General features: G+C 62.2%; 56 protein-coding genes (1 of these 56 cut by a window edge). 11 read left to right on the forward strand and 45 right to left on the reverse strand.

Going from position 1 to position 55,645, the window contains the following annotated elements; genetic code table 11:
• The 11 genes from ACQ5BM_RS15005 to ACQ5BM_RS15055 form a co-directional block, all read right to left on the reverse strand.
• Window positions 1–1,146, reverse strand: the 5' portion of a protein-coding gene (locus tag ACQ5BM_RS15005) for a flagellar hook protein FlgE (protein ID WP_429812504.1). It extends 87 nt beyond the left edge of the window; the window shows 1,146 of its 1,233 coding nt (coding positions 1–1,146); it begins with the start codon at window positions 1,144–1,146; its stop codon lies off the left edge, out of view.
• 91 nt (window positions 1,147–1,237) lie between these two features.
• Window positions 1,238–1,909 (reverse strand): transcriptional activator Rem, encoded by a 672-nt coding sequence (gene rem, locus ACQ5BM_RS15010; protein ID WP_173515614.1) that lies wholly within the window; start codon window positions 1,907–1,909, stop codon window positions 1,238–1,240.
• Window positions 1,910–2,179: 270 nt separating this feature from the next.
• The gene (locus tag ACQ5BM_RS15015; RefSeq protein WP_429812891.1) at window positions 2,180–2,731 is read right to left on the reverse strand and encodes a transglycosylase SLT domain-containing protein; all 552 of its coding nucleotides are present in this window, start codon (window positions 2,729–2,731) and stop codon (window positions 2,180–2,182) included.
• A complete protein-coding gene (locus tag ACQ5BM_RS15020; RefSeq protein WP_429812506.1) occupies window positions 2,682–4,130 on the reverse strand; it encodes a flagellar hook-length control protein FliK in 1,449 nt (482 codons plus the stop codon). The genes ACQ5BM_RS15015 and ACQ5BM_RS15020 overlap by 50 nt, the downstream gene beginning before the upstream one ends.
• Window positions 4,127–5,428 (reverse strand): chemotaxis protein MotC, encoded by a 1,302-nt coding sequence (gene motC, locus ACQ5BM_RS15025; protein WP_429812509.1) that lies wholly within the window; start codon window positions 5,426–5,428, stop codon window positions 4,127–4,129. Before motC ends, ACQ5BM_RS15020 begins: the two co-directional genes overlap by 4 nt.
• Before the next feature lie 5 nt (window positions 5,429–5,433).
• Entirely contained in the window at window positions 5,434–6,666 is a 1,233-nt protein-coding gene (locus tag ACQ5BM_RS15030; RefSeq protein ID WP_429812512.1) for a MotB family protein, read from the reverse strand.
• Window positions 6,663–7,316 carry a hypothetical protein gene (locus tag ACQ5BM_RS15035; RefSeq protein WP_429812515.1) on the reverse strand — a complete coding sequence of 218 codons (654 nt, stop codon included), beginning with the start codon at window positions 7,314–7,316 and terminating at the stop codon, window positions 6,663–6,665. Before ACQ5BM_RS15035 ends, ACQ5BM_RS15030 begins: the two co-directional genes overlap by 4 nt.
• A 449-nt stretch (window positions 7,317–7,765) precedes the next feature.
• Window positions 7,766–8,728 carry a flagellin gene (locus ACQ5BM_RS15040; RefSeq protein ID WP_429812519.1) on the reverse strand — a complete coding sequence of 321 codons (963 nt, stop codon included), beginning with the start codon at window positions 8,726–8,728 and terminating at the stop codon, window positions 7,766–7,768.
• Window positions 8,729–9,085: 357 nt separating this feature from the next.
• Window positions 9,086–10,030 (reverse strand): flagellin, encoded by a 945-nt coding sequence (locus tag ACQ5BM_RS15045; protein ID WP_429812522.1) that lies wholly within the window; start codon window positions 10,028–10,030, stop codon window positions 9,086–9,088.
• Between the two features lie 273 nt (window positions 10,031–10,303).
• Window positions 10,304–11,248, reverse strand: a complete 945-nt coding sequence (locus tag ACQ5BM_RS15050; RefSeq protein ID WP_429812525.1) for a flagellin — start codon at window positions 11,246–11,248, stop codon at window positions 10,304–10,306.
• 290 nt (window positions 11,249–11,538) lie between these two features.
• Window positions 11,539–12,483 (reverse strand): flagellin, encoded by a 945-nt coding sequence (locus tag ACQ5BM_RS15055; protein WP_429812528.1) that lies wholly within the window; start codon window positions 12,481–12,483, stop codon window positions 11,539–11,541.
• Window positions 12,484–12,890: 407 nt separating this feature from the next.
• Between ACQ5BM_RS15055 and ACQ5BM_RS15060 the strand changes: the two genes are divergently transcribed.
• Complete coding sequence (locus ACQ5BM_RS15060; RefSeq protein WP_429812531.1) at window positions 12,891–14,804, forward strand: glycosyl transferase; 1,914 nt, start codon at window positions 12,891–12,893, stop codon at window positions 14,802–14,804.
• A gap of 104 nt (window positions 14,805–14,908) precedes the next feature.
• Here the strand turns inward: ACQ5BM_RS15060 and fliP are convergent, their stop codons facing one another.
• The 14 genes from fliP to ACQ5BM_RS15130 all read right to left on the reverse strand — a co-directional run bounded on the left by fliP (window position 14,909) and on the right by ACQ5BM_RS15130 (window position 24,635).
• Window positions 14,909–15,646, reverse strand: a complete 738-nt coding sequence (gene fliP / locus ACQ5BM_RS15065; RefSeq protein WP_429812534.1) for a flagellar type III secretion system pore protein FliP — start codon at window positions 15,644–15,646, stop codon at window positions 14,909–14,911.
• A gap of 8 nt (window positions 15,647–15,654) precedes the next feature.
• The gene (locus ACQ5BM_RS15070; protein ID WP_429812894.1) at window positions 15,655–16,152 is read right to left on the reverse strand and encodes a flagellar basal body-associated FliL family protein; all 498 of its coding nucleotides are present in this window, start codon (window positions 16,150–16,152) and stop codon (window positions 15,655–15,657) included.
• An 18-nt stretch (window positions 16,153–16,170) separates the two neighbouring features.
• Entirely contained in the window at window positions 16,171–16,881 is a 711-nt protein-coding gene (flgH, locus tag ACQ5BM_RS15075) for a flagellar basal body L-ring protein FlgH (protein ID WP_429812537.1), read from the reverse strand.
• Entirely contained in the window at window positions 16,878–17,405 is a 528-nt protein-coding gene (locus ACQ5BM_RS15080) for a MotE family protein (protein ID WP_429812540.1), read from the reverse strand. Before ACQ5BM_RS15080 ends, flgH begins: the two co-directional genes overlap by 4 nt.
• A gap of 8 nt (window positions 17,406–17,413) precedes the next feature.
• Window positions 17,414–18,529, reverse strand: a complete 1,116-nt coding sequence (locus ACQ5BM_RS15085) for a flagellar basal body P-ring protein FlgI (RefSeq protein ID WP_429812543.1) — start codon at window positions 18,527–18,529, stop codon at window positions 17,414–17,416.
• The gene (gene flgA, locus ACQ5BM_RS15090; RefSeq protein WP_429812896.1) at window positions 18,526–18,984 is read right to left on the reverse strand and encodes a flagellar basal body P-ring formation chaperone FlgA; all 459 of its coding nucleotides are present in this window, start codon (window positions 18,982–18,984) and stop codon (window positions 18,526–18,528) included. Before flgA ends, ACQ5BM_RS15085 begins: the two co-directional genes overlap by 4 nt.
• A 71-nt stretch (window positions 18,985–19,055) precedes the next feature.
• Window positions 19,056–19,844, reverse strand: a complete 789-nt coding sequence (gene flgG / locus ACQ5BM_RS15095; RefSeq protein WP_429812546.1) for a flagellar basal-body rod protein FlgG — start codon at window positions 19,842–19,844, stop codon at window positions 19,056–19,058.
• 11 nt (window positions 19,845–19,855) lie between these two features.
• Entirely contained in the window at window positions 19,856–20,197 is a 342-nt protein-coding gene (locus tag ACQ5BM_RS15100) for a flagellar hook-basal body complex protein FliE (protein WP_429812549.1), read from the reverse strand.
• Window positions 20,197–20,616 (reverse strand): flagellar basal body rod protein FlgC, encoded by a 420-nt coding sequence (gene flgC / locus ACQ5BM_RS15105; RefSeq protein ID WP_429812552.1) that lies wholly within the window; start codon window positions 20,614–20,616, stop codon window positions 20,197–20,199. The genes ACQ5BM_RS15100 and flgC overlap by 1 nt, the downstream gene beginning before the upstream one ends.
• Before the next feature lie 5 nt (window positions 20,617–20,621).
• On the reverse strand, window positions 20,622–21,002 hold the full coding sequence (gene flgB / locus ACQ5BM_RS15110) for a flagellar basal body rod protein FlgB (protein WP_429812898.1): 381 nt from the start codon (window positions 21,000–21,002) through the stop codon (window positions 20,622–20,624).
• Between the two features lie 159 nt (window positions 21,003–21,161).
• Window positions 21,162–21,719 (reverse strand): flagellar protein, encoded by a 558-nt coding sequence (locus tag ACQ5BM_RS15115; protein ID WP_429812555.1) that lies wholly within the window; start codon window positions 21,717–21,719, stop codon window positions 21,162–21,164.
• On the reverse strand, window positions 21,719–23,110 hold the full coding sequence (gene fliI, locus ACQ5BM_RS15120) for a flagellar protein export ATPase FliI (RefSeq protein WP_429812557.1): 1,392 nt from the start codon (window positions 23,108–23,110) through the stop codon (window positions 21,719–21,721). The genes ACQ5BM_RS15115 and fliI overlap by 1 nt, the downstream gene beginning before the upstream one ends.
• A 17-nt stretch (window positions 23,111–23,127) precedes the next feature.
• Window positions 23,128–23,853, reverse strand: coding sequence for a flagellar basal-body rod protein FlgF (flgF, locus tag ACQ5BM_RS15125; protein ID WP_429812560.1), 726 nt, complete (start codon window positions 23,851–23,853; stop codon window positions 23,128–23,130).
• A gap of 2 nt (window positions 23,854–23,855) precedes the next feature.
• Window positions 23,856–24,635 carry a DUF1217 domain-containing protein gene (locus tag ACQ5BM_RS15130; protein ID WP_429812901.1) on the reverse strand — a complete coding sequence of 260 codons (780 nt, stop codon included), beginning with the start codon at window positions 24,633–24,635 and terminating at the stop codon, window positions 23,856–23,858.
• Between the two features lie 183 nt (window positions 24,636–24,818).
• On the opposite strand from ACQ5BM_RS15130, the gene motA reads away from it, so the two are divergent.
• From motA to ACQ5BM_RS15160, 6 genes are all read left to right on the forward strand, one after another.
• Complete coding sequence (gene motA, locus ACQ5BM_RS15135) at window positions 24,819–25,697, forward strand: flagellar motor stator protein MotA (RefSeq protein WP_429812562.1); 879 nt, start codon at window positions 24,819–24,821, stop codon at window positions 25,695–25,697.
• 4 nt (window positions 25,698–25,701) lie between these two features.
• On the forward strand, window positions 25,702–26,637 hold the full coding sequence (locus ACQ5BM_RS15140; protein ID WP_429812565.1) for a FliM/FliN family flagellar motor switch protein: 936 nt from the start codon (window positions 25,702–25,704) through the stop codon (window positions 26,635–26,637).
• A gap of 60 nt (window positions 26,638–26,697) precedes the next feature.
• On the forward strand, window positions 26,698–27,291 hold the full coding sequence (gene fliN / locus ACQ5BM_RS15145) for a flagellar motor switch protein FliN (RefSeq protein ID WP_429812568.1): 594 nt from the start codon (window positions 26,698–26,700) through the stop codon (window positions 27,289–27,291).
• A gap of 29 nt (window positions 27,292–27,320) precedes the next feature.
• Window positions 27,321–28,352 (forward strand): flagellar motor switch protein FliG, encoded by a 1,032-nt coding sequence (fliG, locus tag ACQ5BM_RS15150; RefSeq protein ID WP_429812571.1) that lies wholly within the window; start codon window positions 27,321–27,323, stop codon window positions 28,350–28,352.
• A 259-nt stretch (window positions 28,353–28,611) separates the two neighbouring features.
• Entirely contained in the window at window positions 28,612–29,688 is a 1,077-nt protein-coding gene (gene flhB / locus ACQ5BM_RS15155) for a flagellar biosynthesis protein FlhB (protein WP_429812574.1), read from the forward strand.
• 5 nt (window positions 29,689–29,693) lie between these two features.
• On the forward strand, window positions 29,694–30,134 hold the full coding sequence (locus tag ACQ5BM_RS15160; protein WP_173515587.1) for a hypothetical protein: 441 nt from the start codon (window positions 29,694–29,696) through the stop codon (window positions 30,132–30,134).
• Window positions 30,135–30,224: 90 nt separating this feature from the next.
• Here the strand turns inward: ACQ5BM_RS15160 and visR are convergent, their stop codons facing one another.
• The 20 genes from visR to ACQ5BM_RS15260 all read right to left on the reverse strand — a co-directional run bounded on the left by visR (window position 30,225) and on the right by ACQ5BM_RS15260 (window position 51,235).
• On the reverse strand, window positions 30,225–30,965 hold the full coding sequence (gene visR, locus ACQ5BM_RS15165) for a transcriptional regulator VisR (protein WP_429812576.1): 741 nt from the start codon (window positions 30,963–30,965) through the stop codon (window positions 30,225–30,227).
• Window positions 30,966–30,978: 13 nt separating this feature from the next.
• Window positions 30,979–31,719: a transcriptional regulator VisN gene (visN, locus tag ACQ5BM_RS15170; protein ID WP_429812578.1), complete on the reverse strand. Its 741-nt coding sequence runs from the start codon at window positions 31,717–31,719 to the stop codon at window positions 30,979–30,981.
• 824 nt (window positions 31,720–32,543) lie between these two features.
• Entirely contained in the window at window positions 32,544–34,214 is a 1,671-nt protein-coding gene (gene fliF / locus ACQ5BM_RS15175; protein WP_429812580.1) for a flagellar basal-body MS-ring/collar protein FliF, read from the reverse strand.
• Between the two features lie 361 nt (window positions 34,215–34,575).
• Window positions 34,576–34,968 carry a chemotaxis protein CheT gene (gene cheT / locus ACQ5BM_RS15180; RefSeq protein WP_429812582.1) on the reverse strand — a complete coding sequence of 131 codons (393 nt, stop codon included), beginning with the start codon at window positions 34,966–34,968 and terminating at the stop codon, window positions 34,576–34,578.
• Between the two features lie 74 nt (window positions 34,969–35,042).
• Window positions 35,043–35,597 carry a chemoreceptor glutamine deamidase CheD gene (cheD, locus tag ACQ5BM_RS15185; protein ID WP_429812585.1) on the reverse strand — a complete coding sequence of 185 codons (555 nt, stop codon included), beginning with the start codon at window positions 35,595–35,597 and terminating at the stop codon, window positions 35,043–35,045.
• Window positions 35,594–35,983 (reverse strand): response regulator, encoded by a 390-nt coding sequence (locus ACQ5BM_RS15190; RefSeq protein ID WP_034851752.1) that lies wholly within the window; start codon window positions 35,981–35,983, stop codon window positions 35,594–35,596. The genes cheD and ACQ5BM_RS15190 overlap by 4 nt, the downstream gene beginning before the upstream one ends.
• Window positions 35,983–37,044: a protein-glutamate methylesterase/protein-glutamine glutaminase gene (locus tag ACQ5BM_RS15195; protein ID WP_429812588.1), complete on the reverse strand. Its 1,062-nt coding sequence runs from the start codon at window positions 37,042–37,044 to the stop codon at window positions 35,983–35,985. Before ACQ5BM_RS15195 ends, ACQ5BM_RS15190 begins: the two co-directional genes overlap by 1 nt.
• Entirely contained in the window at window positions 37,041–37,949 is a 909-nt protein-coding gene (cheR, locus tag ACQ5BM_RS15200; protein ID WP_429812591.1) for a protein-glutamate O-methyltransferase CheR, read from the reverse strand. The genes ACQ5BM_RS15195 and cheR overlap by 4 nt, the downstream gene beginning before the upstream one ends.
• Window positions 37,946–38,416 (reverse strand): chemotaxis protein CheW, encoded by a 471-nt coding sequence (locus ACQ5BM_RS15205; protein ID WP_429812593.1) that lies wholly within the window; start codon window positions 38,414–38,416, stop codon window positions 37,946–37,948. Before ACQ5BM_RS15205 ends, cheR begins: the two co-directional genes overlap by 4 nt.
• Window positions 38,417–38,421: 5 nt before the next feature.
• Window positions 38,422–40,710 carry a chemotaxis protein CheA gene (locus tag ACQ5BM_RS15210; RefSeq protein WP_429812596.1) on the reverse strand — a complete coding sequence of 763 codons (2,289 nt, stop codon included), beginning with the start codon at window positions 40,708–40,710 and terminating at the stop codon, window positions 38,422–38,424.
• Window positions 40,711–40,729: 19 nt separating this feature from the next.
• Window positions 40,730–41,095, reverse strand: coding sequence for a response regulator (locus tag ACQ5BM_RS15215; protein ID WP_025425897.1), 366 nt, complete (start codon window positions 41,093–41,095; stop codon window positions 40,730–40,732).
• Window positions 41,096–41,098: 3 nt separating this feature from the next.
• On the reverse strand, window positions 41,099–41,392 hold the full coding sequence (locus ACQ5BM_RS15220; protein WP_429812598.1) for an STAS domain-containing protein: 294 nt from the start codon (window positions 41,390–41,392) through the stop codon (window positions 41,099–41,101).
• A 41-nt stretch (window positions 41,393–41,433) separates the two neighbouring features.
• Window positions 41,434–43,047: a methyl-accepting chemotaxis protein gene (locus ACQ5BM_RS15225; protein WP_429812600.1), complete on the reverse strand. Its 1,614-nt coding sequence runs from the start codon at window positions 43,045–43,047 to the stop codon at window positions 41,434–41,436.
• A gap of 795 nt (window positions 43,048–43,842) precedes the next feature.
• The gene (locus tag ACQ5BM_RS15230) at window positions 43,843–45,231 is read right to left on the reverse strand and encodes an FGGY-family carbohydrate kinase (protein WP_429812602.1); all 1,389 of its coding nucleotides are present in this window, start codon (window positions 45,229–45,231) and stop codon (window positions 43,843–43,845) included.
• A 4-nt stretch (window positions 45,232–45,235) separates the two neighbouring features.
• On the reverse strand, window positions 45,236–45,550 hold the full coding sequence (gene rhaM / locus ACQ5BM_RS15235; protein WP_429812605.1) for an L-rhamnose mutarotase: 315 nt from the start codon (window positions 45,548–45,550) through the stop codon (window positions 45,236–45,238).
• Between the two features lie 7 nt (window positions 45,551–45,557).
• On the reverse strand, window positions 45,558–46,562 hold the full coding sequence (locus ACQ5BM_RS15240) for an ABC transporter permease (RefSeq protein ID WP_429812608.1): 1,005 nt from the start codon (window positions 46,560–46,562) through the stop codon (window positions 45,558–45,560).
• Window positions 46,562–47,542 carry an ABC transporter permease gene (locus ACQ5BM_RS15245; protein ID WP_429812610.1) on the reverse strand — a complete coding sequence of 327 codons (981 nt, stop codon included), beginning with the start codon at window positions 47,540–47,542 and terminating at the stop codon, window positions 46,562–46,564. The genes ACQ5BM_RS15240 and ACQ5BM_RS15245 overlap by 1 nt, the downstream gene beginning before the upstream one ends.
• Entirely contained in the window at window positions 47,539–49,035 is a 1,497-nt protein-coding gene (locus ACQ5BM_RS15250; RefSeq protein ID WP_429812904.1) for a sugar ABC transporter ATP-binding protein, read from the reverse strand. The genes ACQ5BM_RS15245 and ACQ5BM_RS15250 overlap by 4 nt, the downstream gene beginning before the upstream one ends.
• A gap of 279 nt (window positions 49,036–49,314) precedes the next feature.
• Window positions 49,315–50,304 carry a rhamnose ABC transporter substrate-binding protein gene (rhaS, locus tag ACQ5BM_RS15255; protein WP_173515571.1) on the reverse strand — a complete coding sequence of 330 codons (990 nt, stop codon included), beginning with the start codon at window positions 50,302–50,304 and terminating at the stop codon, window positions 49,315–49,317.
• A 118-nt stretch (window positions 50,305–50,422) separates the two neighbouring features.
• Entirely contained in the window at window positions 50,423–51,235 is an 813-nt protein-coding gene (locus ACQ5BM_RS15260; RefSeq protein ID WP_429812613.1) for a DeoR/GlpR family DNA-binding transcription regulator, read from the reverse strand.
• A gap of 202 nt (window positions 51,236–51,437) precedes the next feature.
• Between ACQ5BM_RS15260 and ACQ5BM_RS15265 the strand changes: the two genes are divergently transcribed.
• From ACQ5BM_RS15265 to ACQ5BM_RS15280, 4 genes are all read left to right on the forward strand, one after another.
• On the forward strand, window positions 51,438–53,537 hold the full coding sequence (locus tag ACQ5BM_RS15265) for a bifunctional rhamnulose-1-phosphate aldolase/short-chain dehydrogenase (RefSeq protein WP_429812615.1): 2,100 nt from the start codon (window positions 51,438–51,440) through the stop codon (window positions 53,535–53,537).
• A 14-nt stretch (window positions 53,538–53,551) separates the two neighbouring features.
• Window positions 53,552–54,847: an L-rhamnose catabolism isomerase gene (rhaI, locus tag ACQ5BM_RS15270; RefSeq protein ID WP_429812617.1), complete on the forward strand. Its 1,296-nt coding sequence runs from the start codon at window positions 53,552–53,554 to the stop codon at window positions 54,845–54,847.
• Window positions 54,848–54,997: 150 nt separating this feature from the next.
• A complete protein-coding gene (locus ACQ5BM_RS15275) occupies window positions 54,998–55,252 on the forward strand; it encodes a GlsB/YeaQ/YmgE family stress response membrane protein (protein WP_429812620.1) in 255 nt (84 codons plus the stop codon).
• 124 nt (window positions 55,253–55,376) lie between these two features.
• Window positions 55,377–55,565: a hypothetical protein gene (locus tag ACQ5BM_RS15280; protein WP_429812622.1), complete on the forward strand. Its 189-nt coding sequence runs from the start codon at window positions 55,377–55,379 to the stop codon at window positions 55,563–55,565.
• Window positions 55,566–55,645: the final 80 nt, after the last annotated feature.

Raw genomic sequence — 55,645 nt, forward strand, 5'->3', positions numbered from 1 at the left:
GATCATCGAGGTCAGTTCGTTGGCGATGTCGACGTTGGAGTTTTCGAGCGCCTTGGACTGGATGCTGCCGAAGGCGCCAGAGCCGGCAAAACCGGTGACGATGACGCCGGAATCGGTGCCCTGCGAGTAGACGTTGCCCGACTCCGGCAAGAGTTTGTCCGGGCTCTGAACGGTCGCCAGCGCGATGCGGAACTTCGGAATGAGGTTGCCGTCGCCGTACTTGACGTAGACGATGCCGTCCTTGTCGATCTCGAAGCCCGACATCTTGCTCGGCTTGCTGCCGTCGATGCCGCCGCCGCTGCTGGTGAAGTCGCCGCCGAGCTGGGTTGTCTTCGTCGTGTCGATCGTCAGGGCATTCAGGTCGGCGCCCGTGCCAGGAAGACCCGTGATAGCGGTCGTCGTCAGCGTCGCAGGCGTTGCCGAAATGCGCTTGCCGGCCGCATCGAAGGTCATGGTCTGCGTGCCGAGCACACCGGCCGCCGGAGGGCCTGCCGAATATGTGTCGCGGTCACGGACTTCGAGCGACCAGGCGTTCACACCGGTCTTCTTGTAGACGAAGTCGAGGATGCGGGTGTTACCCTGACTGTCATAGACGACGAGCGACGTTTTCGATTCATCGCCGACTGCAGCCCCCGACGGAAGGTTTGCTTCCATCGCGCCTTTGGTCGACCCGGAGGCGACGAGGCCTTCGTCCTTGAGCTTGACTTCGGTCAAGCCGTCGAAGCCGTTGACGACGACCGTCGGGTCGGCGCCGGCCTTGTATTCGTAACCCATCAGCTTGTAGCCGGCGGTGTTGACGAGGTTGCCGTCCTTGTCCGGCACGAAGGAGCCGGCACGCGTCAGGAAATTCTGGCCGCCATTGCCCTGGACGATGAAGAAGCCGCCGCCATTGATGGCGAGGTCACTTGCCGAAGTCGTGTAGCTCGTGCCGCCCTGCTGCGAGATGCTGTAGCGCACCTGCGTCTCGACGCCGCCGGAATTGTAGTTGCCGCCGCCCGAAGGCAGGATCATCGACGAAAACTCGGTGGAGGCGCGCTTGTAGCCCGTCGTGTTCGCATTCGCGATGTTTTCGGCAACGGTGCCCAGGCGGTTGGACTGGGCGTTCATACCGGACACGCCCGTTCTCATGCTGCCATAGAGACTCATATCGGATCCTCATTTCCTCGTTGCGGCGACACTAGGAAGCGGGCCTTGCGTGAACCTGTCTTGGCTCGGCGCCCGCTCTCCCGCGCGGCGCTCAATTCCAGTCGATGCAGTAGCCAAGGAAACGCTTGGAATCGATCGGGTCGAAACCGAGCTTCTTGCGCAGTTTCTTGCGCAGCTTGCTGATGTGGCTCTCGACGACATTCTCTTCCACGTCCTCGTCGAAGATCCCGTAGATCGCGTTGAAGATCTGCGACTTGGATACGCGGCGGCCGCGGTTTGCGACCAAATATTCGAGAATGCGCCGTTCGCGGCGGGGCAAAGCGAAGACTTCGCCGTTGATCTCCGGATCACGGCCGTCGGCAAAGACACGGATCGGACCGATGTCGGTGTAGTTGGTGATTGCTTTCAGGCGTCGGCGGATCGCAGCGACGCGAGCAAGAATTTCGCGGGGATGAACCGGCTTGCGCACGACGTCATCGACGCCGCAATCGAAGAGCGCAAGCGTGTTTTCGAGCGAGGGTGTGTCGCTGACGGCGATGACCGGAGCCATGGAGCGATCGCGGATGGCGCGAGGCAAGGTGAAGGTGGCGTCGCCCTGACCGATCAGGAAGGCCTCGACAGCATCGATATCCGAATCAGCCGCCGCATTTACCCACTCGCCAAACTCCCTCGGGTCGAAGCCCGTCGAGGGAATTCCTTCACGCCCGAAGAGCGACGTATAGCCGTCCTTAACGAGCTCTCTTTCATCAACCACTACGATCATTCGTCCGCCTCCGAATCAGTATGGCACCGCACTGAACGAGAGGTACGAATCGAGGGATTCATGAACAACTAGAGGAAGTTACTGGGTGGAATTAATAATTGATTAACCATGTTTCGCCGATTTGATCTATATCTAGTGGCACCCCGTTAACGTCGGCACTAGAATAATGTGGAAAAGTTAACGGGCCACGACAAATCCTCTTGCCGTCACATTGTCCGCGCATTGTCGCCACAATGCGGCATCGGCATCAAAAATACAAGCAAAGGTTGCTTACTGGCAGAACTGCGTGGCGTTCGGCGTCCACTTTCCGTAGCCCGTCGCGACGAGATTCGCGATCACCCGACAGACGTATTTCTTCTGCGCCGGATCATTGTTCGGACCCGCATGATAGCGGGCAACAGCCATGGTCCAAGTCTCATGCTTGGCGTGCAGGTTGGCCAGGAAGCGCGCGGCATATTCGACATTCTTGTGCGGGTCAAGCATCTCCTGCGGCGAGCTGAAATGCTCGCCATGGAAGTAGTAGTTGATCTGCATGCAGCCAAGATCGATGAGCTTGGCGCCCTGCGCACGGGCATTGCCGAACTGCATGAGAACGTCCTGTTCGCTGGTGCCGAAATAGGCCTTGCCTTCGATGTTCATCGCATAGGGCTGCAGGGAGCCTTTGCGGCCGGTTTCGGTCAACCCGACGGAGTAGAGTATTCCGGCAGGGATGCCGTACTTCGCCGCCGCGCTGACGATCTCGCGTTCACAGATGCCGGCGTCGGCGAAGGCACTACATGTAGACGTGACCAGTACGAGAGCGCTCAGTGCCGGCAGCCGCATCGTCCGTCTCGCCATTGCCAACCCACCTTTCCGCCATCGAAGCCTGGCCGTCTTCCTGTCGCTGCTGGCGCCCCTGGCCGTTCCCGTCGGCCCGCTCGCGTCCCTGCTGCCCGGGTTGGGCCTGAGCCTGGGCCTGCGAGCCGCCGCCCGAGGATGTGTCGCCGCCCGAATTGAACACGATATTGACCTGGTCGACCGAAAAGCCCTGCGCGCGCAGGGCCTTCACCATCTCGCTCTGATCATCGCGCAACTGCCTGAACGCTTCGCCGGTCTCGACCTTCAGCTCGACCTGCAATTCGTCGTCCTTGAGCCTCAGCGTGGCGGTGACGAGACCGAGTTCGATCGGATGGAGCTGGATCTTCAGCGTGTTCAGGGTCTTGCCTGCCTGGGTCCATGCGCCCGGCTGGCTGAGTGCCGCGCTCGGCTGCAAGGCGCTGGCGCCGGCTTCGCCTGCGATCGCATCCGCCACGGCGCTCGTGTTCGGGTTCATCGAGATGCCCAGATAGCGCCGAGCCTCGAGCACGGTGACGTTCTCAACCTTGGCAGCCTGCGAACGGGTGCCGTCGAACGCCGCCTCTCCATCCTTCGAAAGGCTCATGGTCACGGCCTGTCCCTTGCCGTCGGCCCTGGCGAAACGGAAGAGCCGATCCGGCTCACCCTCGCCTGCCGCAGCTTCGGGTGTCGCGCCGTGCTCGCCGGTTCCGACGACATGCATGCCGGCGCCTTCGCCGGGTCCGCCCGCTGCCTGATGGCCGGTCCTGGTCGTTTCGCCAAGCGCCTGCCCGGGTGCCTGGCCGCCGCCGAGCAGCGTCAACAGGTCATCCATATCCGTCTTCGATGCCGACGTGGTTTCCCCGGCCTCGCCATTGGCGGCATCCGCGTCGACCCCAGCCGTCGCCTCGCCGTTTGCCTGGGCCTTTGCCAGCCGTTCCGCAAGGGACGCGATACGCTCTGCGAGCTCGTCCGGGACGGTCGCGTTGTTCATGCCAGTCGGGTCAGCATTCGCCTTGGCCGGATTGGCCCTGCCCGCCGCGCGCCTTGCGCTGACGTCAGGTTCAGTCGTTGGAAAACGACCATGGGGCGTATGTTCGCCAAGTGCCTGCTCGTCGCGGCCGATTGCAATGCTGCGCGTGGCTGCGCCGTGCCGGCCGGCGGTCTTGGCAATGTTGTCCTTGTCGATCAAGCCCCCGGCCTCCGTGTCATCGCCGGCAGCGGTGTCGCCGAAGCCGTTGCCCGCCCCGGCCTGATCATTCGCCTTCTGCCGTCCAGCGTTCGCCACGGCATCCTCGAAGGCTCCGCCCAAGGCGCCACCCGCCTGCTCCTTGCCGCCGGCACGCCCATTGCCTTTGCCGGCAGGGGCCGGGGGCAGACCGCGCAGGCTATCGTCCAGAGCCCTCATTTCCCTTCTCCCTTCAGAAGGGCATCGATCTCTTCGATCTTTGACCTCCCCTTCGCCACGAACCCGTCGTGTTCGGGATCGCCGGCCGCACCGGCACCGATTTCCGCTGCGCCTTCGGCTGCCGCCACCGGGATCGGCGCATTGCCGAAGGGGCTTAGGCCGCTGCCGGTCTCCTCACCCGTTTCCGCGCGATCGGCTTCGATCGGTCTATCGGGTTTAGACGCAAACGCTTGCGTGAGGCTTTCAGCATCCGGTGGCCGGACCACCGCATCTGCAATCGCCCTTGCAGCATCACGCAGGGCGCGGTCGCGTGGCGAAAGCTCCGCGTCCGGTATTGCCGCTATGCTCGCCGTTGCGGCAAACACATCATTCGAAGGAACGGACGCCAGTCCGGCATAAAGACCGGCAAGCACTTTCGGTTGCGCTGCCCCGTCCGCCCCGAGCGCTTCGGCCCGTTCGGAAGCCAGCTTCGCCAGCGCCTGCTTGCCGGCGATCGCCGCGCGCCGGGCGACACGCAGATAGACCTCGCGCTGGCGCGGCGCGTCCATGAAGTCGAGGATCTCGGAAATCCGTCCCTGAGCCTCGCCGTCGAAATGCGCGACGGCAAGCTCGACGAAGACGTCGGCGAACTGGCTGGCGTAGGGAGACGTCAGGTAGCGGCGCGCATAGGTCAGCGCGTAGTGGAAGCCCTTGTCCGGCGCGTTGGCCTGCACAGCAAGGAACACGGAGCGCCGCAAGGCCGCCTCCTCGATGATCGTACCCGGAGCCGTCAGGCGCGCCCAATCGTAATATTTCATCGCCGCAATTGGATCCTGCTGCGACGTCGCATTGCCGAGGATGAGATAGAGATACGGACCGATGCGGGCGGTTCGGTATTCGGGAGCGGCCTTCGACAGGTTCTCGACGATCAGCCCGCCTTTACCGTTCAGATATTGCCGCAGCGCATCGGTGACGCGGGAATCGAAATTGCCGGCCACGTCATGATCCGAAAGGTATTTCAGCGTCTCGGGATTGCCGCCGCTCATCGCATAGACAAGAGCCGCATCGACGTTGCGCGGATCACGAAATACCGACGGGTCGGCGGCGCGTAGCCGCTTGTCGATCGCACCGAGCATGAAACGCTGCATCTCGATCGCGGAGTGATCGCCGAGCACCACGGAATCCTGCACATATTGCAGCGACCGGATCATCTTGAAGGGCGCGAGTTCCTCGATATCGTTCGCGCTTGCGGTCCCGGTTGCAAACGCGGTCGCCAGCACGCAGCAGGTCATCAGGATCGATCGCAGGCGTCTCAGCATGGTGTTTAACCCGGAGCCGATTGCAGCAGGATCTCAATGCGCCGGTTGCCCGGGGCATAGGGGTCGCCAGGGATCTGCAGCCGCCTGTCGGCAAAGCCGCTGATCTGGCTGACGCGGTCTTCCTTCAGGCCGCCGCGAACGAGCATGTAATAGGCACTTTGGGCGCGCGCGGCGGAGAGCCGCCAGTTGTCGTAGGTGCCGTCCTTGAACGGGCGACCGTCGGTGTGGCCGCGGATCGCGATGGCACCCGGGCGCTCGGCGAGCAGATGGCCGATCTTTTCCATCGCCAACACCAGTTCCTTCTGCGGCACGGCCGAACCGATGGCGAACATCTGCGCATCCGTGCGCTCGCTGATCGTAACCATGAGGCCGCCCTCGGCCGGGGTCACGATCAGGCCTTCCGCCAGTTGCCCGGCCTCGCCGGCAAGCTCCTTCTTGAGCTCGGCCTGGAGTTCTTCGGCCTGCTTCTCAGCGTTCGCCTCGGCCGTCTCGGTCTTCGGCTTGTCGCCGGCATCGCTCTCGGCCGTTGTGCCGGTGCCGTCGGCCTTCGCCTGCTCAGCCTGTTTTTCACTCTCGGTCTTGTCGACCGCCGGCGCGCCACCCGCCTGCATCGCCTTCGCAGCGGCGAGCTCGACGTCGCTCTTGGTCGTATTGCCCGCGTCCGACACCTCGACCTGCTTGGTCCAGAAGTCCGGATCGAACGGATCGCGATAGGCTTCGCCGCCATCGGCCCCGGTTGCCGGCCCGGATTGCGCCGCGCCACCCTCGCCCTTGACGCTGATATTGGCCTGCTGGCCGACCTCGCGGGCGATTTCAGAGAGCACCGAATAGGGGTTCTCGAAGAAGTCGGCGTCGGAATACTTGGTCTCTTCGCCCGAGGTCGCCGTCAACTGGTCACCGGTCTTGGCCGATCCGCCGGACTTTTCCTGCTCGCCATCGACCTTGGAGCGCTGCTGTGTCTCCTCGCCCTGCGCGTCCTTCGCCGGATCCTTCAGGCCGCGCTCGGCGGGCTTCTGGTCGGTCAACTGCACCGGATTGAAATAGGAGGCGATCGCCGCCTTCGTTTCCTCATTGGCCGCGTTGATCAGCCACATGACGAGGAAGAAGGCCATCATTGCCGTCATGAAGTCTGCATAGGCAATCTTCCACGAGCCGCCGTGATGCCCGTCATGGCCGCCGTTGTGGCGCTTGACGATGATGATCTCATGCTTGCCGTTGTGATGGTTTTCGTCGCTCATGCGAGAACTTTCCGGACAGTATCGGCCCAGGCGGCCATGCGCGTCACCAGGATCGTACCGTCCATTTCGACAGCGAGATCGATGTCGTCGGTTTCGACGTGGCGGAACAACGGCATGTCCTCCCCGAGCTGGCGCTTCAGCGCCTCGAAGAGTGGGGTCGGGCCCTTGACGACGATGGTGCAACCTTCGCCGGCCACCAGGCCCTGCTTCATCATCTGCGCCATGTCGGCGACGGCGCGCTCAAGGAGGGCATCCTCCATGACCGGCGCCAAAACCCGAGCGGTCTGATCTCCGAGCGCCGTGACCAGACCGTCGGCCATGTCGGCAAAACGTTCGGCGAGGCGACTGGCCGTTTCCGCTTCGAGGCGCTGGGTCAACGCCGCGAGTTCCGCCGCATGGGCCGCCTGCAGGTCGGCGATCTGGCGCTCGTGTTCGAAGACAAGTTCGGCCGTCGCCTCGGCGCGGCCTTCTGCGAAGGCCCGTCGGCGCTCCGCGTCAATGTCGATCTCTGGCATGGCTGACCTCGCGCCGGGCCGATCGCCTTCGGCATAGTCGCTATCCAGGTCGGTGAAATACTTCGGAGGCATCAGCGACAACTCGACCTTCGGCGCGCTGAAATCCTTGAGATAGCGGGAGAGCATCGCACTCATGACCGATCACTCGCGGCAGCACAGCGATGCGGCAATACCCGTCTGATCGCGAGGCGGCACCTACTGGCGCGGACTTCCATTGCTGCTGGCACTGCTGACATGTCTCCCTCGGGTCCGGCCGCGGATACGGAGAACCCAACATTCTTGACGTACATCGGCGCGTTCCGGACACGTGTGGTCCCCGGAGCGATCCCATGCAGGCGGCGGCGCAAGATTCATTTTGGCCGGCAGTCATCCGACAGGACTGCGAGGGAAGGCTATTCGGTCAAACTTGTGCGAAAATGAATGTGTTGGACCGCGCCAGGGCAATCAGCGCGGTCCAACCGTTTCCACCGGGTGCCGTGACCGACGACGTGGCAGAACTCAATTTATGCCGCCTCCCGTCCTGGAAAGCGGAAGCGTCTTGGCGGATCGCGTGGCCGCAGCCGGCCACTCTCCGCCGATACGCCTTACTGCTGGAACAGGCGCAGGATGTTCTCGGAATTCGTGTTGGCGATCGACAGCGCCTGGATGCCGAGCTGCTGCTGCGTCTGCAGGGCCTTTAACCGCGTCGATTCCTCGTTCATGTCCGCGTCGACCAGTCGACCGACGCCCTTGTCGATCGTATCCATGAGGTTGGCGATGAAGCTTTCCTGCATGTCGATGCGCTTGGTGATGGCGCCGAGCGTGGAGCCTGCATCCGTCAACTGGCCGAGGACGTGGTCGACGACGCGGATCATGTCGTCCATCTCGGCATCGGTTGTCGACGACGTCAGCTTGATTTCATCCGACGTTGCCGTGGTCGAACCAATCAGATGGAAGATTCTTGCGCCCGTTGCTCCGGCCGGGGAGGTCAGCAGGGCAGCATCATAGCTTCTGGTCAGGAGGCCACGGCTGGCATTGGCCGTGTCGATCAGCATGGATTGTGCGGTGTCGAAGTCGAGGGTCGTGACGGACACATTGCCGTTCGCATCGCGGTTGAACGACGCAACAATCGACTTGGTACCGACGGAGGCGGCATTGGCGTTGTAGAGCCAGTTCTCGCTTGAGAAGGATGCGGACTGAGCGGCAGCCATGAGCTGGTTCTTGAGCTCGGTGATTTCCTTGTCGATCTTGAGCTTGTCAACGCCGGGCTCGCGCGCGGCAACCAGCTTGCGCTTGATCTCGCTGACGACGTCGATCGACGAATTCATCGCCGCATAGGCCGTGTCGATCTTGGCTGCACCGAGGCCGAGGGCGTCTTCGACGGTCGACAGCGCGGCATTGTCGGACCGCATGGTGGTGGCGATCGACCAGTAGGCGGCATTGTCCGCGGCGGTCTGCACGCGGTAGCCGGAGGAAATCCGGTCCTGGACCTCGGCCATGTCAGTGTTGATGGAACGCAAGGTCTGAAGCGCCGCCATGGCGGCGGTATTGGTCATGATGCTGGTCATTGGTCACCTGCCCGGAATGAATTTCTGAAGACATTCCGGAGTGCAGAACCGGCAGCGATGGGACTGGCATCATGCGAATCGCCCCTGTTTTGCCCTGGAGGCGACCCTTCGCTCTTAACCAATGTGTAACGATCGCATGGTTAACAAATAGTTAACGCCGTTAGTGACTCAGTAACGAAGGTGAACAAAAATAAGGAAATATGGATGAAGCGTTAAGGCGGATCGCACCATCCGCAAGCGCCTATGGAAGGCGGGAACGCGAACGAAAAAAGCCGCACAGCCCCGATGGGTGTGCGGCCTTTTTGCGCTGTGTGCGAGGAGACGGGCGAAAGTCGCCCGACTTTCCCGGGTGTTCGCTTAGCGGAACAGCGACAGGATGTTCTGCGAGTTGGTGTTGGCGATCGTGAGCGCCTGGATGCCGAGCTGCTGCTGCGTCTGCAGGGCCTTCAGGCGGGTCGATTCTTCGTTCATGTCGGCGTCGACGAGGCGGCCAACGCCCTTCTCGATCGAGTCCGAGAGGTCGCGAACGAAGTTCTGCTGCAGTTCGACGCGGCTGTTGAGCGCACCGAGGTCGGCGGCGGCGTCGGTCATCTGCAAGAGCGTTGCATCAACGCCCGAGATGGCCTCGGCCAGAGCGCCGGTCGTCATGTTGGTGATGTCCATGGTCAGGACGCTGTAGGCGGCCGTGACGGTCGCGCCGTTCGATGCCAGCTTGTATTCCATGTTGCTGGACAGCAAGCCCGTGCCGGTCGTGACGTAGGCGTTGGAGGCGTTGACTTCGATCAGCGAGCTCTTGTTCGTATCGAACTGGAGCGTCGTCAGGCTGACATTGCCCTGGGCGTCGCGGTTGAACGAGCCGACGATCGACTTGGTGGCTGCCGTGTTGTTGGCGTCGTTGTAGACCCAGTTTTCGCCGGAGAACGAAGCCGACTTGGCAATGCTCACGAGCTGGTTCTGCAGCTCCTTGATTTCCTTCTGGATCTTGCCCTTGTCGACGCCCGGCTCGCTGGCGGCAACCAGCTTCTTCTTGATCTCGTCGACGACGTCCTTGGAGTTTTCCATGGCCGTATAGGCAACGTCGGTCTTGGCAGCGCCGAGGCCGAGGGCGTCCTGGACCGTGCCGAGAGCCTTGTTGTCCGAACGCATGGTGGTTGCGATCGACCAGTAAGCGGCGTTGTCGGCAGCGCTACCGACGCGCAGGCCCGACGAAATGCGGTCCTGGGTGGTTTCCATCTGCGAGTTGATCGAACGCAGAGTCTGAAGCGCGCCCATTGCGGCGGTGTTCGTCATGATGCTGGTCATTGGCTGAGTGCCCCTTGTTGGCTGATTTGAAATGGAAAGGGACATTCCGGGATTACCGGGAAGCGGTGGTCAGCCTCATGCCTGTTAACGTTCATTAACCCGCCGCTTCGTTGGCCACAGAAAACACCATCGTGGTTAACAAAAACTGAAGCGGAGCCGATATTTCGATAGGAGCTGCTGAATTCGAGCAAAAAGAAACCGCGCCTCTTGCGAAGCGCGGTTTCGATTTTCTGCGGTCGGGCGCGGGCCGGAACCCGCGTCGCCTGGGCCGGATTAACGGAACAACGACAGGATGTTCTGCGAGTTCGAGTTGGCGATCGTGAGCGCCTGGATGCCGAGCTGCTGCTGCGTCTGCAGAGCCTTCAGGCGGGTCGACTCTTCGTTCATGTCGGCGTCGACGAGCTTGCCGATGCCCTTCTCGATCGAGTCCGAAAGGTCCTGAACGAAGTTCTTCTGCAGTTCGACGCGGCTGTTGAGCGCACCGAGGTCGGCGGCAGCGTCGGTCATCTGCAAGAGCGTTGCGTCAACGCCCGAGATAGCTTCGGCCAGAGCGCCGGTCGTCATGTTGGTGATGTCCATGGTCAGAACGCTGTAGGCGGCCGTGACGGTCGCGCCGTTCGATGCCAGCTTGTATTCCATGTTGCTGGACAGCAGACCCGTGCCGGTCGTGACGTAGGCGTTGGAGGCGTTGACTTCGATCAGCGAGCTCTTGTTCGTATCGAACTGGAGCGTCGTCAGGCTGACATTGCCCTGGGCGTCGCGGTTGAACGAGCCGACGATCGACTTGACAGCAGCCGTGTTGTTGGCGTCGTTATAGACCCAGTTTTCGCCGGAGAATGAAGCCGACTTGGCAATGCTCACGAGCTGGTTCTGCAGCTCCTTGATTTCCTTCTGGATCTTGCTCTTGTCGACGCCCGGCTCGCTCGCGGCAACCAGCTTCTTCTTGATTTCGTCGACAACGTCCTTGGAGTTTTCCATGGCCGTGTAGGCAACGTCGGTCTTGGCGGCACCGAGGCCGAGGGCGTCCTGGACCGTGCCGAGAGCCTTGTTGTCCGAACGCATGGTGGTTGCGATCGACCAGTAAGCGGCGTTGTCGGCAGCGCTACCGACGCGCAGGCCCGACGAAATGCGGTCCTGGGTGGTTTCCATCTGCGAGTTGATCGAACGCAGAGTGGAGAGAGCCGCCATTGCGGCGGTGTTCGTCATGATGCTGGTCATTGGCTGAGTGCCCCTTGTTGGCAATACTCGTGAAAAAGGGACATTCCGGGAGCTACCGGGAAGCAGCGGTCAGCTTCATGCCTGTTAACCGGTTAATGTTGTTGGTTAACCCGCTCCTTCGATGAACACAGCAAACACCATCGTGGTTAACGCCGACCTAAGAGCCAGCGATTATTTTCACAACGCCCCAGCATCCGGTAGAGGACGACAAAAAACCGCGCCTCTTGCGAAGCGCGGTTTCGATTTTCTGCGGTCGGGCGCGGGCCGGAACCCGCGTCGCCTGGGCCGGATTAACGGAACAACGACAGGATGTTCTGCGAGTTCGAGTTGGCGATCGAAAGCGCCTGGATGCCGAGCTGCTGCTGCGTCTGCAGAGCCTTCAGACGGGTCGACTCTTCGTTCATATCGGCGTCGACGAGCTTGCCGATGCCCTTCTCGATCGAGTCCGAGAGGTCCTGAACGAAGTTCTTCTGCAGTTCGACACGGCTGTTGAGCGCACCGAGGTCGGAAGCGGCATCGGTCATCTGCAAGAGCGTTGCGTCAACGCCCGAGATGGCCTCGGCCAGAGCGCCGGTCGTCATGTTGGTGATGTCCATGGTCAGGACGCTGTAAGACGCGGTGGCGGTCGCGCCGTTGGTTGCCAGCTTGTATTCCATGTTGCTGGACAGCAGACCCGTGCCGGTCGTGACGTAGGAGCCGGAAGCGTTGACTTCGATCAGCGAGCTCTTGTTCGTGTCGAACTGGAGCTGCGTCAGGCTGACGTTGCCCTGGTTGTCGCGGTTGAACGAGCCGACGATCGACTTGACAGCAGCCGTGTTGTTGGCGTCGTTGTAGACCCAGTTTTCGCCGGAGAACGAAGCCGACTTGGCAATGCTCACGAGCTGGTTCTGCAGCTCCTTGATTTCCTTCTGGATCTTGCTCTTGTCGACGCCCGGCTCGCTCGCGGCAACCAGCTTCTTCTTGATCTCGTCGACAACGTCCTTGGAGTTTTCCATGGCCGTGTAAGCAACGTCGGTCTTGGCAGCGCCGAGGCCGAGGGCGTCCTGAACGGTCGAGAGAGCCTTGTTGTCCGAACGCATGGTGGTTGCGATCGACCAGTAAGCGGCGTTGTCCGCAGCGCTACCGACGCGCAGGCCCGACGAAATACGGTCCTGGGTGGTTTCCATCTGCGAGTTGATCGAACGCAGGGTAGCAAGAGCGCCCATTGCGGCGGAATTGGTCATGATGCTCGTCATTAGAGTGTCCCTTTATTACTTAAGACGATTGGGGGACATACCGGACTGTTTACACTACCGGTGATGGCGGATCGGCTTCATGCCTCTCGGTTCCAACGACTGTCTCGGAAGAAACCAAACCCGTCATGTGAGGCCGAATATCGAGCCCAATGCTTGCGAATTCCTTAAATGCCCGAGCCGTGTCGACGAGAGATAGTTTATACTTAACAACGCTTTAAGTCGGGCTTCCCGAGCTGAGGCCAGGACCTGTTCGATGGCTCTCCTCGAGACAGAAACGACGGCTTCACATGGGCCGGCGGCCTCATGCCTGAGGCAAGGTTTCGCCTCTACGATGCCCGCAAGACCTGTTTTGCGACATCCGGGGTGTCTCGCCCCGAGCCGGCCATGCACATTCGACGGAGCTCTTAGTGAACGCCCAAGCCATCTTCTCGACCGCTTCCCGGCAATACCAGAAAGGCCAGTACACGGACGCCCTCGACCAGCTCAACATCCTGATGAACATCAATCGGGATACGAAGACCTATGTGCTGCTCGCCAAGGTGCTCCTGAAACTCGGCTTCAAGCCCGAAGCGGCGCGGGCCTACCAGCTCGCCGGAGAGGCCGGCGGTTCGCGGTCGCAGGACTATCTGACCGAGGCGATGAAGCTCTATTTCGTCAACGGCCACGAGGACGAAGCGCTGGCCATCGGCCTTCCGCTGCTGGAGAAAGCCAAGACGGATCCGGAGATCGCATTCATCATCGCTTCGATCTTCCTCAAGCGTGACCAGAAGGAGATACTCGGCCTGTTCAAGGCGCCGCTGTCGACCAGCAGCAACCGTCATCATCAGGCGCTGGCCTTCAAGCTCCTGACCGCCGACGTCGGCGACCTGCAGGACCGCGAGGCAGTCGCTAATCTCTTCAAGGCGCATCCCAAGAACACGACGCTGCGTTCCGCCTATCTCGTCTATGCCCGCGAGGCCAATGACTACGCGGAAATCGAGAAGCATGATCGCGATATCCAGCGGGCGCTCAAGCTTGGCCAGTTCGATATCCTCGCTGCGGAAGCGCCCTACTATCACGTCACCTGGTGCGGCGACGAAAAGCTCAATTACATCGCCGGAGCCATGCAGCGCGCCCTTCCGGAGGAACTGGCGAAGGCGCGCCGGAGCCAGCCGCACAGCTGGGGCGAGCGCATCCGCATCGGTTATGTCTCATCCGACTTCTGGCACGACCACGCGACCATGAAGCTCCTCGCGGCCGTGCTGATGGCCCATGATCGCTCGCGTTTCGATATCACTCTCTTCTGCCACACGTCGCCCGACAACGTCGCGCGCGACAACGGGTCCCGCGAAAAGTGGGGCAAGATCGTTTCCATCAACGAGCTTGGCGACGACCAGGCGGCGGAGGTCATCCGCGCCGAGAACATCGACATTCTCGTCGACCTGAAGGGGCACACGCTCGAAAGCCGGGTGAACATCTTCAACCGGCAAACGGCTCCCGTCCAGGTGAGTTGGCTCGGCTTTCCCGGGACAACGGTCAACGTCGACCTCGACTATATCATCGGCGATCCGCACGTGCTGCCGGACGGCAGCGAACCGCACTACTACGAGAAATACTGCAGGCTTCCTGACACCTACCAGCCGAACGATCCGATCAATCGCCCGCTTCCGCAGCCGATGTCGCGTCGCCAGCTCGGCCTTCCCGAAGACGCCTTCGTCTTCGCCTCGTTCAACGCCAACCGTAAGATCTCATTGCAGACGATCAACCTTTGGATTGAGATCCTTCGACAGACCCCGGACAGCGTGCTGTGGCTGATGTGCAGCCGCCCGGACGCGCGCGCGAACATCATCGCAAAGTTCAAGAGCGCCGGCATCGACCCCAAGCGCATCATCGTCTGCCCCAAAGTCGTCTACCAGGACCACATCAGCCGCATCCCTGTCGCTGACATCGGCCTCGATACCTATCCCTACAATGGCCACACGACGACCTCAGAGCAGCTCTGGGCCGGCCTTCCGGTCTTGACCTTCAAGGGTACAAACTTCGCCTCGCGCGTGAGCGAGAGCCTGCTCAACGCCATCGGCGCGCCGGAACTCGTCGCCGCGGGACCGGAAGACTATGTTCGCGAGGCCGTCGCGCTCTACAACGACCGCGGCAAGATCGCCGACTACCGCAAGACACTCGAGGAAAACCGGTTCCGCATGCCGCTGTTCGATGCCGAACGCTTCTGCCGCCACCTGGAACAGGGCTACGAAATGATGGCTGACCGGGCAAGGAAAGGTCTGGCGCCCGATCATATCGACGTTCCGGCCCTGCCGGCGCGGACTGGCCCCTTCGAGCGCTAAGCAGTCCGCCACGCAATCTGGACGAGGAAAGGCAGTGCCAAGGCGCTGCCTTTTTGTTTGCGCCTTTTCGCAGCGCGCCAAACGTTCGATGAGGGGTGCCTTACCTAGCTGAAGGAGCGCACCAGGCTGCCGACGAGCAGGTTCCATCCATCGATCAGCACGAAGAACAGGATTTTGAAAGGCAACGAAATCGCCGTTGGCGGCAGCATCATCATGCCCATGGCCATGGTGATGGTGGCAACGATCAGGTCGATCACCAGGAACGGCAGCATGATCAGGAAGCCGATCTCGAAGCCGCGACGGATTTCCGAGATCATGAAGGCCGGCACGACCGCCCTGAGGTCGACCTTGTCGTCGACGACGACCGTCTGGCCCTTTTCCTTGGCGATATCGATGAAGAGCTGCAGGTCCTTGTCGCGGGTGTTGGCCAGCATGAACTCGCGGAAGGGCTCGGTGATCCGAGGGATCGCCTCGGTCTCGGTGATCTGGTTCTTCATCAGCGGGTCGATGCCGTCGCGCCATGCGCGATCGAAGGTCGGCCCCATGACATAGAAGGTCATGAACAGTGCCAGCGAAACCATGATCATGTTGGACGGCGTGCTCGCGAGACCCATGCCGGTGCGCAGGATAGCGAAGGCGATCACGAAGCGCGGGAAGCTGGTGACCATGATCAGGATCCCCGGTGCCACCGACAGAACGGTCAGGAGACCGAAGGTGCGGATGATCCACGAGGCGGCCGACCCGTCGATCGGCGTATTCAGGATGCCAGAGGGAAAACTCTGGGCGCCGGCAATACCGGACATCGCCGTCATGGCGACTATAAAGGCGACAAGCCGGACCATTTATCGAATCATTGGATGACGAAGGTTCTGAACATCACATTGGTTACGCGCCCATCGGAGCGCAGGTCAACCCGCTCCTGGATGTCATCCCTGAGATATTGAAAGCCGCGCGGTCCCTGGATCTGCTGCAGGGAAACCGTCTTCAGATAGGCGGCGATATCCTGGTGGATCTGCTCCGCCATCTTGGGATCAGGCGCGCCATCGAACTGCAGCGCCACTTCGAGCCGTACCCAGTTTTCCGAGGGATAGGCAAGGTTGGTGGTGATCGGCTCGAGCTGGACGACGCCATTCGCTTCGGTCGCAACCTTCGGCAGCCCCTCTTCGCCGGTGGCGTTGGCGGCCGGTTCCCTGGTCGCCTCGACCTCTGCCTTCGGCGGAGGCGGAGCGAGCAGGCCGCCCACCAGCCAACCGCCGCCGCCGGCGACGAGCGTCAGCACGGCAACGATTGCGATCGTGATGATCTTCGACGGCGACTTCGAAGCATTGGCGGGATCGAGTTCTTCCATCATGCCGTTCCCTGCCGATCAGATCGGCGAAAATAGATCCATGAACTGCTGACCGTAGGGCGGCTGCTGCACCTCAGTCAGGCGGCCGCGGCCGCCATAGGAGATGCGCGCCTCGGCGATGCGGTCATAGGAGATCACGTTGTCGGCGTCGACATCGCGCGGCCGGACGATGCCGGCAACGTTGAGGATGCGCAGTTCATGGTTGACGCGCACTTCCTGCGAACCGCTGATCAGCAGGTTGCCGTTTTCGAGCACTCCGGTCACGACAGCCGCAACGAGCAGCCTCAACTTTTCCGAGCGCTCTGTCTTGCCGTCGCCCTCGGTCTTTGTGTTCGAACCATATTTCAGCTCGCCGGACCAGTCGAAGTCGCTCGACTGCGACTTGCCGTTGGCGCCGATATTGAAGCCGCTGGCGTTCTTGCGGCTGCGATCCGTCTTGTTATCGAAGGTCGCGCCTTCGTTGATCTTGATGTCGACCGTCAGGATGTCGCCGACATTGATCGCGCGCGCGTCCTTGAACAGGGCCGCCTGCTGATCGTTCCACAGCGAGTAGCCGTTCACCACCTGGCGCGGCTGCTTCGGATACATCGCGAGCTGCGGTGTCTGGGAATATTGCAGACCGCTACCGATCGGGCTCATCGAAGGCGCCCGTCCGATCTCGTTGAGCGCCTGGTTCTGACACCCGGCAAGGAGACCCGCCGTCAGCACGGCCGTTAGACGCATTTTCATGATGGTTCCTTCGAGGTGTTCGGATCGCTGGCGCTCGAGATGATGTTGGTAAGGGTCGCCGCCTTTTCGTCCGTCATTTCGCTGAGGATCAGCGACGACTGTCGTGCCGGCAGTTGCATAACGATCGCCGCGGCAATCTCCGGATTGACCATTTCCAGCTTGCCGGCAGCCGCATCCGGCTTCATCGTCTTGTAGATGTCGACAAGGCCGAGCTGGGCCTGTTTCAGGAAATCATTGCGGCGTTTCAGCCAGTCCTCGTATTCGTCGCGCCGCTTCTCTAGCGTCGCGATGCGTTCGTCGATGCTTGCCTGCAAGGTCTCGAGGTCCTTGCGCTGCAGCACGTAGCGCTGGTCGCGGGCAGCATCGGCAATATTGGTGCAGAACTGCTGAATCTCGTTCTGCGTCGCGTCGGCTGGCGGAGGCGCGGTGACGTCCTGGGCGAAGGCGCCGGGCATTGTCAGCATCGAGGCTGCGGCCGCGCCGGCAAGCAACAGGTTGCGGACCTTGCCGAGAGTTGGGTTCATGTTTGCCGTCATTGCAGCACTAGCTCCGCCTGAAGGGCCCCGGCCGTTTTGATGCTTTGCAGGATGGCGATGATGCCGTCCGGCTTGACACCGATGTTGTTGAGACCGGCGACGAGGGAGCGAAGGCTCGATCCGTTGAGGATCGCCACCGTGCCGCCGTCGGACTGCGCGTTGATGGTGGTGTTCGGCTCCACCTCCGTCCGTCCGCGCGCGAATGGCAGCGGCTGAACCACAGTCGGCGTCTCGCTGACCTCGACGGTCAGGGTGCCGTAGCTCACCGCCACCTCGTTGATGCGAACGTCCTGGCCGATCACGATCGTGCCGGTGCGTTCGTTGATGACGACCCGGGCCGGGACGTCCGTCTCGATCACGATGTTTTCGATATCGGCCATCAGCCGGGCGAGGTCGGCCATCTTCGGCTTTTCGACGAGCACGGCCTGGGAATCGCGCGCCTCGGCAATGCGGCCGCCATATTGCTGGGCGGCATATTTGTTGATCGCCGCCGCCATGCCGACAGCCGTCGAGAAGTCCGGGTTGCGCAGTTGCAGAACGAGGTTGAAGCCATCCTTGAATTTGGACGGCAGCTCGCGCTCGATGATCGCGCCGTTGGGCACGCGGCCGGCCGTCGTCACCCCCTGGTTGAGGGTTGCAGCATCACCCTGCGCGGCGAAGCCCGTTACGACGACGGAGCCCTGTGCGACCGCGTAGATCTGGCCGTCCGCGCCGGATAGCGAGGTCATCACCAGGGTGCCGCCGCGAAGCGAGGTGGAATCGCCGAGCGAGCCGACGGTCACGTCGACGCGGCTGCCGGGACTGGCGAATGGCGGCAGCGTCGCCGTCACCAGCACCGCAGCAACGTTGCGCGTGCGGGAATCGCCGCCCTGGGTGGAGATGCCGAGATTCTGCAGCATAGCGCGGATCGACTGGTCGGTGAACGGCGAGGAACGCAGGCTGTCGCCGGTTCCCTGGAGGCCGACGACGAGGCCGTAGCCGATGAGCTGGTTGTCTCGCCCCGCCTGGAGCGAGGCGACGTCCTTGATCCTGGACGCGCCGAAAGCCGGCGTCAGCGCCGCGGAGATCGCGACGGCCAGCGTCAGGAACCATTTGCAGGCAAGCATTTTCATTTCGCCACCACATGGACAGTGCCGTCGGCCATCACCGTTCCGGAAACGATGACGCCGGTATCGATGTTGCGCGCCCGGATCAGTTCGCCGACGGCGGCATCCTGGAGCGGCGATCCGGCAGCGCTGATGGTCAGGCCGCCATTGCTGAAGACGAGGCGCACGGTGGAACCGCGCGCGACGGCATATTGCTCACGCAGCGCGTTTGCGAGGATCACCCGGCCCGGCAGTAGCGTGCGCTTGGTAACCTTGCCCTCGATTTCGCTGAGGGTCCTGACGTAGCCGTCCGCGAGATCGGGGTTGGTCACGTCGACAACTTCGACGCGGCTGCGGTCGAGCGTTTCGCCCGGATAGATGGTCCGCGTAGGGATCACTGCAGTCAGCCGTTCTGCAAGGCTCGCCGAAGGCAACAGGAAAGCGGCCGCAAGCAAGGCGCCAGCCGCCAGACGAAGCGCCATCGATGCGCTGTCGCCTTTCGATACCTTGATGTCTGCGGATCGGCGAAACATCATGTTTGCCCCTCTTTTCGTTACCGGAGGTTCTTGCTCACCGTGGCCGCCATTTCATCGGCCGCCTGAATGATCTTGGAGTTCATCTCGTAGGCGCGCTGCGCCGAGATCAGGTCGGTAATTTCCTTGACCGGATCGACGTTGGACGCTTCGAGGTATTTCTGCTTGATCTGGGCGAAGCCCGGATCCGCCGGGGTGCCGACGATCGCGTCGCCGGAAGCCGGGGTCTGCTTGAAGAGGTTGTCGCCCTGCGGCTCGAGGCCGGCCTCGTTGACGAAGTTGGCGATCGTCAGCTGACCGATTTCCTGCATTGCGGGATCGTTGCCGATACGCACCATCACCTGACCGGAGCTGGTGAAGGCGATTTCCGTCGCGTCCTGCGGAACCGTGATGCCGGGAACGACCGTGTAGCCGTCGATGGTCACGAGCTGGCCCTGGGCATTCTTGTTGAACGCGCCCGAGCGCGTATAGACCGTTTCGCCATCCGGCGTCTCGACCTGGAACCAGCCGCGGCCCATCAGGGCCAGGTCATAGTCGTTGCCCGTGTTGACCAGGCTGCCCTGGATATGCAGGTTGCGCACGGCCGCCGTCTGGACGCCGAGACCGATGATCGCGCCTTCCGGAACGATTGCCTGGTTGGAGCGGTTCGGCACGCCCTGGGCGCGCTCGGTCTGATAAAGCAGATCGGAGAATTCGGCGCGCGCACGCTTGTAACCGGTCGTGTTGATGTTCGCGATGTTGTTCGCGATCACTTCGAGGTTCAGCTGCTGGGCGTTCATGCCGGTGGCGGCGATGGAAAGGGCCTTCATGTCTCGTTCCTTCAGATCTGCATGCGCGCGATTTCGAGGTAGGCGGTGACCACCTTGTCGCGGATGGCGATTGCGGTCTGGAGCGACTGCTCGGCATTCATGACAGCATCGACAACTTCACGGGTGTTTGCCTGACCGCGAATGCCGTCGAGCGATGCGCCCTCGGCCTTTTTCATCGCGTTGATGGTATCGGTCGCCATATCCCCGAGGACCGAGGCGAAGCTTTGCCCCTGCGGCACGCCCGGCGTGGCCGCCGGCATGCTGAAGATCGACGAAGAGGAAGAAGTGGCACGGGTGCCGTCGGTCTCTTTGGTGACCGAGAACGCGCCGAGGGATTTGATTGCGTCGATCATTATTGCGAGGCTCTCAACAGGTCGATTGTCTGTGAAATCAGATCACGGGACTGCTTGATGGTCTGGAGGTTGGCCTCATAGGCGCGGTTGGCTTCGCGCATGTCGGCCATCTCGACCAGGATGTTCACGTTCGGCATCTTGACCATGCCCTTGTCGTTGGCGGCCGGATTGCCCGGATCGAACTCGATGTTGAAATCCGAATCGTCCGTGCCCTGCCGTTCGATCTCGACCAGCGAGGCGCCGCTTGCGCGATCCACTTCGGCTGCGAAGCTGATGGTCTTGCGACGGTAGGGGTCCGAACCCGGCGTGTCGCCGGTCGAGCGGGCGTTGGCGATGTTCTCGGAGACGATACGCAGACGGGTCGATTCCGCCTGGAGACCGGAGGCCGATACCTTGAGGGCTGAGGTCAATGGATCCATGGTTCTTATTTCCGTACCGTCATCAGCATCATGCGGTGAAACGCCTTCACAAGCCCGGCGCTGAGCTCGTAGTCGCGCTTGATCTCGCCGGTCTTCATCATTTCCTGCTCGATCGCGACGCTGTTGCCGGATTGCTGGATCTGCACGCCGTCGACCATTCCGACTTCCGCCACCTGCGAGGCTTCGAGGCCTTCGGTGAAATGCGCCTTGTGGGTCGCGGCCATCTGCATGCCGGTATCCTGCAGCACGCTTTCGAACGGCTTGACGTCCTTCGCCTTGTAGTGCGGCGTGTTCGCATTGGCGATGTTGCCCGCCACCACGTTCTGGCGAACGGTCAGCCACTGGGCCTGCCGGGACGCGAGTTCGAAAAGCTGAATTTGCATCAGAAGCTCCATGCTTGGTGATGCGAACCTAGGCCGGTAATCTTGCGTGGGACTTTCGTCGGAAGCGGCGGCGACCGGGATGCTTGCATCCCCCGGGCGAACGGCAGCAAGCCGCGCATCCGAGGAGATACGCGACCATCATTCTGACGATGTGCTGCTAAATCAGTCGGCCTGGTAGACTTCGCCTGACGAGGTGATCATCACCCAATGGCCGTCGCGCTGCTCGAGCGTGGCAAGCCGGGTGTTGTCAGGCAGGGCCGAGCCGATGCGCACGATGTACATGCCGCTCGCGTCCTCGATCAGTGCCCGGCCATTGGCGACATGCATCAGCTTGAAACCGGACTTGCCGGGAAAGGGCTGGGACAGCCCCTCTTCCGCTGCGGTCCCCTCGGGACCCGGACCCGCACCGATGCCCGGCACGGTCGCCGTCGTCAGCTGGTCGATCGCGGCAAGCGTCTCGCCGTCGGCATCGGGCATCGCCAGCGGCGAGACCGAGACGACGTTGCGGGCGGCGCGCTCCGGCAGATCGCGGGTGGAACCCTGCCAGAGCGGCGGCATGGTGAACTTGTCCTGGTGGAAGAAGGCGTACCAGGGAAAGAAGGTCGCAAAAGCGGCAAGCACGACGCCGGTCGCGGCCAGGAACTTGTCGGTCATCGGCATGCGGCTGCTTCGCTTGCGCTGATGCACCTTTTCGTCCGCATCGTAATCAGTCACCGCCATCACCTCGCTCTCGCGCCCGGTTGATTGCCCATCGCCGCCGCCTTCAATGCATTGGCGAGATCGGCAAAAGCGTCCTGCGCCGGGCGCTCACCGGCGGCCTGCGTCAGCACGTCATAGATGACCGGCACCTGCTTGATCGCCATGTCTAGGTCGGGATCGCCACCGGGGCGGTAACCGCCTATCAGGCGAAGGTCGCGGGTTTCCTCGAAGCGATGGATCAGCGCCTTCAGACGCGCCACCAGCTTTTCCTGATCCGGCGTCCAGGCCTTGCGCGCCAGACGCGAGATGGAAGCAAGCGGATTGATCGGCGGATAACGCCCCTCTTCCGCAAGGCTGCGCTCGAGCACAATGTGGCCGTCGAGAATGCCGCGCGTCGAGTCGGCGACCGGGTCGTTGTGGTTGTCGCCGTCGACGAGGATGGAGACGATCGCCGTGATCGTGCCCGTGCCTTCGGTGCCGGGTCCGGCACGCTCCAGCAGGCGCGGCAGTTCCGTGAAGACGGAGGCCGGATAACCGCGGGCGATCGGAGGTTCGCCGGAAGCCGTCGCCACTTCGCGGATCGCATGGGCGAAACGCGTGACGCTGTCGACGATCAGCAGCACGTTATCGCCATTGTCGCGGTAATGCTCGGCGATGGTGACGGCGGTCAGCGGCGCCATCTTACGCAGCATCGGGCTTTCATCGCTGGTTGCCACCACCGCGACCGACTTTGCGAGATTGTCGCCGAGCGTGTCCTCGATGAATTCGCGCACTTCGCGGCCGCGCTCGCCGACCAATGCGATCACCACCTTGTCGAAGGCGTCTGCGCGCGCCAGCATGGAGAGCAGCGTCGACTTGCCGACGCCGGAACCGGCGAAGATGCCGAGACGCTGGCCGAGGCAGAGGGGGGAGAAGATGTCGATCGCCCGAACGCCGGTGAGAAAGCCCTTCTCGACCCGCTTGCGGCTCATCGACGGCGGCGCCGTGTTCGCGATCGAGCGGCGCACATCGCCTTGCAACAACGGCCCGAGACCGTCGATCGGCTCGCCGAGCGCATTGATGGTGCGGCCGCACCATTGATCGGTCGGCGCGACGCGGAAAGCCCCCTTGCGGATCACGGTGTCGTGGATACCGATGGGATCGCCCGGCTCGATCGGGCAGACGACCACTCGCTCCGGCTCGACCCGCACCACTTCGCCGAGATGGGTTCCGGTGACGCTCTTGTGGGCGACGAAATCACCGAGCCGCACATGCCGCGACAGGCCGGTCACCGTGTAGTGACCGGGCGAGATCGTCTGCACGTGACCGCCGGGTGCGATCGAGAACTCGGGCTTTGCATAGCGCTCGACGAGGCCGGCAAGTGCTGCCAGAGAGGTCGATCCCGCGTTTGTCTTCAGGCCTTCGCGTTGCATGCCGATACCCGTCAGAATTAGCGACTGCCGCCGAGCGTCTTGACCGCTTCCTCAAGCGATCCTTCGCTGTCACGCAACAGGGCGGTGATGTTGTCGAAGGCGCGCGTGACCATGATCAGCTGCGACATTTCCTGGACGGCATTGACGTTGGACTCCTCGACGAAGCCTTGCATCACGCCGACATCGAAGCGGTCGACCACCGGCTCCGGCTGCATCGCCGGTTGAACGGCGCTGTTGTCGAGACGCACGAAGCCGTTGCTGAAATCGGCCTGGTAGAGGCCGAGCGAGGCAACAGCGACGCCGTTCTGGTGGAGTGCGCCATCGGCACCGACCGTGATTTGCCCGCTATTGCCGTCGAGCTGGATCGGCGCGCCGCCGGCATCGAGCACCGGATAGCCGCGGATCGTCACGAGTTCTCCGGCGTCGGTCAGCGTGAAGCGCCCGTCGCGCGTGAGCGCCGGGCCGGCAGGCGTCTCGATCTGAAACCAGGCGTCGCCCTTGACGGCGAAGTCGAGCGCCGAGCCGGTCCGCGTCAGCGAGCCATTGCTGGTGTTCAGGAACTCCTCGCCCTTGCTGACATAGGCAACCTTGGTCGGCTTCGTGTCGCCGAGCATCTGGTTGAACTTAACTTCGGTGCCGCGGAAGCCGACGGTGCTGGCATTCGCGATGTTGTCGGCGAGCGTGTTGAGGCGCTTTTCGAGCGCCATCTGCGACGAAATCGCGACGTAAAGACCAGTCTGCACGTTCAGCGTCCCCCGAGTTTCAGGCTGTTGATGGACAGGAGAAGATCGGAAGAGATGCCGTAGCCGCTCGAAGAACCGAAGACTGCGAGCGGATCATAACCGTCCGTTGAATTTTTGGTTTCCCAGAGCGCCGTGAACCGGTCGAGAAACTCGGCCACCTTGCTCGGGTTCTGGAGATCCTTGAAATCGATCGCCTCTTCATAGGCCTCCGCCTGCCGATCCACATCGGTCGCGGCGAATTCGTCAGGCAATTGCAGGGCGGTGCGCACCACCTGGGCCAGCGCCTCGTCGGCGATGATGGCATAGCCACTGCTGATCGTCGGTGCCATGCGCGCAAAATAGAGGGCGAGCCGTACGCCGGCATTCTCCTCGCCGGCATTCTGCTCCAGCGTCTGGCGGGCATATTTGTCGGCAACGCCCTTCTGCGCGCGATCGAAGGATGTGGCGGCCGCACCCTGGGCGGCAAAGTTCAGCGACTCGACGAGCTGCTTGTAGCGGTTGTCGGTCAGCTTGTTGGCGAAGGCGTCGTCATTGTCGATGCCTTCGGTCAGCACCTTGCGCATGAAAGCCTTGGCATAGGCCATGTCTTCGAGACCGTGGGCCTTCATGGCGTAGTTGTAGAGCCTGGTATCGGCAAAGAAATCGTCGATCGTTTTCACGTCACCGATCTTCGACAGGTAGTATTCCGTCTCGCGCGCCACATCCGGCTGCTCGGCAACGCGGGCCAGCGACCTCGTCAAGTCGGCCGTTATCAGCTTGTAGCTCGTATAGGTCGTGGTCACGATCGGTTCGCCCCTGCCGGAATGACTGAGACAGAGCATGCACCCTGCCTTGGCAATTCCTGACCGGATAGCCTTGCGCGAACCTGTTCCAGCGACGGGCTCCGCCGCCCGTACCGGCCAGCCTCACGCAAGGATGAAACCGTATCCCGTTAGCGGAAAATAAGATCGCGACAGGTATCGAAAATGAACATCATCATCGGGCTTCTTGTGACGTTCGGCTGTATTCTCGGCGGCTATCTGGCCATGGGCGGCCACATGGAGGTCCTCAACCAGCCCTTCGAACTGCTGATCATCGGCGGAGCCGGCGTCGGCGGCTTCATCATGGCCAATTCGATGAAGGTGGTGAAGGATACCGGCAAGGCGCTCGGCGAAGCCTTTCGCCACAGGGTGCCGAAGGAGCGCGAATATCTCGACACGCTCGGCGTTCTCTATTCGCTGATGCGGGACCTGCGTACCAAGTCGCGCAACGAGATCGAAAGCCACATCGACAACCCGGAAGAATCCTCGATCTTCCAGTCGGCGCCGACGGTTCTGAAGAACAAGGAACTGACGGCCTTCATCTGCGACTATGTGCGCCTGATCATCATCGGCAACGCCCGTTCGCACGAGATCGAAGCGCTGATGGACGAGGAAATCCAGACCATCACCCACGACAAGATGAAGTGCTACCACGCGCTGACGACGATGGGCGATGCATTCCCGGCCATCGGTATCGTCGCGGCGGTTCTCGGCGTCATCAAGGCGATGGGCGCGATCAGCGAGGCGCCGGAAGTTCTCGGCGCCAAAATCGCCGCCGCACTCGTCGGTACGCTGCTCGGCGTGTTCCTGTCCTATTCGATCGTCGCGCCGCTGGTCGCCAACATCAAATCGGTGCGTGAGAAGCAGAACCGGCTCTATGTCATCGTCAAGCAGACGCTGCTTGCCTACATGAACGGCTCGGTTCCGCAGGTCGCTCTCGAATACGGCCGCAAGACCATCTCGGCCTATGAGCGTCCGTCGATCGACGCGGTCGAGCAGGAAATGATGAACCCCGGCGGTGGCAGCGAAAGCAAGGCGGCCTGATCCCATGAGTTCCAACGTTCACGCATTCGACCGGAAGCTCCTGGCGCGCATGACTGGCGCGCTCGGCGACGACCGGGTGATCGGCCGGCTGGCGCTCGAACTCGGTCAGGTCTTCGGCGAATTCCTTCCCGACATCTGCCGGGCGGAAACAGGCCTCGACATCACGATCGGCTATGCCGGCTTCCGGACGGGGCTCCGGCAGGAATTGATCGCCGGCCTCGGCACCGGCGTCGTGATCAGTGACGTCTCCTTGCGCAACTGGTGCGCGGATTTCCAGATCGGCTGCGACAGCCCGATCATCATCACCCTCGTCGAGGCGCTGCTCGGCGCCGAGCCGGCCGGGATCGAGGAGCCGCAGCCGCGCGCGCTTTCTCAGATCGAGATCGACGTCGCCGTGCCGCTTTTCGAAAAGATCGCCGACGTGCTGCGCACCGCCGTCAATGCGCCGGGTGGTTTCGAACCGATCGTCGAACGCCCGCTCAACAGCGCTTCGCGTCCCAAGCCCGATCCGATGATCGAGGACATCCATGCGGGCGCCATCGACATGACGATCGGCTTCGGCCCGGTCATGTCAACCTTCTCCGTCATCGTCCCGCAGAGCGTGCTGCTGAAGACCACCATCGTCTTCCCGAAGGGCAGCGGCCAGCAACGCAGGGCGAAGGCCGAATGGACCGAGCAGCTCGAGGAACAGGTGCGCCGCTCCGCCGTCACGATCGAGGCGCGGATCCGGCTCGAAAGCCTGACGCTCGAAACGATCAGCCGGCTGCAGGCGGGTGACGTCATTCCCTTCCACGACGCCCAGGACGTTCGCGTCGACGTCAACGCCAACGGCCGTGACCTCTATGTCTGCGAATTCGGACGGTCGGGATCGAAATACACGGTCAGGGTCAAGGATACCCACGGCTCGGAACAGGACATCCTTCGCCACATCATGAGTTAAATCGGCCTGCCGCGCGCTCGCAGCATGCCTGAGGCAAGCTTCAACTGGAATAGTTCTCACATGGCACCCAAGAAAGCACCCATCAACGAGGCAGACGTCGCGGTCGGAGACATGGAACTCGACCAGGCGATCAATGACCTGCGCGGTGTCCTCAAGCAGGATTCGGATGCGCCGGCAGCCTTCGGCTCGGATTTCGGTAGCGAACCCGCTGGCGTAGCGACCGACTTCGGCAGCGAATTCGGCGCACCGGCCGGCGGCCTCGACGCCTTCGGCGGCGACTTCGGCTCCAGCGACTTCGGCGGCGATTCCGTATCGGGCGACTTCGGCGGCACGGATTTCGGCGCGACGTCCTTTGATGGCGCCGCAGCCGCGATCGATACGCCGCCCGGCAGCGGCATGACGGCCAATCTCGACCTGATCATGGATATCCCGATCGATGTTCAGATCGTGCTCGGCACGAGCCGCATGCAGGTTTCCGGCCTCATGGGCTTGAGCGAAGGTGCAACGATCGCGCTGGATCGCCGGATTGGCGAGCCAGTCGAGATCATGGTCAACGGCCGGGTGATCGGCCGCGGTGAAATTACCGTTCTCGAAGGCGACGACACGCGCTTCGGCGTCAAGCTCATCGAGATCAAGGGCAGCAAGAAGTCATAGAGCCCGATGACCGGGCGAAGGATGAATCCATGATGGATTTCGAAAGTTTCGAGGCTCAGGCGCTATCAAGGCCGCTGAGCCAGACGGACAAGGCAGCGGCCGTCCTGCTTGCCATGGGCAAGGGCGTCGCAAGCAAGCTCTTGAAGTTCTTCACCCAGAACGAGTTGCAGTCGATCATCGCCGCGGCGCAGTCGCTGCGCGCCATTCCGCCGCATGAGCTCGAAGCGCTCGTCAACGAGTTCGAAGACCTCTTCACCGAGGGCGCCGGGCTGATGGACAATGCCAAGGCGATCGAAAGCATCCTCGAAGAAGGCCTGACCCCGGACGAGGTCGACGGCCTGCTCGGCCGCCGCGCCACGTTCCAGTCCTACGAGGCCAGCATCTGGGACCGCCTGCAGGAATGCGATCCGGTCGCCGTATCGGTACAGCTTGCCAAGGAGCATCCGCAGACGATCGCTTACGTTCTGTCGATGATGCCGTCGGGCTTCGGCGCCAAGGTGCTGTTGCAGCTTTCCGAAGAACAGCGCCCGGACATCCTGAAGCGCGCCGTCAACATGAAGGACGTCAACCCGAAGGCCGCCGCGATCATCGAGAAGCGCGTCATGGAAATGATCGGCGAGATGGAAGCGGAACGCAATTCGGCCGGCCCTGCCAAGATCGCCGAGGTGATGAACGAACTCGACAAGCCGCAGGTGGACACCCTGCTCGCGTCGCTCGAATCGCTCAGCACCGCTTCCGCCAACAAGGTGCGCCCGAAGATCTTCCTGTTCGACGACGTGCTCTACATGCCCCAGCGCAGCCGCGTACAGCTCTTCAACGACGTGTCGACCGACATCATCACGATGGCGCTGCGCGGTTCGACGGCCGAACTGCGCGAATCGGTACTCGCCTCGATCGGCGCACGCCAGCGCCGCATGATCGAATCCGATCTCGCCATGGGCGATGCCGGCATCAACCCGCGCGACATCGCGATCGCACGGCGTTCGATCACCCAGGAAGCCATTCGCCTGGCAGCCAGCGGCCAGCTCGAGCTCAAGGAAAAGGACGCGCAAGCGGCCTGATCGCACAGCGTGCAGACGGCCCGACGCCCCTTCGCCACGGTATTTCCTGTTGAGCCCCGGCCTATGCCGGGGCTCAACGCTTGTCTGCCCTGCCTTTCGGGTTCACTACTGCACGACTCCCGAGATCGGAATCGATTGAGGGCATAATTATGCGGCAGCTTAACGTGTTGCAGCGAGCGTCTTGCGTCTGAACAGGCGCGCGGCGCTGATTGAAAACGCGAACGACGCTGCGCTGGTGTAACCGGAGCCTTCCTGCTTCATGTCTGATGATCAGGATAAAGACAGCAAAACAGAGGCCCCGTCCGAGAAGAAGATCTCCGACGCCGCCGAGAAGGGCAATGTGCCTTTCTCTCGCGAGGCGACAATGTTCGCCTCGACGCTGGCGATCTACATCTTCTTCGTCTTTTTCCTCGCCGACGGCGTCAGCACCATGGCGGAGGCCCTCAAGGACATCTTCGAGCAGCCCGAAGCCTGGCGGCTGGAAAATTCGACCGACGTGGTGGCGCTCATCACCCATCTCGCATGGAAATCGACCGCGCTGCTCGTCCCCGCCTTCGCGCTGCTCATCATCTTCGGCGTCGGTTCCTCGATCTTCCAGAACCTGCCGCGGCCGGTCCTGGACCGCATCCAGCCGAAGCTCAATCGCATTTCACCGATGGCCGGGTTCAAGCGCATCTTCGGCGTGCAGGGACTGGTCGAGTTCGGCAAGTCGCTGTTCAAGATCATCATCGTCTCCATCGTCGTCGTGCTGGTGCTGTGGAACGACTACTTCGCGACGCTGGACCTGATGTTCTCCGATCCGGTCACGATATTTTCGACGATGACGAGCGATCTCAACGAGATCATGATCGTCATCCTGTTTGCGACCGCAGTCCTGGCGATCGCCGACCTCTTCTGGTCGCGCCATCATTGGTACACCGAACTGATGATGACCAAGCAGGAAGTGAAGGAGGAAATGAAGCAGGCCCAGGGCGATCCGATCGTCAAATCACGCCTGCGCTCGATGCAGCGTGACCGGGCGCGCAAGCGGATGATCTCGTCCGTACCGCGGGCGACGCTGGTCATCGCCAACCCGACCCACTACGCCGTCGCCTTGCGCTATGTCCGCGAGGAAAACGACGCGCCGGTCGTCGTGGCGATGGGCCAGGATCTGGTTGCCCTGAAAATCCGTGAAATTGCAGAGAAAAATGGCGTTCCCGTCTTCGAGGACCCGCCACTTGCGCGCTCCATGTTTGCACAAGTCTCGGTCGATAGTGTGATTCCACCCGTGTTTTACAAGGCTGTTGCCGAACTCATTCACAGGGTGCATGCGTCGCAACCAAAACGGATGACATAACTCCGATGAAAAAGTGCGAATTCTCCGAGAAACGGGAACAGATCGTCGCCGAAGCAATCCGCCCCGTGGCGACCGAACTGCGGCTCATCGACGCCGCCGATTTCATCGCACTCCTGCGCTTTGAATCCTACGCAAGCCTCGCCGATCTCGTCGAATCGGCGGCAGAACTTTACTTTCTGCCCGGCACGGTCAACTTCGGCCTCGGCGGCAACTACAATCTGGACTGGGATTGCGAGCCGGAAATCGTCCTCGACCTGGAGCTCAAGCCCCGCGGTGTCACCATCTATGCGCGCCTGTCGCTCGGCAACGAGACGGCCGGTATCGAAATCAGCCATATCAGCTTCCAGAACCCGTCGGCAGACCCGGACGAGAACACGGCCTTCCTGGCCCGAAGCCTGGCAGACGCAAAATTCATCAAGTCCTACGAATTGCCGCTCGCAAGCTGAGAGAACGCACCAGAGCCCCCTCAGTTTGCCGAGGGCGCCAGCGCTCAATGCTCTTGTGGGAGGCGCGGCGCCCGATCCGGCCGAGCGCCCTTAGCTGATGTAGCCAAGGCGAATGGCCTTGGCGATCGCCTGGATGCGGTTGACCGAGTCGAGCTTGGTGGTCGCCGCCCCCAGATAGGCGTTAACCGTATGAACGGAGAGGCCCATGCGCTCGGCGATCTCTTCGCTGATATGGCCGTCACCTGCCATCTGCAGACAGGCGATCTCGCGGTCGCTCAGGGTCTCGGCCGGCGCCATACGCTTTTCGTCGGCGGCCAGCAGGTCGGTCATGATCATGCAACTGCGACCGTGGAGATCCACCACCTGCTCCGTGGAGGCGTCAACGTAGCTGCCAGCAAAAATCACGTAGCCATTGCCCTGGGCGCCGAGCCTCACGGGAAAGGCGATGCCCGAATAGGCGAGCTTGCGTGCTTTCAAGCGGTACGCAAAGGGCGCGAGTTCCGAGACCTCGGCCGCCTGGTGTTCCCCTGCCCCGTTCCAGAGCACCGGCAGCAGCGACTGATCGAGATGGGTAACCAGTTCCTCGCCATAGGCGGTGATCAGATCATGCGCGTTCGCTTCGGCCGAAATGCCCCAGTTGTCGAGGACGCAGGTCAGCTTTCGGGCCGTGCCCTTGCCATTGAGGCGCAGCACGGCGAAGTGCTTGGCATTGATCTGCCTCTGCATGGCTTGAAGACGCGTGACCAGGGTTGCGGCGCGAGCGGCGCGGCTGCCCTGTCTGGCGAGCTTGTGGTCGTCGTCAATCCGCCCACCACCGAGAAAATGCGTCATTCGCGCCCGTTCCTTACACAAGATTGTTGCGTACCGCGTAGGCGATCGCCTCCGATCGCGTCCTGGTCGCGGTTTTGCGCATGACGCTGGTGATGTAGTTGTTGATGGTGTTGCGCGAAATTCCGAGGATCACCGCGATCTCTTCGCTGGTCTTGCCCTCGGCGATCCAGAAGAGGCATTCGAGCTCGCGCTCGGTCAACTCGAAGTCCCGATCGTGCCGGACCTCGGCGCGCGTCGTGAAGCTTGCGAGGTAGCCTGCAAGCAGCGTGACATCGCGCAGGCTCTCCTGCGACAGGATCACATCTTCCGGCACAAGCAGCATCAGCGAGAAGCGCAGGCGTCCGACATTGAAGGTGATCGCGCAGTATTCGCGGCTGATGCCGCGCGGCAGCTCGATATCATCAGGCAATGCGTAGAAGCACGGCTGCAGCACCGCCAGACATTTCTCCAGCTCGGTCGTCTTGGCGTGGAGCGACGTGACGATGCCGGAGAGGCGTCGAACGACATCGAAGGGCCAATCGGAGCAGACCACGAAATCGAGCCCGTTGTCCTGCGAGATGTCGTAACGCGCCAGAAGATAGTGGCTCGCACCGACATACTCCGTCAACGCCGAGAGACCGCTGCCGAGACCGCCCCGCCCGGCGACTTCCCCCAGCCTTCGCAAAAGCTGCTCGCGCGAGAACCCGCCGCCGCGCGCACGTGTCGGTACCGTCGGCAAAGGCCAGACAGCGATGTCTGCTTGCGAAATGTCCATGAATTCAGCCCCCGTACCGGATTCACATCCCGGAACTGCACTTGCACTGTCGCCGCCAACAGCCGGCCGAAGCCGATTATTACCACCAGTCGCAGATCAGGACGCGAATCAACTGTTAAAAATGTACATGGACACGAGAAAAATACCACCGCCCTGGACTGGCTATTTACTTCACATCCGGCGCTCGGGCCAAGCACGTCTCGCACGTTCGAGCCAGCTATGTTCCTTGCCGGCGCCAAAGCACAACACATTGATAGGAAACGTATTTCCGCTCGAAATCTTGGCTTTTCCCCGCGATCGCCGCAATTCCGGACAGCACTGCCGGCGTCATTTTGCCCGGAAAACAGGCGTTTATTGCCGATGTCCGAAAATTAGAACCTCGAGAGATTATACTTTGTCTTCAGAGCTGTTGCTGAAATGCACCAGGAGATTTTCGGGTTCTTCTCATTTTACCGATATATAAATTGTGATTTCGTTAGAACAAAGCATGATGTCCACAAAGTTATATTTCGATTTGACTATGTATAGCCGGAATCCGGTATAGTACATGACCGCCGCCGATGCACGCCCTGGGCGCGAGCCGAATCTATAAATTAAGATATCGTTAAAATATTACCATTCGCGGCATCCGACGGGACTCAGCGGCCCCGCTTCGAAACTTGAAGCAAATTTTGCGGCGATGACGACGGACGCGTCCGGACTCTCGTAATATTTGACCCGAACATGAACGCCGCCGCGAAGGATGCCGTGGTGGCCCCCACAAACACAAATCCCGCCACAGGGGGCGGGATTTGTGTTTGATTGCGGCCATGGCTGCGGCGGGATCAGGCGGCCTTGTCGAGGGCCCATTTGCGCAGGATCTTCGCCGCACGTTCTTCGCTGATCTCGACCATCCGGGCCAGGCGCCTTTCCGGCCCTTCCTTGACGCGTCGGTTGAAGCCACCGTCCTCGCCCATGTTGAGCAGGTCGTCGGTGCTGTCGAAGCCGAAGTCCGACCCGAAACCCTCCATGAGCGCCCCGCCGGCACCGGCATTGGCGGGAGAGAAGTCGGGCAATTCGAGACCGGCGGCTTCGCCTTCGAGCTGACCGGCGGTGCTGCCGAACCCGAGCTGGCGGGCGAGCGGCCGCATGCCCCAGACAACCAGAGCGGCCACCACGACAAAGGCGAGGGCATTGATGATGCCGCCGAGATTGCGGGTCAGCGTTTCCATTACGCCGGGGCCGGCGACGGCCTGGTCGAGCAACTGCGTTTCGACGAAGTCCATGGCCGTCAGGGTTACGACGTCGCCGCGGCTCGTATCGAGGCCGGCGGCGGACGCGACGATCTTCTGCATGTCCTGGAGATAGGCGTCGATCTTCGCCTGATCGGCCGGCTCGCCAACCATCGCGGCCAGGCGGCCCCGGTTGACGACGACCGCAACGGAGAGACGTTCGATCGTGTAGCTGTTCTTGACGGTGGCGATCGTCTTGCTGTTGATCTCGTAGTTGGTCTGCTCTTCCTTCTTCTCGGCCTCGTCGCTGGACTTCGGACCGGCGCCGCCGCTCGGAGCAGCCTGCGGAATGTTCTGCTGGACGGTCGCGGCATTGTCCGGCTGTTGCTGGCTGGACTTCTGCTCTTCCTTGGTCACACGCGTGGAGCGCTCGACCCGCGATTCCGGATCGAAGACCGTTTCCTGGATCTGCTGCGTATCGGTGTTCAGCCGCGCAGTGACGCTCGAACGGAAATTGTCCATTCCGAGGAAGGGCGCCAGTGCATTGTCGATCTTCTTCTCAAGTTCGGTCTGGACGTTCTGGACAACGCCGAGCGACTGGTTGAGAGCGCTGTTGGCCGGGTCGTCACCGGAGGCGAGCAACTGTCCCGTCGAATCGAGCACCGTCACGTCATCGACGTCGAGCCCCGGTACGGAAGAGGCGACGAGATGGCGGATCGAGGCGGCGGCGCTGCGGCCGACGGTTGCGCTGGCACGAATCATGACCGAGGCCGTAGGGTTCTGGTCAGCCTTGCGGAAGCTGCCGCGCTCCGGCATCACGATATGGACGCGGGCGGCGGCGATGCCGGAAATCTGCTGGATCGTGCGGCCGATTTCGCCTTCGAGGGCACGCACCCGGGTCACTTCCTGCATGAAGGAGGTGAGACCGAGCGAGCCGACATTGTCGAAGAGTTCGTAACCGGCATTGGCACTGCTCGGCAGGCCGCGCTCGGCGAGCAGCAGGCGGGCCTTGCTCGTCATGCCGACGGGAACCTGGAGGCTGGCGCCATCGGCGCCGACATTGAAGTCGATATTGGCCTCGGCCAGCGCGATGCTGATCTGGGTGACATCACTGCGTTCGAGCCCGACATAGAGGGTTTCGAACGAGGGCCTGTTGACGTAAATGCCCGCCCCGAGCACCAGGCCGACCGCGACAACGCCGGCTGCCGCCAGCGCCATCAGCTTGCCCTGCCCGAGATTGCTCAGGTTCTTCGTAACCGTCGAGAGTTGATCCAACAGACTCATTCTGTTTCCGCACCCAGTATCGCAGGACATTCGGGCCGGTCATCGGCCGAGCGCCCTGCGCAGTTCCAACATTCGGGTTTGCTGGGTATCGACATGCTTCGTATCGACTTCCAATGCGCACGAATCTACCAGCCCCGGTCGGGACCGTAGGAAACGAAACTTGCGCGAACTTGGCTTGATCCGGCCTGATGGCCGATCAATCGGTGGCGCCGGCGAAGTTGTCCACCGGGCTCAAAAGGGCCCACGGCGACGGATATCCGAGGCAGGCAGCCCTGCCGGAGCACTGACTCTCTCGCCGTTAAGAAACTGATTTTGAAGCGTTATTGTGCATAAGCAGCGTCGGAAGGGCTCCCGGCGAGCCTCAGAAAGCCTCGAAATCGCCGGCTGCCTTGGTCAGCGGCTGGGAGTGGCCGTGGCGCAACATGCCGTTGCCAAGTGCCTTCTTCATATCGGCAAGCTTGACGAGGCTGACCGCGGTGGTCACGTCGACCAGCCAGTGATCGGGGACCGACGCCGTTATGGTGTCGATGAATTCCGCGAGACCGCGCGTCTTCTGCACGGCGAGGTCGATGCCCTGGAGCACCATCATCTTGTCCGGGTTGGCAAGCGCATCAACGCCCTCGTCACCCAGAAGCTGCGGTTCGATCCGTTCGATCAGATAGGCGACGTCGTGCAGTTCGGTGACGATTCGCATCAGCACTTCGGGGAGTGCTTCTTCCACGTGCGGCATGTGGCCCAGGTAGTCAGTCTGCATTGGTATGTCTCACGTGGCTCGGGGCTTCGGTAGAAGGTCGTAATTGCGGCCTGCGAGGCGCCTGCCTCGCGGGATCAGAAGAATTCGATCGAGCTTTCGGCCGGCTTCGGCGCGACGATCGGGCGCTGCTCCATCTGTACGGTGCGCTGTGTCTCGACGCCGGTCAGAGCATATTGCCGGGCCCGGCCGCTGGACGGCCAATATTCGAGCTTGCGGCCGTGCTCGCCGCCGGTGCTCTCGCCAACGATGCGGATGCCTTCGTCGAGCAGGAACTGCCGCGCGAATGCGGCATTCTGTTCGCCGACATTGGAGAAACGCGCGATCGTCTTGGCGCCGCCAAAGATCTTGGCTTCGAGACGATCTCGGCGCGCGCCCTGCTTCAGCAGGCCGTTGATCAGGAGTTCCATGAGATGGACCCCGTAGCGCGTGGCGTCGCCGCCGGAAGCAGGCGACGTCGCGGAACCAGGCAGCAGGAAATGGTTCATGCCGCCGACGCCGACCACGGGATCGCGCATGCATGCGGCCACGCAGGAGCCGAGAATGGTCGACAGTACGATGTTCGGATCGTTGAAGACCTTGTACTCGCCCTGGATGACATGCACGCGCTTGCCGGCGGCTTCCATGTTCATTTGAGCGCCCCGAATACCGCCTCGATCGCAGCCTTCATCTTTTCGATGGTAAAGGGTTTGGCGAGTACGTTGTTGGCACCGAGGGCCGCCGCCTTCTGGACCAGTGCGCGGTCGCCCTGGGCCGTCAGGATGATGAAGGCAGCCTTCTTGGTCGTCGGGTTGGAACGGACCGCCTGCAGGAGGCCAAGACCGTCCATCTTCGGCATGTTGAAGTCGGAGATCACCAGATGATGCGGGTTCTGGGCCATGATCTTCATGCCCTGTTCCCCGTCACCGGCAGCGGTGATCTGCTTGAAACCGAGCTGCTGCAGGGCATCACCCAGCAGCAGGCGGCTCGTCACCTGATCGTCGACGATCAGAACTTTGATTTTTTCGGCGATGGACATTATTCGCTTCCTTCCTTGCGGAGCGCCGCTGCTTTCAGGACCTCCTCCCCGATCGAACCGAGGGGAAGCTGGGTTTCAACGGCGCCCAATTCATAGGCGACTCTCGGCATGCCGTAGACGACACATGTCTTTTCGTTTTGTCCGAAGGTCTTTGCTCCGGCATGCCGCATTTTCAGGAGACCGGAGGCGCCATCGCGCCCCATGCCGGTCAGAATGACGCCGATCGCATTGCGGCCGGCAAGTTCAGCTACGGAATCGAACAGCACATCCACCGACGGACGATGTCCGTTGACCGGTTCGCGATCGACCAGGCGGCAGCAAGGTGCCGTCGCGTTCGCGACCTGCAGATGGCGCTCGCCGCCGGGCGCCAGGTAAACCTTGCCGATTTCGAGCCGCGCGCCATCCATCGCCTCCTGCACCGTCGGCGCGCACAGGCGATTCAGCCGCTCGGCAAAGCTCCTGGTGAAGGTGTGCGGCATATGCTGCGTGATGACGGTCGGCGGGCAATTGGCAGGGAACTTCTGCAACACCGTGATCAACGCCTCGACGCCGCCGGTCGAGGCACCGATGGCGATGATCTTGCGGCCGGCCCGGTATTCCGAAGCCGTGTTCGCATTGGCGGCAGCGGGCGAGCCCGCGATCTTGTTGCCGGTGATGATGAACTTGCGCTGCGAACGAGCGGCCGCCTTTACCTTGTCGACGAGGCCGGCGAAGGGATGCGGGTCGCCCGGATGCGGCTTGCCGACGCAATCGAAGGCGCCGATTTCGAGCGCGGCGATCGTCGCTTCCGCGCCCTTGTGCGTCAGCGTCGAGACCATGATGACCGGCATTGGCCGGAGCCGCATGATCTTGTCGAGGAATTCGAGGCCGTTCATGTTCGGCATTTCGATGTCGAGCGTGACGACGTCAGGGTCGAGCTGCTTGATCGCCTGACGCGCTTCCATGGCATCGGCCGCCTGGCCGACGACGGTCACGTCGGGGTCGGCGTTCAGGACAGCGGTGATCAGGCCACGCATGGTGGCCGAGTCGTCGACGACGAGAACACGAGCGGGAGCGGTCATGCCCGTCCTCCATGGAACTTGCCGGTGTGGCGGTAGGTGGTGATGCCGATGTTGTCGAAGTGCGACTTGGCGTCACCCGACACCCGCTCGGAGTGGCCGATATAAAGATGCCCGTCGGTGTTCAGCATGCCGGCGAAGCGCGACCAGATCTTCATCTGCGTCGGCTCGTCGAAATAGATGACGACGTTGCGGCAGAAGATCACATCGAACGGACCTTTGAACGGCCACTGCGCCATCAGGTTCAGCTCGTTGAAAGTGATCAGCCGCTTGACGCGGTCATCGATCTGCCACTTGAAGCGGCCCCCAACATTGACCTCGGAGAACCATTGCTTGCGCATCGCCGGGTTGACGGTTTCGAGCGCCGTCGCGTCGTAGGCGCCGGCGCGGGCGAGCGCCAGGATCTTCGGATCGATATCGGTCGCGAGGATGCGGAAATCGTAGTCGGCCGCGTTCGGCAGCATCGACAGGACCGTCAACGCGATCGAATAGGGCTCCTGCCCGTCCGAGCAGGCGGCCGACCAGATGCGCACGCGACCGCCGGCCTTGGCGCGTGCGATGAGGTCCGGCAACACCTCGGTCTTCAGGTGCTCGAAGTGGTGGTTCTCGCGGAAGAACCGCGTGAAGTTGGTGGTCAGATGCGAAAGCATATCGCGGCGTGCGGCGGCGCCGGCGGGCGAGGCCACCAGCTGGCAATAATCACGGAAGCCCTTGAGCCCGAGATTGCGGATATGCTTCGACAGCCGCGAATAGACCAGCGACGCCTTGCTCTCGTTGAGATAGATGCCGGCATCCGCATAGATCATCGCGGCGATTTCGTTGAGGTCACGACGGGTCAATGGGTACTCGCCGCTGGCCAGGCACTCGTCCGGCGACAGTTTCTGTTCGAATGCGACCTGGTTTCTCATGCCGCTTCCCTTTCTTCCTGTGGGAAGATGGCTTCCAGCTCGATCAAGCAGATCATCCGGCCTTCGATCGCGAGCACGCCGCGGGCGAAGCTCTTCTCGAACTCCGACGACACGACATCCGGCGTCGGCTGGATCTTGTCGTCGGTGATCGTCAGGATGTCGGAGACCGCGTCCACCAGAAGGCCGACGACCTGGCTCTTCACCTGCGCGACGATGATGACGTGGCGGACCGTCGGATCGGCCGGCGTCATGCCGAGCCGGGCCGAAAGATCGACGATCGGCAGCACGGCGCCACGCAGGTTGATCACGCCCAGCACGTAGGACGGCGCATGCGGCATCGGCGTCGCGGGCGTCCAGCCACGGATCTCGCGCACCGACATGATGTTCACGCAGAATTCCTGAGCGCCGACGCGGAAAGCGATCAGCTCCCGTCCGTCCGTCGTCAGATTTTTTGCGGCATAGGTCATTGTCATTATCCGACTGCAGCAAGTGACATTTCAGGCTTCAGCGATTGCCCGCGCGAAGCGGCGACGATCGCATCGACGTCGAGGATGAGCGCTACGCGGCCGTCGCCGAGAATGGTCGCGGCGGCGATGCCCGGCACGTGGGTGTAGTTGGCCTCGAGGCTCTTGATCACCACCTGGCGCTGCCCCTGGATCGCATCGACCATCAGGGCGCGCTGGCCGCCGCCTTCCGATTCCACCAGAAGTGCGACACCCTCGACCGGGTTCGCCTGAATGGCGCGGAAGTTGAGGATGCGGCCGACGTCGACGAGCGGGCAGAAGGAGTTGCGGATCGAGATCAGCCGCTGGTTGGCGCCGAAAGAGTGGATCGCCGACGCTTCCGGCTGCAGGGTCTCGACGATCGCGGTCAGCGGCACGACGAGCGTCTGGTTGGCAACGGTGACCACCATGCCGTCGAGCACGGCCAGCGTCAGCGGCAGGCTCATGGTGAAGACCGAACCGTGACCCGGTTTCGAGGAGATGTTGATACGACCGCCAAGCGCCTGGATCGAGCGCTTGACCACATCCATGCCGACGCCGCGGCCGGAAATGTCGGAAATCTTGTCCGCCGTCGAGAAGCCGGCGTGGAAGATCAGGTTGTCGATCTCTTCGTCCGAAAGATTGGCGTCGGCAGCGATCAGGTCGTTGTCGATCGCCTTCTGGCGCACCTTCTCGCGGTTGATGCCGGCGCCATCGTCGGCAAGCTCGATGACGATGCGGCCCGAACGGTGCTTGGCCGTCAGGCGCACGGTGCCTTCGGCGCTCTTGCCGGCGGCAAGGCGCTTTTCCGGCGTTTCGAGGCCGTGGTCGACCGCGTTGCGGATCATATGGGTCAGCGGCTCGGCAAGCTTGTCGATGACCGTCTTGTCGACTTCGGTGTTTTCACCCTCGGTGATGAGACGGACCGACTTGCCGGTCATGTCGGCGATTTCGCGGACGATGCGCGACATGCGCTGGAACACCGGCTTCACCGGTTGCGCGCGGATCGCCATCACCGAGTCCTGGATCTCGCGGGTAAGCTGCTGCAGCTCTTCGAGGCCCATGTTGATGGAGGACGTGCCGTTGGTGTCGTTCTCGACGACGCTCTGCGACAGCATCGCCTGGTTGATAACGAGCTCGCCGACGAGGTTGATCAGACGATCGACACGGTCGAGATCGACACGGATCGTCGGCGTGGCGGCCGATGCGGCGGCCTGTTGGGCGGCAGCGCTCTGAGCGGCGGCATTGGCGGCGGGTGCTGCCTTCTCGGCCGGGGCGCGGGCTGCGGATTGCGCCATCTGCAGCACGTTGCTGGCTGTCCCTGCAGCCGAAACCGCGGCGTTGCTGAGCTGCTGGGACGCAAGCTGTTCTTCCTCCTCGACGACACCGACCGAGACCGCGGGCTCATCGTCAAGGATCGACAGATCGAAGGGCACCGGCTGCATCGGCAGCTCTTCGTCTGACGACGGGGCCTCGTCCGAAACGAGGGAAATCTCCAGGTCGCAATCCCACTCGGCGAATTCAAAGACGGCACGGATCGCGTCCTCGCCCTTGTCGGTCTTGAGCGCGATCTTCCAGAAGAAGTAGGCGCTCTCCGGGCTCAACCGATCGAGTGTCGGCAGGGCGCCCATATCGCAATGGATGCTCATATCGCCAAGGCGGGAGAGGTCGCGCAGAAGCAGCGTTGCCTCATTGCCCTTGGCATAGAGATCGGACTTCGGCCTGAAAACGATCTCGTAGGTGGGCGTTTCCATCAGCGGCGGTTCTTCGGCCGCTTCAAAGTCGTCAAAGGAGAAGGCGATCGGCTGGAAACCTTCCTCGTTGACCGGCGGCGCGGCCACGGCGGCAACGGGTTTGGCGACCACTTCGACCGGCGCTGCGGATGCTTGCGGCACTTCGCCGTTCGCCAGAGCTTCGAGTTCCTTGATGAGCTGTCGGCTGCGCGCCTCGTCGACGCTGCCGCCATCGCGAGCGGCATTGGTGAGGTCGGCCAGAACGTCGGCCGACTTCAGCATGACCTTCAGAACTTCCGGCCCGGGATCCAGCCGGTTGGAACGAACGCAATCAAGGGTCGTCTCGAACACATGCGCGAAGGAGACCAGGTCGTCGAGCCCAAAGGCGCCGGCACCACCCTTGATCGAGTGGACCGCGCGGAACACCGCGTTGACCGTTTCCGGGTCGCGGTCGCCGTCATTGAGCTTCAGCAGACCCGATTCCAGCTCGGCGAGTTGCTCCTCGCATTCCTGGAAGAAGATCTCTTTGATTTCGTTCATATCCATTGGAGGCTATCCCCGGACTTCAGGCCGTTACGCGCTCGATTGCATCGATGAGTTTCGTCGGGTCGAACGGCTTGACGATCCAGCCGGTTGCGCCCGCCTGACGGGCACGGTTCTTCTTCTCCGCGTCGCTTTCGGTGGTCAGCACCAGGATCGGAATGGCGCGGTAGCGGTCGTTCTTGCGCACGCCTTCGATGAAGCCGAAGCCGTCCAGACGCGGCATGTTGATGTCGGTGACGATCACATCTGGATTGGCCTCCTCGAGAACCTCGAGGCCCTCGACGCCATCCTCGGCCTGGATCGTTTCGAAGCCGGCATTGTTCAGCGTGACCAGCAGCATGTTTCGGATCGTCCGGGAGTCGTCGACCGTCAGAACTCGCTTCTTCATTTCTCAAATCTCCTTTGCCACCAGATGGTCGATCTCGACCCCGATGAGCTGTGTCGTTTTCTCGAAAGCGTCCGACACCTTGCTGAAGGTGAAAGACAAATGATCCTCTTCCCAGGTCTTGGCGCCAGCCATCAGCACCTGAACACAAAGCGTGCCCACCCGCTCGACCGCCGAAGCGTCGATCACGATGTCGCTGCCCTTGAGAGCGACCAGCTTCTCGTGCAACGCCGTCGCCTCGTTCAGATCCAATACCGGGGCGAGGCTGAGCGTCTTTTGAGCGGTCTTCTTGCTGGCCATTCCTGTCTTCCTCGACTGCTAACTCTGTGCTGCTCTCGAAATCAGCGCTGCCATCCGGCGAGCTGGCGCTGCGGCCCGTCGTCGAACAGCGCGACCATCGGCTCCTCGGCAATCACGCCCGGAGCCGGCCTGTGCGGCTCGCGGCCGGCGGCTGACGAAACAGGATGGCGCCGCTCCAGGCGGAACCGGCGGATCGTTTCGCCAAGCTCGACAATGACGGTGTGGAGATCGTCCGACGAACGGGTGGCTTCGCTGGCCAGGACGGCGCTTGCCTGCACGCGCTCAGAGATCGTGCCGATCTCGGCAGCGACGCCCCGGAGGTCACCGACCTGCTGCTCCGCTTCGCGGGCGATGCCGGAAACCGCCGAATTGATCGACGTGACCTGCTCGACGATGCTGCTGATCGCGTCCTGGGTGCGGCCGACGATCTCGACGCCGGTCTCGACCTGCGCCTTGGTGCCGGAGACGAGCTGCTTGATTTCACGGGCCGCCTCACCGGAGCGCTGCGCCAGGGCGCGCACTTCCTGGGCGACGACGGCAAAGCCGCGGCCGCTGTCGCCGGCCCGCGCCGCTTCGATGCCGGCATTGAGCGCCAGCAGGTTGGTCTGGAAGGCGATCTCGTCGATGACGCCGATGATCTGGCCGATCTTTTCGGCGGACGCTTCGATATCGGCCATGGCGGTGATGGCCTGGCCGGCGATTTCGCCGCTGCGCTCGACAGCGATGCGGGTTTCGTTGGCCTTCGTTTCGGTCGCGCTGATGCGGCCGGAGCCTGACGCCATGCGGCAGGCCATGTCCGAGAGCGCTGCAAGTTGCCCGGACAGCGCATCGGCTTCGGCGCTCGCCTTGTCCGAGAAAGCGGCCGCGTTTCCACGTATGCGATCGACGAGGGCCTCGGCAGAACGGTTGTGGCGATCGGATGCCTGCAGGCTCTGTTGAATCTGTTCCAGCGCCGTATTGAGGCTGGCCACGATCGGCTGGTACGCCTCCGCTGCCGATTCCGGCAGGCGCGCGCCGAGATCGCCCTGACTCAAACTCTCGGCAAAGTCGCCGAAGAGCGCCTTGACTTCCTGTTCGTCGGCGCTGCGCTGCTCGGTCAATTGCCGCTGGTGCTGCTGGCGAAGGGCATTGAAACGGAGCGAAACGCCGATCTCCGTGTCGACGAAGACGGTACGCACGAGCGCGGCGACGAGCTCGCAGAGCTCGCGGCGACGCGCCTTGCCCATCGGCAGGAAGGATCTGGGCCAGGCCTCTTCTATGAGACCGACGAGGAGATGTTCGAGCACGACCGCATGGCTTGCCATCTGCCAGCGCGGATCGAGACCCATGCGGCTGGCCGTATCGGCGAGCACCTTGACGCGCTCGGCATAGAGACCGTCGAAACGCGCGTCCGTCAGCACGTTCCAGTGCGACGATTGCAGGTCTTGAAGACGATCGATCTGGCGATCGCTATCGAAATGGCGGGCGGCATCGGGATAGGTCTGCAGGCGCTGGAAAAGGTCACGAAGCGCCTGGTCGATGCGGGGAGAAAGCTTCTGTCTGTGGTCCCGGACGCGGTTGCAGCTCTCGTCGTCAAGCCCGGCAAAACGCAAGCGCTCCAGCAGGCTGCCTGCCTGGCCCTTCCTTGCCTGTTCTGACGACGCTTCCTGCCTCAACGCTGATCCCCGGGTATTGCGCGTTCGGAATTTGCCTGGGGAGGATCAAGGGGAGCTACGGTCCACCGGACGTGCACGCCACATTGATGAGATCAGCCCCCGCCGGCGGCGTCTGCTATCGTTCATCCCGCAAGTAAATTCGGTGAAGATTGATACCGGACCGGAACCGGTACGGCGGGGCGGCATCATGCCTTGAGGAGACTTGTGAATTATCCCATTCCGACGTGTGGGACCATGTTTATGGTTAATTCCTTGCTTGAAGGTTAACGGTCTCTCGCCTCTAATCGGATTCACTAAAGTTCGCAGGGTGTTTTCGCGCGTGTTTTCGCACCGCAACAAAACTGTAATAAAGACCCCTGAAACCAACAGGTTCTCAATCACAAGAGTTTAGAATTGTACTTCGACTTGCGCTCGCGTATCGAAGCGAAAGTGAAGTGGGCGCCGAGTGCGCGAAGAAACCTTCGCGAGAATGGGATGGGGAAAAGTGTGTGCGGTTTTCCTCCCGCATCCTGCTCTAACTTATGAGAAATCGATCACGTTTATGATTGGGTCGGTGCGATCTAAATCACCGTGATCCAGGTAAAGCGACATCATGACGATGCGCTTACAGGAAACGAACAATGATTGTTCTTGGAATTGGCGCCGCACTCACCGCAATCCTGACAATGATGGCAGTATCGATCGTGCTCAACATCGAGCACAACCGGTCGGTAAAGCGCAGCTCTGTGTTTTGATCGGGCCCTGGCCCGTCTCTTACTGACACAACCAAGCATCTTGCGACCGTGAGCGGATGTTCTACGGCCGCTTTTCTTTGTCCGCATGTTCGAGCGCCATCTCGCGCCATGCGCGCGCATAGGTAACGAAGCTCCCGGGAACCTCGCCCGCAACCGGCTGGACCCCGGTCCTGACCCTGGATCCACTAACGAGGCAGGCTGCCCCGAGGCTCGTACCCGTAACGTTGTGGGGATCGGCGAATATCGGCCGGCCCGTCGCGGCTGCGAGCATACGCAGATAGGCCGTATTGACCGCAAACGGTCCCTCGACGACGACCTCCCCGCGCGCTCCGATCAGATCGAGGCAGGTGGCCGTCATCAGCGCCAGGTGAAACGACACGACGGCAAAACGCTCGGCGGGGCTAAGCGCCTTCTCGTCGGTCGTCCAGATCGCCTTTGAAGCCGGAAAGGGACCGGAGCCCTCGGGTATCGACGGCAGCAGCATATGGCCGGCTTTGGCGACGGCCGCCTCCACGTCCGGCGTTGCGGGAACCACCCCTTCCCCCAATAGAAGCTGGAACGCCCGGCCGCCCATGAAGCGGGCCGAGGGCACGGGATCGCCAAGCGCATTGACGTTGATGAGCGTGTCGCGATGTTCGTCGAGTGGCTTCGGCTCCGCGCCGACCGCCAGCATGACGACCCAAGTGCCGGTGGAGACCACCGTGAAGGGCGAGGCCCGCGTCAGCAGATGCGGGAGAAGCGAGGCGTTGGAGTCATGGATCCCGCAATAGACAGGCGTCTCGGCCGCAATCCCGGTCGCGGCGCAGAGTTCCGGCCGCAAGGCGCCCGCGATATCGCTTGCCTTCAGCACCGGCGCGAAAAGCGGCCGCCAGCCCTGACGCTCGACCAGGGACGAGAAGGTCCCGGCTCGCGGGTTCCAGAGATCGGTGTGGCAGCCGAGCGAGGTCAGTTCGTTGCAAAGCACGCCCGTCAGGCGATAGGTCCAGTATTGCGCATAGGTGAGGATCGAGGCGACCCGCGCAAAATCATCCGGAAAGGTCTTCTGCTGCCAAAAGAGTTGCGCGCCGACATTGAGGCCCATCGGCAGGCGTGCGGAGCCGGTCTCGGAAAACGGCGGCCGTGCCGCATCATATTCGGCGGCAAGACTGTCGGGGCCGGCATATTCATAATCCAGCACCGGAAGCGCCAGATCACCGGCCGCATCAAGCACCACCGCCGTCGCGCCATGAGTGGTGATCGAGATTGCCTCTAAGGCGTGTTCGGCATTGAGCGCCGCGAGGCTCTCGAGCACGAAGGCCCAGAGATGCTCGATATCGAAATGCGGATAAGGACCGTCGGTGCGCACCGCATTCGCCGTCTTGCGAACGGCGATTTCCTCGAAACGGTCGAGATCGACCGCCGCGACCTTGGCATTGGTCTTGCCGATATCGATAACGCCAACGACCCGCATCACATCAGTCCATATGAAAGACGGTCGTGAGCGGTACGGCCACCGGCTCGTTGTCGCCACGCGTTTCCATGATATCGGCCATGTAGGCCCACCATTTCTGCATCAGTGGATGGGATGGCAGGTCGGCCATGCGGTGATCGTCGGTCCGCCAGAGCACACCGAAGAGCAGGTTGGTCTCCTCGTCCAGATGGATGGAATAATCGGAGACGCCGGCCTCCTTCAGAAGCGCCGCCAGCTCCGGCCAGATCGCGTCGTGCCGGGCCTTGTATTCGGCCGCCATGCCAGGGTTCAGCCGCATGCGGAACGCATATTTTTCCATGGGAACCTCAATGCGCAAGACGGTGGCGCGCGCGCCGCCAGAGGATCGGAAGCGCGATCACCGAGATCAGCAGCAGGCCGATGAAGATCGACATGACAATGCCAGGCACGTTGAGCAGGCCGAAGCCGAAGGTCACCATGCCCATGATCAGCGCCGCGAGCACGACGCCGGGAATGGTTCCGGAGCCGCCGAGAATGTTGACGCCGCCGAGCACGACCATCGTTACCACTTCGAGCTCCCATCCGAGCGCGATCGAGGGACGGGTGGAGCCGAGGCGCGAAGTCAGGCAGATCGAGGCCAGCCCGGCCATCAGCCCGGTCAACAGGAACAGGATGAACTTGATGCGCGCGACCCGGATGCCGGAGAAGAGCGCCGCCGTCTGATTGTTGCCGACGGCATAGACCGCACGGCCGAAATTGGTCTTGTGCAGCACGACGCCGTAGACGACAGCAAGGAGGACGAAGAGCGTGAACTCGAAGGAAAACACCCACCAGACATATCCCTGGCCGAACCAGGAGAAGCTGCCGGGATAGCCGGTGAAGGCCTGGTCGCCAAGGATGATGAAGGAAAGCCCGCGAAAGAGACTCATGGTGCCGATGGTCACCACGATGGACGGAAGCCCGAGACCGGTGATCAAAAGGCCGTTGATGGCGCCGCACACGAGGCCGACGGAAAGGCCGATCGCCACCAGCGCCGGCGTATCGAAACCAAGCTGGACGGCATAGCCCATCGCCGTCGAGGCGAGCGCAATGACCGAGGCCACCGAGAGATCAATCTCGCCCGAAATGATCACCAGCGCCATGGCAAAGGCGATCATCGCCTTTTCGGTGAAGTTGAACGTCGCGTCCGAAAGGTTCCAGGGGTCGAGGAAGTAGGGCGATGCCAGCGAGTTGCCCAGGAAGATCAGGCAGGCGACGACGAAAAGCAGACTTTCCCAGCTCTTCAAGAGACGCGCGCCACGGCCTTCCAGGCGATCGGGGACGTTGCGGGGGGTAAGGTGGGTCTCGGCCATCAGACAGCCTCCGCCTTTCTCAAGATGACGCGTCCCTTGCGCCGTTCGGCGCGAGCGTTGACGGCAACGGCAATGATGATGACCATGCCCGAAATCGCCATCTGGGCGAAGGGCGAGATGTTGATGACCGGCAGGGCATTCTTGATCACGCCAAGAAACAGCGCGCCGAGCACCGCGCCTGCGACAGTGCCGATACCGCCGGCGATCGAGATGCCGCCGATGACGCAGGCCGCGATGATATCGAGCTCGAAACCGGCAGCGATGTCGACATAGGCGACGGCGTAGCGCGACACCCAGAGGTAACCGGAAAGCCCGGCGAGCGCACCCGAAAGGCAATAGGCCGAGAAGCGGGTCCGGCCGACGTCGATACCGGTATAGACGGCCGCATGCGGATTGCCGCCGACGGCATAGAAGGCGCGCCCGAGCGCCGTGCGGCTCATCAGCAGGAAGACGAGCCCGATCATGACCAGCGACAGCCAGGAGAGAACCGGAAATCCGACAAGCTCGTCACGCGGCAGCGCCTTGAACGCGTCGCTCATCTGGTGGGCATTGATCCACTTGCCGCCGCTCAGGAGGAAGATCAGGCCGCGATAGATGGTGAGGGTGCCAAGCGTGACGACGATCGGCGGAATATCGAGCTTCCAGACGAGCGCCCCGTTGATCATGCCGAGCGCCGTGCCGAGCGCGATCGCTGCAAGGATGATCAGCGGGATCGGCAGGCCCGGAAAGGCAGCGTTCAGCATCGCGGCCACCATGCCCGAAAGCGCCAGGTTGGCGGCCATCGAAAGGTCGATGCATCGCGTCAGGATCACGGCCATCTGGCCAAGCGCCAGAATAATCAGGATCGACGTGTCGTTGTAGACGCGCGCAAGATTGGCGGGCGCCACGAAGGGTGGAAAGCGCAAGGTGATCAGCGCGAGCAGCACGGCGATCGCGCCGACGAGCAGGAGCTCACGGTTCTTGAGAAACTTCGCCATCATGCGGCCTCCTGAATGCCGGCGGCGGCGCGCACCAGCTTTTCCGCCGTCAGTTCGGCGCGCTCGAACCGCCCGGCAATCCGGCCCTCGCGCATGACGATGACGCGGTCGGACATGCCCATGATTTCGGGGATTTCCGAGGAGACCATGATGACGCTCAGGCCTTCGGCCGCCAGTTCGCTCATAAAGGCATGGACCGCCGCCTTGGAACCGATATCGATGCCCTTGGTCGGCTCGTCGAGAATGATCACCTTCGGCCTCGTCGCCAGCCACTTGGCGATGACGACCTTCTGCTGGTTGCCGCCTGAAAGGGTGCCGACATCCTGGTCGAGCGAAGCGGCGCGCAGATCGAGACGCGAGGTGTATTCGCGGGCAAGCGCGAACTCGTTGGCAAGTTTCAGGAAACCCGAGCGCGAGGTGCGCGACAGCGACGGCAGGGTGACGTTCTGGAAGATCGGCAATCCAATGATCGCGCCCTGCCGGCCGCGCTCTTCGGGCACATAGACGATGCCGCTGCGGATCGCTTCGGACGGGCTGCGGATTACCAGCACCTCGCCGTCGAGCCGAACCGCACCGGCGGAAGGTCGGGTGACGCCGATCAGCGACTGCATGAACTCCGAACGGCCGGCGCCGACGAGGCCGTAGAATCCGAGGATTTCGCCCCGGCGAAGCTCGAAGTTGATGTCCTCGAATTCGGTCGGGTGGCGGTAGCCCGAGACGGTCAGCACCGGCTCGCCGATCGCCACGTCCTTCTTTGGGTAGACCGAGCCGACGGCGCGGCCGACCATGAGGCGCACCAGCTTATCCTGGCTGACATCGGCGATCAGTCCCTCGTCCACCATGGTTCCGTCGCGGAAGACGGTATAGCGATCGGCAATGCGGAAGATCTCGTCGAACTTGTGGCTGATGAAGAGGATCGCCTTGCCGTCGGCCTTCAGCCGCTCGACGAGAGCGTAGAGCTCATAGATTTCCTTGTGCGACAGCGCGGCCGTCGGCTCGTCCATGATGACCACCTGGGCGTCGACGGAAAGGGCGCGGGCGATCGCGACGAGGTGTTTCCTGGCGATGCCGAGATCGCGGAGCCGGATCGTCGGATCGAAATCGGCACCGGCTCGCGCCAGCAGGGCGCGCGCATCGGTATTGAGCTTCTTCCAGTCGATCAGCCCGAAGCGATTGCGCGGGGCGTGACCGAGGAAGATATTCTCGGCAACCGAAAGCTCATCGAAGAGTACGGTTTCCTGGTGGATCGCGGTGACGCCGGCGCGGGCCGCGGCAAGCGCCGTCGGGAAATGCACCTCCTGATCGCCGACGGAGATCGTGCCCTGGTCCGGCTGATAGATACCGGTCAGGATTTTCACCAGCGTCGATTTGCCGGCGCCATTTTCGCCGATCAGCGCGGTCACCGATCCCGGATAGAGCGACAGCGAAACGTCGGAGAGCGCCTTGACGCCAGGGAAGGACTTCGAGATCCCCTTAAGCGCGATGGCGGGCTTTATCCGCGATGTGAGCGTATCCTGGAGCAAGAGTCAGTCCACCAATTCAGTCGTTTCAAGTAGGCAGCGGTCTTTACGACGAGGCCGCCTTCATCTTCTTTCGGAGAAGGAAGCCCCCTCACCCTGGCCCTCTCTCCGCCAGCGGGGAGAGGGACACGCTAGTGGGTCGCCGTTCGTGCCGACGCTCATGAAGGGCGAGGCGTCGCCACGTGTTCCCTTCTCCCCGTCGGACGGGGAGAAGGTGGCCGGCAGGCCGGATGAGGGGCAAACTCCCTTCGCAGATCAGAAGATCTTGGCGAATTCCTCGACGTTCTTGGCGTCGTAGACGAACGGATCGGCCATGGCGCCTTCATTGTTGTCGTCGAGCTTGACCGTGCCCATGCGGCCCATCTTCAACTCGGCACCGGGCTTGGCCTCCGCACCGTTGATCAGGTCGTAGGAAAGCATCGTCGCGGAATAGCCGAGGTCGATCGGGTTCCAGATCGCAAACGATTTGGAGGCGCCCGACTTCACGTGGCCGGCCATTTCCGAGGGAAGGCCGAGACCCGTGACGTTGATCTGGCCGATCTTGCCGGCGTCGGTGACGGCCTGCGCCGCCGCAACGATGCCGACGGAGGTCGGCGCGATGATCGCCTTCAGGTTCGGATAGGACTGGATGAGCCCTTGCGTCTCGCGATAGGACTTGTCGGCAAGGTCGTCGCCATAGACGGTCGCGACGACGTTGATGCCCTTGTAGTTGCCCTGGACCTTCTTCATCTCCGCGATCCAGGTGTTCTGGTTGGTCGCGGTCGCCGAAGCGGACAGCACGGCGACGTCCCCGCCTTCAGGCAGGTTGTCGGCGGCAAGCTTGATGATCATGTTGCCGATCAGCGCATTCGAGGACGGGTTGAGATGCATCATCCGGCCTTCCTTGGCGACGCCGGAATCCCAGGAGATCACCTTGATGCCGCGGTCCATGGCCTTCTTCAGCGCCGGCACCAGGGCGTCGGTGTCGTTGGCGGAGACGGCGATCGCGTCGACCTTCTGGGCGATCAGCGAATTGATCACTTCGATCTGGCCTTCCGCCGTCGTCGAGGTCGGGCCGGTATAGATCACCTCGACATCGCCCAATTCCTTGGCCGCTTCCTGAGCGCCCTTGTTGGCAGCCTCGAAGAAGCCGATGCCCAGCGCCTTGACGACGAGGGCGATCTTCTTGTTTTCCGCATGTGCGGCATTGGCCATCAGCGCCAGCGAAACGGCGGCCGTGACCATCAGTGATTTCAGGATCTTCATGCTCATTTCCTCCCATTGACCGGTGCGCGAAACACGCAGCCGGCGCGACTTCCTCCGTTCGGCAACGACCCGGCCCCTTATCGACCGTGACCGTCACCTTCCCCTCACCTCGCCCGCTTCAGGCGGACGAGGACATGTTCTCCGCATCCATGCCGGCCCTGCTGCTGGCAACGACCAGCCTCACCCCGGCATTTTCGAGCATCGCGGCATGCCTGTCCTCGATGCCCGAATCCGTGATCACCGTGGCGATCCGCTTCAGCCCGCAGAGGATGAGGCTGGAGCGCTTGTGAAATTTCGACGAGTCGACCAGCACGACGAGTTCGTCGGCCTGGTCGATGAGCTTCTGTTCCGCCTGGATCAGAAGCGGATCGGCCTCCATCAGGCCGAGCGGCCCCAGCCCTTGAGCCCCCATGAACATGCGGCGCGCATAGAAGTTGCGCGTCACGTCGTTGTCGAAGGGGCTCAGGATGATGTTCTGCTCGCGGTAGATCGTGCCGCCCGACAGCATCACCGTGTTCTTCGAGTGCTTCAGCAGATGCTCGGCGATCGGGAAGGAATTGGTGAAAACCTGCATCCGGCGATTGCTGAGGAAATGCACCATCTGGAAGGTGGTCGTGCCGCCATTGATGATGATCGGCTCGCCATCCTCGCAGAGTGCCACCGCCTCCTTGGCGATCGCCTGCTTCTCGCGGGCATGCAGCCCCTCGTTGACCTTGAACGGACGGCCGGCAAGCCCGACGAATTGCGGCGGGTTGATCGCCTCGGCGCCGCCGCGCACGCGGCGCAGCTTCTTCTGTACGTGAAGCGCTGCGATGTCGCGCCGGATCGTCGCCTCGGAACTGTCGGTCAGATCGACCAGTTCCTGGACGGTGACGACGGGTTTTTCCTGAACCGCCGACAGAATGATCCGGTGTCTTTCTTTCTCGTGCATGCGCTCCTCCGATACCATCAATGCTTCCATCACGATCGACCATTGTCAATCACAATCAATCATATTTTTTCATTGTGCAGCGCAATATGCGCGAACTTGATCGTTTTTGATTGACTTTAACACTCAAGTCCTGTGATCTGATGCCAACCATATCTCTGCGCGGCCGCCAAGCCGCGCGGCATCAGACCGGGAGGAATTCGAGATGCTCGACAAGCAGCAGGGCGCACGACTTGCAAACCTTTGGGACGAGGCAAAGGCTGCCGGCATGAGCGAATCCGAGCGTTTGCTCTACCGCTCCAATCTGCTCGGTTCCGACAAGCGCATCACCAACTACGGCGGCGGCAACACCTCGGCCAAGGTGATGGAGAAGGATCCGCTCGGCGGCGGCACGGTCGAGGTTCTCTGGGTCAAGGGTTCGGGCGGCGACGTCGGCACGATCAAGCTCGACGGCTTCGCGACGCTCTACATGGACAAGCTCAACGCGCTGAAGTCGATCTATCGCGGCGTCGCGTTCGAAGACGAGATGGTCGGCTACCTGCCCCATTGCACCTTCAACCTCAACCCGCGCGCCGCCTCCATCGATACCCCCCTGCACGCCTATGTGCCGAAGAAGCATGTCGACCACATGCATCCCGACGCGATCATCGCGATTGCCGCATCGCAGAACAGCCGCGAGCTGACGGCAAAGATCTTCGGCGACGACATCGGCTGGCTGCCGTGGAAGCGACCGGGCTACGAGCTCGGCCTGTGGCTCGAAAAATTCTGCCTGGAAACCCCCAGGGCACGCGGCGTCGTGCTCGAAAGCCACGGCCTTTTCACCTGGGGCGACACGGCCAAGGAAGCCTACGAGACGACGATCGAGATCATCAACAAGGCGATTGCCTGGTTCGAAGCCGAGAACACCAAGCCGGCCTTCGGCGGCGCGGTGAAGCCGGTGCTTGATGATCTTGCCCGCGCCGATGTCGCCCGCAAGCTGATGCCTGTCATCCGTGGGCTGATCAGCACCGACGAGCGCAAGGTCGGTCATTTCGACGACAGCCAGGCGGTGCTCGATTTCGTCACCGCGCGCGACCTGGAGCCGCTCGCAGCGCTCGGCACGAGCTGCCCCGACCATTTCCTACGCACCAAGATCCGGCCGCTGGTGATAGATTTCGACCCGGCCAATCCCGATGTCGACAAGACGCTTGCCGCCCTTCCCGAGGCGATCGCTGCCTATCGCGCCGACTATGCGGCCTATTACGAGCGCTGCAAGCATGCCGACAGCCCTGCCATGCGCGACCCGAACGCGGTCGTCTATCTCGTGCCCGGCGTCGGCATGATTACCTTTGCCAAGGACAAGGCAACCGCCCGCATCTCCGGCGAGTTCTATGTCAACGCCATCAACGTCATGCGTGGCGCCTCCGGTGTCTCCACCTATGTCGGCCTGCCGGAACAGGAGGCCTTCGACATCGAATACTGGCTGCTTGAAGAAGCCAAACTCCAGCGCATGCCGAAGCCGAAGAGCCTGGCCGGCCGGATCGCGCTCGTGACCGGTGGCGCCGGCGGTATCGGCAAGGCGACCGCCAACCGGCTGATGCAGGAAGGCGCCTGCGTGGTGCTGGCCGATATCGACGAGGCTGCGCTCGCCGCCGCTGCGGGCGAGCTTTCCGCACGCTACGGCAAGGATTTCGTGCGCTCCGTCAGCATGAACGTTACCAGCGAAGAAGCCGTCGAGAACGGCTTCCGCGACACGATGCTCGCCTTCGGCGGCCTCGACATCCTCGTTTCCAATGCCGGCCTTGCTTCCTCCGCCGCGGTCGAGGACACGACACTGGCGCTTTGGAACAAGAACATCGAGATTCTGGCGACCGGCTATTTCCTCGTGTCGCGCGAGGCCTTCCGCATCTTCCGCCAGCAGAAGGCCGGCGGCAACGTCGTCTTCGTCGCCTCCAAGAACGGCCTTGCTGCCTCGCCCGGAGCCTCGGCCTATTGCACAGCCAAGGCGGCCGAGATCCATCTCGCCCGCTGCCTGGCGCTCGAAGGTGCCGCGGCACAGATCCGCGTCAACGTCGTCAATCCGGACGCGGTGCTGCGCGGCTCGAAAATCTGGACGGGCGAATGGAAGGAGCAGCGCGCCGCCGCCTACAAGATGGATGTCGACGACCTGGAAGCGCATTATCGCGAACGTTCGATGCTGAAGCTCAGCGTCTTCCCGGAGGACATCGCCGAGGCGATCTACTTCCTCGCCTCCGACATGTCGGCGAAATCGACCGGCAACATCATCAACGTCGACGCGGGCAACGCCCAGTCGTTCACGCGCTGATCGAGGAGAACGCCATGACGACCACCATGATCAGCCAGGCAACGGTCGAGGCCGACAACGACAGCCGTCTTGCGGCACTTCGCCGGGACTACGAGAGCCTCGGCGAGCGACTCGACCGGCGTGGTATCGCGATCGACGAGATCAAGCGCAAGGTCGCCGCCTATGGTGTCGCCGTCCCCTCCTGGGGTGTCGGCACCGGCGGTACGCGCTTTGCCCGCTTCCCCGGCAAGGGCGAACCGCGCAACATCTTCGACAAGCTCGAGGATTGCGCAGTCATCCAGCAGTTGACCAGGGCGACGCCGACCGTCTCGCTGCATATCCCCTGGGACAAGGTCAGCGACATCTCCGAACTGAAGCAGAAAGGCACTTCGCTCGGCCTCGGCTTCGACGCGATGAACTCCAACACCTTCTCCGACGCGCCGGGCCAGGAACACTCCTACAAGTACGGCTCGCTGTCGCACGTCGACGCCGCCACGCGCCGCCAGGCGGTGGAACACAATCTCGAATGCATCGAGATTGGCCGGCAGCTCGGCTCGAAGGCGCTGACCGTCTGGGTCGGCGACGGCTCGAATTTTCCCGGCCAGAGCAATTTCACCCGCGCCTTCGAGCGGTATCTCGATGCGATGAAATCGGTCTATGCGGCATTGCCTGATGACTGGCGCGTCTTTACCGAGCACAAGATGTTCGAGCCGGCCTTCTATTCGACCGTCGTGCAGGACTGGGGCACCAATTACCTGATCGCCCAGGAGCTCGGCCCCAAGGCCTTCTGCCTCGTCGACCTCGGCCACCATGCGCCCAACGTCAACATCGAAATGATCGTCGCCCGCCTCATCCAGTTCGGCAAGCTCGGCGGCTTCCATTTCAACGATTCGAAATACGGCGACGACGATCTCGACACGGGCGCGATCGACCCCTATCGCCTGTTCCTCGTCTTCAACGAGCTGGTGGATGCGGAAACGCACGGCGCCAAGGGCTTCAGGCCCGCGCATATGCTCGACCAGAGCCACAATGTCACCGATCCGATCGAAAGCCTGATGACGAGCGCGACCGAGGTCTGCCGCGCCTATGCGCAGGCGCTGATCGTCGACCGCACGGCGCTCGAAGGCTGCCAGGAAGACAACGACGCGCTGATGGCGAGCGAGACCCTGAAGACCGCCTTCCGCACCGACGTCGAGCCGATCCTTGCGATGGCGCGACTTGAGAATGGCGGGGCGGTGGCGCCGGTCGCGGCCTATCGCAACAGCGGCTACCGCGCGAAAGTCGCGGCTGAGCGCCCGGCCGTTGCCGGCGGCGGAGGCGGCATCGTCTGATACCATCGAGCGGCGCCGTGTCCGCGGGGGCCGGCGCTGCCGCTTGCGCCCAAGCGCTCAAAAAATCGCCTTACGATGAAATTGCCCCCTATCTGATTTCGATTCCTGATCTATCTTTCCAATCGAGATCCAATGGAAAGGGGACAATTCATGGGTATTGAAAGCATTCTCGTCTTCCTGATCGTCGGCGCCGTGGCCGGCTGGCTCGCCGGCCTCATCGTCAAGGGCGGCGGGTTCGGCCTCGTCGGCAATATGGTCGTCGGCATCATCGGCGCCTTCATCGCCGGCTACCTCTTTCCGGCGATCGGCATCACCCTCGGCAGCGGCATTCTCTCCGCAATCCTGCACGCGACGATCGGCGCGATCATCCTCCTGGTGCTGATCCGAATCGTCAAACAGGCCTGATCCAGACCGGCGCGGTCACCCTTCGCGCCTGCGTTCCATCTGGACGCGCGAAGGGGGCTGTAGCACTGTAATCTGCTGGACGGGTCACCGGACGGAAACCGCATATTGCCAGACGGAGGCAAGCATGAACGCGCTTTACACCGACAAGATCGAAACGGCGCTCAAGTCTTTCATCGCGGATCATCCAGGCATGCAGACGCGAGACCAGGCGATCATCGCAATCCTCGAGAACTGGTTCACCAGCCATGGCTACCTTCCCCCGCGGCAGGAAGGTCTTCGCCCGGAAGACCTTGACGCCTCCAACGACGATTGAGAGATTTGCGCACCCGGCGCAGAAGACGACCTTTGCCCCGCGGCTGATCGCCCTAGCTTTTTCAATAACGTGAACCGTTC

The organism is Ensifer sp. B1-9, from assembly GCF_050474445.1.
Taxonomy (GTDB): Bacteria; Pseudomonadota; Alphaproteobacteria; order Rhizobiales; family Rhizobiaceae; genus Ensifer.

Coding starts and splice junctions, on each gene's coding strand:
- ACQ5BM_RS15100 (WP_429812549.1), bottom strand. CDS start 20,197: ATGATCGACGCAATCAAATCCCTCGGCGCGTTCTCGGTCACCAAAGAG.
- motC (WP_429812509.1), bottom strand. CDS start 5,428: ATGCTGAGACGCCTGCGATCGATCCTGATGACCTGCTGCGTGCTGGCG.
- ACQ5BM_RS15220 (WP_429812598.1), bottom strand. CDS start 41,392: ATGGCCAGCAAGAAGACCGCTCAAAAGACGCTCAGCCTCGCCCCGGTA.
- ACQ5BM_RS15050 (WP_429812525.1), bottom strand. CDS start 11,248: ATGACCAGCATCATGACGAACACCGCCGCAATGGCGGCTCTCTCCACT.
- cheT (WP_429812582.1), bottom strand. CDS start 34,968: ATGCAGACTGACTACCTGGGCCACATGCCGCACGTGGAAGAAGCACTC.
- ACQ5BM_RS15040 (WP_429812519.1), bottom strand. CDS start 8,728: ATGACCAGCATCATGACCAATACCGCCGCCATGGCGGCGCTTCAGACC.
- ACQ5BM_RS15240 (WP_429812608.1), bottom strand. CDS start 46,562: ATGGCCGAGACCCACCTTACCCCCCGCAACGTCCCCGATCGCCTGGAA.
- fliN (WP_429812568.1), top strand. CDS start 26,698: ATGGCACCCAAGAAAGCACCCATCAACGAGGCAGACGTCGCGGTCGGA.
- rem (WP_173515614.1), bottom strand. CDS start 1,909: ATGATCGTAGTGGTTGATGAAAGAGAGCTCGTTAAGGACGGCTATACG.
- cheR (WP_429812591.1), bottom strand. CDS start 37,949: ATGAGAAACCAGGTCGCATTCGAACAGAAACTGTCGCCGGACGAGTGC.
- ACQ5BM_RS15280 (WP_429812622.1), top strand. CDS start 55,377: ATGAACGCGCTTTACACCGACAAGATCGAAACGGCGCTCAAGTCTTTC.
- rhaM (WP_429812605.1), bottom strand. CDS start 45,550: ATGGAAAAATATGCGTTCCGCATGCGGCTGAACCCTGGCATGGCGGCC.
- fliG (WP_429812571.1), top strand. CDS start 27,321: ATGATGGATTTCGAAAGTTTCGAGGCTCAGGCGCTATCAAGGCCGCTG.
- ACQ5BM_RS15210 (WP_429812596.1), bottom strand. CDS start 40,710: ATGGATATGAACGAAATCAAAGAGATCTTCTTCCAGGAATGCGAGGAG.
- ACQ5BM_RS15140 (WP_429812565.1), top strand. CDS start 25,702: ATGAGTTCCAACGTTCACGCATTCGACCGGAAGCTCCTGGCGCGCATG.
- ACQ5BM_RS15190 (WP_034851752.1), bottom strand. CDS start 35,983: ATGTCCATCGCCGAAAAAATCAAAGTTCTGATCGTCGACGATCAGGTG.
- ACQ5BM_RS15045 (WP_429812522.1), bottom strand. CDS start 10,030: ATGACCAGCATCATGACGAACACCGCCGCAATGGGCGCGCTTCAGACT.
- ACQ5BM_RS15245 (WP_429812610.1), bottom strand. CDS start 47,542: ATGATGGCGAAGTTTCTCAAGAACCGTGAGCTCCTGCTCGTCGGCGCG.
- ACQ5BM_RS15115 (WP_429812555.1), bottom strand. CDS start 21,719: ATGGCGGTGACTGATTACGATGCGGACGAAAAGGTGCATCAGCGCAAG.
- flhB (WP_429812574.1), top strand. CDS start 28,612: ATGTCTGATGATCAGGATAAAGACAGCAAAACAGAGGCCCCGTCCGAG.
- motA (WP_429812562.1), top strand. CDS start 24,819: ATGAACATCATCATCGGGCTTCTTGTGACGTTCGGCTGTATTCTCGGC.
- ACQ5BM_RS15260 (WP_429812613.1), bottom strand. CDS start 51,235: ATGCACGAGAAAGAAAGACACCGGATCATTCTGTCGGCGGTTCAGGAA.
- flgH (WP_429812537.1), bottom strand. CDS start 16,881: ATGAAAATGCGTCTAACGGCCGTGCTGACGGCGGGTCTCCTTGCCGGG.
- ACQ5BM_RS15015 (WP_429812891.1), bottom strand. CDS start 2,731: ATGCGGCTGCCGGCACTGAGCGCTCTCGTACTGGTCACGTCTACATGT.
- ACQ5BM_RS15085 (WP_429812543.1), bottom strand. CDS start 18,529: ATGAAAATGCTTGCCTGCAAATGGTTCCTGACGCTGGCCGTCGCGATC.
- ACQ5BM_RS15275 (WP_429812620.1), top strand. CDS start 54,998: ATGGGTATTGAAAGCATTCTCGTCTTCCTGATCGTCGGCGCCGTGGCC.
- rhaI (WP_429812617.1), top strand. CDS start 53,552: ATGACGACCACCATGATCAGCCAGGCAACGGTCGAGGCCGACAACGAC.
- flgC (WP_429812552.1), bottom strand. CDS start 20,616: ATGGATCCATTGACCTCAGCCCTCAAGGTATCGGCCTCCGGTCTCCAG.
- fliI (WP_429812557.1), bottom strand. CDS start 23,110: ATGCAACGCGAAGGCCTGAAGACAAACGCGGGATCGACCTCTCTGGCA.
- ACQ5BM_RS15195 (WP_429812588.1), bottom strand. CDS start 37,044: ATGACCGCTCCCGCTCGTGTTCTCGTCGTCGACGACTCGGCCACCATG.
- ACQ5BM_RS15230 (WP_429812602.1), bottom strand. CDS start 45,231: ATGCGGGTCGTTGGCGTTATCGATATCGGCAAGACCAATGCCAAGGTC.
- rhaS (WP_173515571.1), bottom strand. CDS start 50,304: ATGAAGATCCTGAAATCACTGATGGTCACGGCCGCCGTTTCGCTGGCG.
- visR (WP_429812576.1), bottom strand. CDS start 30,965: ATGACGCATTTTCTCGGTGGTGGGCGGATTGACGACGACCACAAGCTC.
- ACQ5BM_RS15215 (WP_025425897.1), bottom strand. CDS start 41,095: ATGAAGAAGCGAGTTCTGACGGTCGACGACTCCCGGACGATCCGAAAC.
- ACQ5BM_RS15020 (WP_429812506.1), bottom strand. CDS start 4,130: ATGAGGGCTCTGGACGATAGCCTGCGCGGTCTGCCCCCGGCCCCTGCC.
- fliF (WP_429812580.1), bottom strand. CDS start 34,214: ATGAGTCTGTTGGATCAACTCTCGACGGTTACGAAGAACCTGAGCAAT.
- ACQ5BM_RS15035 (WP_429812515.1), bottom strand. CDS start 7,316: ATGAGTGCGATGCTCTCCCGCTATCTCAAGGATTTCAGCGCGCCGAAG.
- ACQ5BM_RS15030 (WP_429812512.1), bottom strand. CDS start 6,666: ATGAGCGACGAAAACCATCACAACGGCAAGCATGAGATCATCATCGTC.
- ACQ5BM_RS15160 (WP_173515587.1), top strand. CDS start 29,694: ATGAAAAAGTGCGAATTCTCCGAGAAACGGGAACAGATCGTCGCCGAA.
- fliP (WP_429812534.1), bottom strand. CDS start 15,646: ATGGTCCGGCTTGTCGCCTTTATAGTCGCCATGACGGCGATGTCCGGT.
- flgA (WP_429812896.1), bottom strand. CDS start 18,984: ATGGCGCTTCGTCTGGCGGCTGGCGCCTTGCTTGCGGCCGCTTTCCTG.
- ACQ5BM_RS15055 (WP_429812528.1), bottom strand. CDS start 12,483: ATGACGAGCATCATGACCAATTCCGCCGCAATGGGCGCTCTTGCTACC.
- ACQ5BM_RS15070 (WP_429812894.1), bottom strand. CDS start 16,152: ATGGAAGAACTCGATCCCGCCAATGCTTCGAAGTCGCCGTCGAAGATC.
- ACQ5BM_RS15080 (WP_429812540.1), bottom strand. CDS start 17,405: ATGAACCCAACTCTCGGCAAGGTCCGCAACCTGTTGCTTGCCGGCGCG.
- ACQ5BM_RS15265 (WP_429812615.1), top strand. CDS start 51,438: ATGCTCGACAAGCAGCAGGGCGCACGACTTGCAAACCTTTGGGACGAG.
- ACQ5BM_RS15205 (WP_429812593.1), bottom strand. CDS start 38,416: ATGACCTATGCCGCAAAAAATCTGACGACGGACGGACGGGAGCTGATC.
- cheD (WP_429812585.1), bottom strand. CDS start 35,597: ATGAACATGGAAGCCGCCGGCAAGCGCGTGCATGTCATCCAGGGCGAG.
- flgG (WP_429812546.1), bottom strand. CDS start 19,844: ATGAAGGCCCTTTCCATCGCCGCCACCGGCATGAACGCCCAGCAGCTG.
- visN (WP_429812578.1), bottom strand. CDS start 31,719: ATGGACATTTCGCAAGCAGACATCGCTGTCTGGCCTTTGCCGACGGTA.